A 57,671-nucleotide genomic window follows, 5' to 3' on the forward strand; every position below is an offset into this window, starting at 1 on the left:
TGGCGACCCAGCTCCCTATATTGCTCCCCGACCGGCAACCGACTGCATCCGCTCGCTGGTTCAGGATCAGTGCTCCCGCCGAATATGTTTGGTCCCGGCATTTGATGGAGCGGGTCAACAACACCGTCCGGCTGAAGGTTTGGAAGGGATTCATCCTGGTCGGCCGCAAGGGCCCGAACAGGCTTCCGCCTCCACACCTTCAGGAGATTTCGGTCCACGACCAGCGCGACGCGCAGGGCTTCGTCACTGTACACGCTGACTGCTCCCAGGCGCCCCGGCCCATGGCAAGTAGCGGAAACGGACGGGAAAGCGCCCGCCCGGGGGGCGGGGCGGGCGCGGTTCCGCATGGGTTTTCTGGATCAAACGAAGGTGAAGTCCGACGCGGTCAGGCCTAGGTCGGCCACGGTGACTACACCGCCCAGGTGGGCGAACTCGTGCGCGCTGCCGTCGGCGGTGACATAGGCCAGAGTTGCAACTCTGTCAGTGTAGCTGCTTTGGTAGACAATGATGTCGCCGGCGTGCTCGCCGGAAATCGCACTCGCCGCCTCATTAGCAGAGTTGAAAGATTCACCAGTGATCACCACGACGTGTTCGCCGTTCGCACCCGACGCCGCACCGCTGTAGAAGCTGCTCACCGGGTAGCCGGACTGTATGCTGGCGTTGTTGACGAAGTTCGCGCCAAAACCGTCGTTGTAGAGGCCTACCGCATCGAAGGCGAACTTGTCCTCCGCCGGGTTGAAATCGGTGATAGTGGTAATGTCCGACGTCGACCCGACAACCCCAGGCACCGGATTGTGGAACTGGAACACGAACGTGTCACTGTCGCTGCCCCCGGTCAACGTGTCCTGGCCGTCACCCACGTAGAGGACATCCTGGCCGGGTCCGCCGCTGAGCCTGTCATTGTCCTCACCGGAGACGCGCGCGTTGAAGCGGCCGTTGTCGCCGGAGAGATCGTCCCAGCCATCTCCGCCGAAGATGCGGTCGTTACCCTCGCCGCCGATGGCTCGGTCACTGCCCGCGCCACCCGAGATCTCGTCGTTGCCGCCACGACCGTCAAGCCAGTCACCGCCCTGGTAACCCTCGATCCAGTCAACACCCTCGGTGCCGAGGAGTGTTTCGGAACCCGGGCCACCTTCGATAATCTTTGCCATTGAAAATACTCCTAATGATGCCCCTGCCTGAGTCGTTCATATTCGTCATCGGACAATTGGAGAAATCGATTGCTTGGATAGGCATACATTTACGAAATGGATGCATTCTCGTTCACTTCGCCCTTCTGCTGAGCAGTTGCGGGCTCGCAGGCGGCGGGGACACGCCCCAGGCAATCGGCCCGAATATTCACACTCAAAGAACGGTCCAGGAAAACTTGGCAACCGGTCGTCCTGGTTGGGCCGCCCTCGGAAGAACGGGCATGGGGCTGTGTTGCCGAGTCGCGCCGGCACTGCCCATTGCGAGCAATGGAACGTTAGGGAGCGCGTTCGCGCGAGCCGAGATCGGAACCGACAGGCGCACCAGGTAGTACGAAATGCCGGGTTCACCAGGATTTCTCCGACCACCCCGCCAGTCGGGTGCTGTATCTTCTCACTAGGAAACGACGACAAAGTGTCCGGACGCTACAACCGCACCGGAGAGATTCGTGAAGGTCGCCCAGGCTCCGGCTCCTCCCACAAAGATCACGCTCGCCAGAAGGCCCGCCACCAGGTGCCGGCGAATGGACTCGAAACGTCATTGTTCTGATGAATGCCGGACACCGGGATCCTCCATGTCAGCGCGCTCTGCCACGTGATCCTGTGTAGACTCGATGGCCTTCAGGACTTTGGAACGCGCACCGAATGATCGCTGCCGTCCACCTTCCATCACCAACACCAAATCGACGGCGCGGATGGCGCTCGGCCGATGGGCGACGACAACCGCAATGCCCTTGCGCTCGCGCACGGAGGCGATCGCATTAACGACTGCAGCTTCGCCTTCCGCGTCGAGATGGGCATTGGGTTCATCCAGCACGACAAGGAAAGGGTCTCGATAAAGGGCCCGGGCAAGACCGATAAGCTGACGCTGCCCGGCGGAAAGTGCCGATCCGGCCTCACCAATCGGAGTTTCGTATCCGTGCTCAAATCGGAGGATCAGTTCGTGCGTGCCCGCTGCTTTCGCCGCGNATGCGAACCTTCCCGGCGACCGGCGTCCATGCGCCGACGATGGCGCGCGAGAGTGTCGACTTGCCCGAGCCCGACGGGCCGATGACCCCGAGTGCGCTTCCCGCCTGAATGGCAAACGCAAGGCCGGTCACGGTCGGCTTGCTTTCGCCGGGCGGAACGATTGTCACGCTTTCGAGGCGCAGTTCGCGTTCAGGTGCAGGCATTAGCATAACAGGAGCGGTTTCAGGAACCTTTTCCAAGAGGTCCTCCAGTCGCGCCCAACCCTGGCGCGCCATGAGGAAGGGTTTCCAGCTTGAAATGGCGAGGTCGACCGGAGCCAGCGCACGCCCCATCATGATCGAACTGGCAATCATGACCCCGGCCGTAGCCTCTTCCCTGACGACAAGGTACGCACCGACGGCAAGAATGGCCGATTGCAGCAGCACGCGCAGCGACTTTGAAATGGCACCCAGCCCACCTGCCACGTCCCCAGCTTTCCGGTTGGCGGCCAGAAACTTGGCATTGGCCTTTTGCCATCGGGCAGCGATCCGCTTTCCAAGACCGAGAGCTTGCACGACCTCGGCATTGCAACGCGCTGCTTGCAGCAGACCATTGCGTGCCATGTTGTGGGCAACGGTATCGCTTATCGGCCCTTGCGAGAGAGTGTTGGCAAGGAGTGTCAGAGATGTGAGACCGACCGCCCCGATAAGTGCCGTCATGCCGATCCAGAAATGAAGGAGGAAGCAAATGCCAAGATAAAACAGCATCCATGGCAGATCGAAGAACGCTGTCGGACCGTTTCCACCTAAGAAGCCGCGAACATTGTCGAGATCGCGAAGCGGCTGCAAGCCGTCGCCCGGCATGCGCGTTGAAAGCGGAAGGCGAACGATCGCATCGTGAACGCGTCCGGAAAACTGTCCATCGAAACGCTCGCCAATCCGCAGCAGCACGCGGGCGCGCAAAATGTCGAGCAGGCATTGGAACGCATAAAGCCCCGCAGCGAGCACGACGAGCCCCACCAGCGTGGATACGCTGCCACTTGCCAGAACGCGGTCATAGACCTGAAGCATGAACAGCGGCGAGATNGAGCCCCACCAGCGTGGATACGCTGCCACTTGCCAGAACGCGGTCATAGACCTGAAGCATGAACAGCGGCGAGATGAGCGCAAGCACGTTGACCACGCCGCTGATCAACACAATGCCCCAAATCGCGGAAGTCAGAGGGAAGGGTCTCAAAGCTGAATCCTTTAAGGAATGGTTGTCACGTAAGTCTCCGGAGGCTGGCGACCCAGCTCCCTATATTGCTCCCCGACCGGCAACCGACTGCATCCGCTCGCTGGTTCAGGATCAGTGCTCCCGCCGAANGGCATTTAATGGAGCGGGTCAACAACACCGTCCGGCTGAAGGTTTGGAAGGGATTCATCGTGGTCGGCCGCAAGGGCCCGAACAGGCTTCCGCTCCACACCTTCAGGCGCGTTCATATTCGTCATCGGACAATTGCAGAAATCGATTGCTTGGATAGGCACACATTTACGAAATGGATTCACTCTCGTTCGCTTCGCCCTTCTGCTGAGCAGTTGCGGGGTCGCAGGCGGCGGGGGATCGCCATCCATGCCTCCTCTCATAGTCGAGGGGGGGGCAGTTTCTCAATTTGGGGACAACTGAGACGTCCGGTGCTCTTAGGCAGAGGAATCATACGAGATCCCTCCTGCAACATCATTTCCCGCATCCACAGGCTTGCCGGATCACTATTGTGGAGCGCAGGCCATTGAACGGCCTCCGTGAATGCGGGAGGAAGTGGCGGCGGAAGTTTGACAATCCGCAGGGGTGTTGTTTTTGCGAAATGCTGCGCCAGCCGTAAGGGCATGGTCCCGATGCGGCTGGTGCCTGATACAACGGGCGGGATCAGGCTAAAGCCGTGTACGACAACTTCGATACGTCTCTCGAAACCGTGCTCGAGCAAATACCATTCCTCCATGGAGAGCTGCCGGGTGTCCCCGAATTTGAACACAACCTGCCCCATCGATAAGTATCGCTCCAATGTAAGTGGCTCTGACAGCTGCTTGTTCGTGCCGCAGCCTACGCACACGAGCATATCTTCGAACAGGGCTGCGCGAGGATGTTTCGACATGAATACTTCCGGCATGATCAGAAAATCAACGTCGCCGCGCCGGAGAAGCTCCTCGGGGTCGTCGGAAATAGGGAGACATTCAAAGCGGACGGCGGGAGCTTCCCGCGCAGCACGTTCTACGATCTTCTTAAAAAATACGAGCGTGATGTAATCGGAAAGGATAATCCGGAAGCGACGATCCGATTGGGCTGGGTTGAAGGCGTCCCAGGAAATAATCGATAGCTGGATGTGGAGCAATGCCTCCCTGACTGCTGGGGCGAGCCCCTCAGCGCGAGGTGTCAAAATGAGCTCGCGGCCGCTCATCGTAAATAGCTCATCGCTGAAATAGGCGCGTAACCGAGCAACGGCGGCGCTCATTGCCGGCTGGCTCAGGTTAATACTGCGGGCCGCCGCGGTGACTTTACGTTCCCTGACCAGAGCGTCCAACACAACGAGCAGATTCAGATCGAGTCCCTTAAAACGCATGTCTTGATCTAGGCGGCGTGTGAATGGGTTGCGACCAAACATTCAATTCGAATGGTGAGTAGCGTCAACGCATCAGCCTTCGACGAAAAAGAGCAATCGAAAAGAAGAAGGGCAAAACTGTGTATATGCAAAGCGCGCCGATATGCAGGCCCATTTTGTCAATCGGACGGCCAAGCATCGCTGGACGAATGAGGTCGATTGCATGTGCGAGCGGTAATAAGGAGGCAGCATACTGAAAAGCGCCGGGCAATTGGTTGATCGGAAACATCGCGCCGCAAAGGAACAGCATGGGTGTAATAACAAGCGTATTATAAAATATGAAATATTCATAACTGGGCGCAAGCGCTGTGACGACCATCGCTAGACTCGCGAAGGCGAGGCCATTGAGAGCGATGACTGGCAGCAAGCAGAGGATGGATGGCCACGATGCGTAGCCGAGCGTGGTGGCAACAATAGTGATTGCTGTGCCCGCCATGAGGGCCTTCGTGGCTGCCCACGCCAATTCGCCGAGTAAGATATCGCCGAGCGTCAGCTGAGTGCATAGCATTCCTTCCCAGGTGCGCTGGTCGCCCATGCGGCCGAAACTCCCGTAGACCGTTTCAGCGGTCGCCGATGCCATCACGCTTGTGGCAACCATGCCAGCCGCGAGAAACGCAATGTACGAAGAGCCGTCAACAGGACCTATCATTGTTCCGATGCCAAAGCCGAGACCGAACAGATAGATCATCGGATCGGCGAGGTTGCCGAGAACCGATGCAAGCCCGATTTTCTTCCATCCAAGATAGTTGCGGCGCCAAACCGCGACCCAATTCCACGCATTGGCGGGCATGCCCGCCGCATAACGTTCGCCCATTGTTCAGTCCTCCATCTCGCGCCCGGTTAACCGCAAAAACACATCCTCGAGATTGGGGGGACGCTGCAGAAGGCGTAGACCCGTGCGCCCGCGTAGCTGCGCCAGGACCTGCTCCGGATCGGGTGCATAGCAAAAAAGCGTCTCACCGCTCACCTCGATGCGCTGTGCGTACGGCCGGATCAGCGCACCCAGTTCATGCGGATTGCCGCCGTAGACCTCGACCACGTCACAGCCGATCTGCTCGTCAATGAGTTCGGACGGGCGACCTTCGGCGATCTTGCGCCCCTCCTCCATAACGCACAGCCGATCGCACAGCCGCTCGGCCTCTTCCATGAAATGGGTAGTCAAAAGAATAGTCTTGCCCCGCGCCAGCAGCGATCGCAGCCGATCCCAGATCAGGTGGCGGGCCTGCGGATCGAGGCCGGTGGTCGGCTCGTCCATCACCAGCAAGTGCGGGTCATTGATGAGCGCACGCGCGAGCGTCAGGCGCCGCTTCATGCCGCCGGACAGTTCGGCGACGCGCGCATCCGCTTTGTTCTCGAGGCGGGCGAACTCAAGCAGCGATGGTATGACCGCATCGATCTGGCGTCTGCTCATCCGGAAGTAGCGCCCGAACACCAGCAGGTTCTCGCGTACAGTGAACGCGGCATCAAGATTGTCGAACTGCGGGACCACGCCGATGCGCATACGTGCCAAACGCGCGCGCGCCGGCACTGGAGCGCCGAGCACAGTAATCTTCCCCGCATCAGGCGATGTCATGCCGAGGACCATACGCGCAATCGTGCTTTTGCCCGCGCCGTTCGGTCCCAAGAGCCCGAAGCATTCCCCCGCCGCAACGCGGAACGACAGCCTGTCGACAACGAGCTTGTCATAAGTTTTGCTTACGTCAGTAAGGTCGATCGCTATCATGGACATGGGTTCATTTTACCGAGAGGGACGACAAAACTGGCGGTTTCTTGGTTCCCTGCCGACCTGAAACTGTGACTCGTCTTCGCCATCCCCGCCGTCGATAACGAACTGATCGACATCACAAGGATCTAGCCGCTGCTCAGCTAAAGCGGCGACAATTGCGTCGAGATTATCGATGGATTGGTAACGCGGATCGTTGTGCCGCTTTTCCTGGTCATCGCAGAAGACGAGCCGTCCATCCTCGACCAGGGCGATCGCCCCATCATGGGTCAGCTTGGTACCACAGATGCGCATAGTGTCTCCACGTTAACGGCGATAGATTCGAGATTCATCAGGAAGCGGAAATCGGGTTCCGGAAACGGACGAGCAAGCAGTCTTCGTTGACGGACTCGCCCCGACACTCAAGCCGCTCTACCTCGATCAACGTTTCGTTCAGCATGGCGATGACCGGCTCAGCACCAGCGGCGTGACCCCAGCGACGGCAATTAGCATCCCTTGCCGATCCGAAGATCAGATGCCCGCCTGGCGCAAGCACCCGCACCAGGTTTTTGACGGCCGCGCGCATCTCGGCTATGTCTCCGAGGTAGTAGAGGACCTCCGCCACAACGATCACGTCAAACAACTCGTCGGTCGAAAACTGTTGAACATCGCAGACTATCCAGTTGATGCGCGACGGCTCCTTTATCCGTTGACGTGCTCGAGCAATCGCTTGCGCCACGACATCGATGACGGTGAGCCCTTGGCAGTAGGGGACTAGTTTTTCCGTGAATGCGCCGGCAGCGCACCCGACTTCGAGGGCATTTGTAATGGAGCCTTGGGCAAGCGCCAGCTGGAGCATTTGCGTGTGGCGCTTCCGCTCGAATGGATTGCCGTCGAGGCGCCACGGATCGTCGGCGGCCAATTCCCGATCAAGCAACTGATGATTCACGTTCTGGGTCAAACTCGTGCACCTCTCGTCCGTTAGGTATTTGCGGTCAGTCGTCGCCGCAAATGTTGTCCGACAGGACTAATTCCGAAGAATCCCGCGCAAGATTGAGCCTGCGAAGCGGAGCCGAATGGGGCGAGAGTTCTGCCCTGCTGGAACCAGTGATCGGAGCTTGGGTGGGGGCCTGTTTTCCCCCAGTGTTCGATGTAGCGACAGCAGAGCTTCGCGACAGCCAATCGCTATTGCTCAAGGTACACAGCGCGTAGGCCTTCAACGGAAGCAAGAGAAAGACGTTGATGAACGTGTGCAGCGAAAAGCCAAGAAATCGAAATTGTCGAGCACGAAATGCTACCACGCTGCATCGGAGCATGGTCATGGACACAATCATCAGTCCTGTCCACCAAGGCACAGTGCCTGTCAGTGCGAAATGTGCGAGGCCCGTTAATACCGATAGGGCGAGGAGTAGCGCGCCGAGATTCTGTCCGACCACGTCCAACGTGAGATAGCTATTTAGGCTAGGCAGCAAGCGCAGCCCAAGCAGCGTGTCCCGGAATGTGCTTCGTGCCCAACGGAGTTGTTGGCGCAGATACGGTCCGAGTCTGTTCGGAACGACTGTGGCCGCGATGGCGCTCGGAACGTATTCGGTTCGAAAGCCTGCTTTCAGCATCAGGATAGTGAGATGGCGATCCTCACCGAAGTCGCTTGGCTTGCCCCGAAAAAATTGCGACTCGTACTGGTCCAGTAACAAAAGGAGCGCAGACCGGCGGTACATGGCACATGGGCCGCAACAGCACATAACGGCACCGAAGCGAGCCTGTGCCGCGCGCTCCTCGTTGCAAGCCAGCCAGTACTCCATGTCTATCAGCCTGGTCAGCCAACTCTCGGTTCGGTTACTGGCCGTCAACTGACCCATGACTGCGCCGACCGCTGAATCTCGCATCTTCGGTACAAGCTTGGAAATGACGTCGGGCGCGAGTACCGTGTCTGAATCAACGTTAAGCACCAGATCCCCTGATGAGCGTCGTATCGCGGCGATCTGCGCCTTGCGCTTTCCAACATTCTCGGGAAGCAAAATGATGTCGAACCTGGGGTCGCGCGCGTAGTCTTCGTGGACAGTTCCTAAGGCTTCGCGATTTCCAGAACCGTCATCAACCAAATAGACCCGAAGTCTTCCGGCGTATTCTTGGTCTGCAATGGAAGCCAGGCACTCTGAAAGCGTGCGCGGATCCTCGTTGAAGCAGGGGACGATGACATCGACGCTGGGCAGTTTGTCGGAGCCGGCGAGAACCTCCAACGCCGACGAATCCTTTGTCGGCATAGCATAAAGCCCTTGCATGCTCTTATAGGCAGTCGAGAGCAGTGCATAAAGCGAAATGGCCACAGTGCTGGTTGTACCAAGAAGAGTCATGGGATCTCGTTGTTCAGTGATGTTGAGGAAGTGAGCGGATTACAAATCCGCGCTCACGCAGTGCTGGAATCAGCCGGGACAGCGCCGTGACCGTCTGGTCGCGCATGCCGGCGTGAGCGCCCTGGCTCAACTCGCCGGGAGGGCATCCGTCGTGCAAGAGTACAATTGCGCCCGGCCGGACGGAGGCGAGCACTTTATCGAGAATCGCCTCGACTCCAGGGCGAGACCAATCTCGAGGGTCGACGGACCAATGAAGGGCCGCCAGCCCGGCGATCTGTGATGCTGTGCAGACTTCTTCGCTCCAGGCGCCGTAGGGCGCGCGAACAAAGCGGACCGAGGCCTGCGGGCACGCTCTCATGATGGCGTCGTTCGCTTCAAAGACCTCACGTTGCACTTCGCCGAAACCGCATTGGTACAGATCCGGATGAGACATCGTGTGGTTGCCTACCTCGTGCCCTTCTGCGATCATCCGTTGGATTAGATATGGGTGCTCTAAGGCGTAGGCGCCGATGACGAAGAAAGTCGCCGGCACCCGCTGCTCTGCCAGCACGTCGAGAATCTCCGGTGTGAAAAGTGGATTGGGACCATCGTCAAACGTCAGATAAACGCTTCGACGGCCGGTGCCGTCAGAGCACTCACGGCGCACTTCGTACAAGCAATCGGACCGGCTCATAGCTCTGGTCCGTTCCGATCTATCATCGTGCCCGTGGGCCATTCGCTGATCGGCCGTCCAACTGGCAGAACAATTGTGAGTGCGTCATCGATGCGTGTGGGCGGCAGGTCGAGGCGGGCCTCTGGTCGGGTGGAGCGCACGCGAATTCCCGACAAAACGGCCATAGGGCTGTATCGCCGTCCGAACCTCTCAACATGATTCCGCAGCGCGTCCCTGACCGTTCCGAAAGCGAATGGAACGCCAAGCTCCTGCAGTATTGGAAGCATGACATGGATTGAATGGGCGATTCCCAGACCCTCAAGGTCCGGACGTACCCCGTACAGGCCCAGTTCAGCCACCAACAGGTCGACCGCGTCGACCTTGATGAAACGGCGCAGTATGCCCATGTGAGCCGCTACACCGCTTGAATCATAGGCGATTACGCGGAGTTCAGGCCTGGCTCCGGCCCAGCTTCGACTACCTTCGAACGGTTCTGCGTTGGACGCCCCAGTCGGCCCGTACGTATCACGAAAGAACTCGGCGAGCTTAACGTGATCGGAGAGCTGCAACTCGTTTTCCCAGCACAACTTCCACTGCACCTGATGGCGCATTCAGGACCTCTCTTCATATTGGTTTTTGCGGCCGCATTACTCGACCAAAGCGGCGTTGTTGGCTGTACTCAGCCGTTGTCGTTGGCGAAGGTGAGCCAGACACTCTCTCGAGTTCCGGCCCGTGTCGTCGATTTGAGCTTGACGTCGCTCACTTTCCGTTCCTCTAATGCATGGCTCGTAAATTCGTAAAATTGATTGTTTGAATGATACGCATCCACACGTTGGATAGAACATGACATGCGTTTTAAAGGGCTGGATCTAAATCTCCTCGTTGTGCTGGACGCTCTGATGAGGGAGCGTAAAGTCACTGCCGCGGCTCGCAGTATCAACCTGAGCCAGCCGGCCATGAGCGCCGCCGTTGCTCGGCTACGCGCCTATTTCAACGATGAGCTATTTACGATGAACGGCCGCGAGCTCATTTTGACGCCGCGCGCCGACGGGCTCGCCCCAGCAGTCCGGGACGCATTGCTGCACATCCAGCTATCGATTATTTCCCCCGACGCCTTCAACCCGGCCCAATCGGATCGTCTCTTCCGAATCATGCTTTCCGATTACATCACGCTCGTATTTTTTAGGAAGATAGTAGAGCGCGCTGCGCGGGAAGCTCCCGCCGTTCGCTTTGAATGTCTGCCTATTTGCGACGACCCCGAGGAGCTTCTCCGGCGCGGCGACGTTGATTTTCTGATTATGCCGGAAGTGTTCATGTCGAAACATCCTCGCGCAGCCCTGTTCGAAGATAAGCTCGTAGGCGTAGGCTGCGGCACGAACAAGCAGCTGTCGGAGCCACTTACATTCGAGCGATACTTGTGCATGGGGCATGTTGTGCTCAAATTCAGGCACACCCGGCAGCCCACCATGGAGGAATGGTATTTGCTCGAGCACGGTTTCGAGAGACGTATCGAAGTTGTCGTACAGGGCTTTAGCCTGATCCCGCCCGTCCTGTCAGGCACCAGCCGCATCGGGACTATGCCCTTACGGCTGGCGCAGCATTTCGCAAAAACAACACCCCTGCGGATTGTCCAACTTCCGCCGCCACTTCCTCCTCCTGCATTCACGGAAGCCGTCCAATGGCCTGAGCTTCACAACAGTGATCCGGCAAGCATGTGGATGCGGGAAATGATGTTGCAGGAGGCATCTCGCCTGGCGCCTTTGCCTGAAATCATTGAGCGTCTCGGGCACGCCGATCCGACCTTTCGTTTCTTGGTACCGACTGCCACCTCGAAATCGCGTGCGAAGTCCCGGAAGATGTTGAGCCCCACTTAATCACCGCCTGTAAGACAGGCTGATCAGCATGTTCGACAAGCGCCGGCGCGGCGCGTGTTACCTACGTTCTGGGGCTGATCTCAGGCGAGTTGCTCGTCGAGGATGTGTGGCAGAGTGATGCCAGCTGCCTTGATTGCCCGCTTTGGCCGTAGGTGGTGACGACGCGAGCATTCTTTTCGATGGCGGCTTCTGGAGGCGGACGCGATCGCGTAGGAGCGGTTGCCCTTCGGGCGTCGGGCCTTTGGCCCGGCAGAGCGGCGCAGTTCCTTGCTAAGTGCGAGGGGCCGGAACGAGCAGAACACACGCCCGGGCTGCTACTGAATTGACTGCCGCCTCGATTTGCGTGCGGAGTCCCAGAAGATGGTTAGCCCGGTTAAATTCCTACCTTGCCGGCTGTGCCGCGGCTTTTCACGTGCAGCCAGGCGAGGAGATGGCGGTCGACGAGGTCGACCCCAAATGGACTGTGCTGGCCTCGCTCGGCTCTTGCCGTGCGGGATCATTGACCACACCCCCTGCACGAGAACGTGGGGCATGTTGGCAAGTGAAGCCGGTGGAGGTTGACCCTGCGGATCTAGGCAATCTACCTCGCGCTTCCGCCTTCATATATTTTCCGGCAGATGGATGTCGAACGGCAGAAATGTCTGTCCGGGTGTTTCAGCGGTGCCGGTCTCGATAGCCCGTGTCATCAGCGTTATCAGCTCCTGGCAAAGCCGGCGCATTGGCGTGGCGACCGCCATCGTGACGATGTTATCTGCAAGCGCTGCCCGAGACTCAGGTGTGATTTCATTCACGATCGCGACGAGATCCCGACTTTTGCCCTCTTCTCGGAGCGCGGAGATCGCGCCCTCCATGCCGCCGCCGGCGACATAGAAGCCGACGAGCTCGGGCTCCCGCTGCATGAGATCAAGCGTTGCCTCGTAGGTGATCTGCCGCTTCTCGAGGTTCATGACCGGATCCAGCACCTCGAACGTGGGCGCGTTCTCACGGCAATAGGAGCGAAAGCCGACGTCACGGAGCTCGTGCCCCTGGAAACGATGGCTGCCGACAAACACCGCCACTTTGCCGGGCCGTTTTGCGACCTTGGACACCATCCAAGCGGCCGTGCGCCCCACCTTGCGGTTGTTGAGGCCGATATACCCCTGTCGCACGCCGGCGGCGAAGTCGGAAAGCAGCGAGAAAACCGGAATGCCCTTGGCCTTGAGGTCCTCAACCGCTGCTGTGATTTTCGGGTGGTCCGGTGCCACCATCGCGATTGCATGGCAGCGTGCGCCCAACTCCTTGAGCGGCGCGATCAGGTCGCTCGGCATATGTGACGGGGCGAATTCGACGAGCGGAATGCCGTGGAAGGACTGGGCCAAATTGACCGATGCTTCGACCTCGCGCGCAAAATCTTGGTAGAAATGCTGGGCCGGTTTTCTCAAGATGAAGCCCAGACGGTAGTGCGGTAGGTCTCGCCGCAACCGCTGCTTGATTAGCCCGGCAGCATGATAGCCGATCGCCTGGGCGGCGTCGTGGACCCGCCGCGCGGTCTCCTCGCGCACCGGATGGCGGGCGTTCAGAACCCGATCGATCGTTGCTACGCTGACTCGGGCTTCGCGGGCGAGATCGGCAATTGTGGGGCGCTTGGTCATAGGTCCTATTCTGATTGGTTTTTGACGCGGGCCGGCTCTCTGTCCGCCTAACGCGTTTCGGTTTCGGGTGGCAAAGTGAAGACGTCCCCATACGAATGGGCACAGCGTGTTGGACGAACATCATTGCAGACGTAAACCGGCCGGGTATACTGAAAGGCTCATTCGCTTAAAGGGCGGTGACGATTTGCACTCACACATTTAGCGCTTCTGATACATGGTCCGTGAGGAGCCGTTTAGAGGCTGCGGGTCGGTCGTTCAGTTATGTGACCAGCTAAGCGACTTCACAGGTCGTGGGCCGCCCACCTTACTTGCAGGAGGGTAGCCGGTTTGATGCCTCGGTAAGCTGATGACCGCTGAAGGCAGCTTTCATCTGTGCTCGGTCCAACTCTCCTTCCCAGCGTGCGACGACGAGGGATGCCACTGCGTTGCCGACGCAATTCGTCAGCGCCCGGCATTCGGACATGAATCGGTCGATGCCGAGTATCAGTGCCATCCCAGCAACGGGAACACTCGGAACTACCGCGAGCGTAGCCGCCAGGGTGATGAAGCCCGCACCTGTCACACCTGCAGCGCCCTTGGAGGAAAGCATTGCTACGAGCAGCAGCAGCACCTGATCGCCGATGGACAGATCCGTGTTCGTCGCCTGTGCGATGAAGAGAGCCGCTAGCGTCATGTAGATATTCGTGCCGTCCAGATTGAACGAATATCCGGCCGGGATGACGAGACCCACAACCGAACGCCTGGCGCCCGCCTTTTCCATTTTCTCCATCAGCGACGGGAGCGCCGCCTCCGAGGAGGACGTTGCGAGGACAAGCAGCAGCTCTTCCTTGATGTAACGAATGAGAGAACAAATCGAAAAGCCGTTGTAACGGCAGACTGCGCCGAGAACCCCGAACACGAAGAGGAAGGCGGTGAAATAGAACGTCGCGACCAGCATCGCGAGGTTGACTACCGAACCGATGCCATATCTGCCGATGGTGAAGGCCATCGCGCCAAAAGCGCCGATCGGCGCGGCCTTCATCAGAATTCCGACGAGCTTGAAGACAGGCACAATGAGCGCCTGGAGGAAGGAAACGACAGGCTTGCCCGTCTCTCCGGCCATCGCAAGCGCCATGCCGAACAGAACCGAGAAGAACAGCACCTGCAGGATGTCGCCTTCCGCGAAGGCACCGACGATCGTTGGCGGGATAATGTTCATCAGGAAGCCGGTGACCGACTGCGCTTTGGCTTTTGCGGCATAGGTATTCACGGCCTGGACATCGAGCGAGGCCGGATCGATGTTCAGGCCGTCGCCAGGCTGGACGACATTGGCGACGATGAGGCCGACGATCAGCGCGAGCGTTGAGAAGGTGAGGAAATAAACCATTGCCTTGCCGGCGACCCGGCCGACCTTATGAAGATCGTTCATGCCGGCAATGCCGGTCGCAATTGTCAGGAAGATGACAGGCGCGATGATCATCTTGACCAGCTTGATGAAGGCATCACCCAGCGGCTTCAGGCTCTCGCCGGTCTCCGGATAAAAATAGCCAATTGCGACGCCGAGCGCGATGGCGGCAAGCACCTGGGCGTAGAGCTTGGTGTAGAAGGGTTTGCGGGGCGCGGGACTCGCGCCGCGGACTTGTGCAGCTGACACTGTTTCTCTCTCCCTGACCGGATCGAGGTGGCGTGACTTCTCCCGGGCTTCTCCCTATCGCGGCGCTCCGGTCGAACGCTGCACCAACGCCGCCGCAATACCCATGCCAGATGAATCCGATCACCTGAACTGATGTGGGCTCGCCAATGATGGAGGAATGCGGTGTCAGACCAGCGGGCAAGGCCGCGGTCCCAACGCCCTTGATGGTCTGTGGCAGAGTGCTGCCGGTCGATCCCTCTGGCTAGCGGTTTTGCTGCACAGAGCGTGGTGGGTTCCTCGTTAGCCGGCTTTGGACCGGGCCCCATCGTTGGCGCCAGCGGGTACCAATAAGTCGCCTGTTCAAGGCCGTCCAGATGACAGGCTAACTTACCCCTTTTCGGAAGCGCTCGTTTCTAGACAGCCTACGACCATGCAGCCACTGCAATCACAGAATAAATTCGGACGGCCTTTTGGACGACCCATTTTGCAAATCAACGCCCGCAGCACGGGCAGCCGTTTTCAAGCGGTCGCATCGTAATCTGTTCAGACTTTTCGATACGCTCATTGAGTGTGCCGATTTCGGCCCCAGGCCGGTGATGGTGCTGACCACGACGATGCGATTCAGAAGTTGCGAGCACCGCCTACGAAGTCGTACTCGACGCCAGCTTCGCGCCTTCACACGCGACATCGCCGCCGCCTGATCAACTCGAGAAAGATGGCGCTTGCGGCAACGGACCAGTGCCGTTGGCTGTTATTATCGCTCCCGCCCCTCCTTCGCGGGCGCTGGTGAATGGCACGGCCCCGCATTTACACACCGCGCGGTCAGCCGCTCGGGCAAGGCATGGCCGGCCCAGGTATTTCTGCTTCAACGCAAAGATAGAACTGATGAATCCTATCATAAGCCGCGAGGTTTCCTTTCACAGATGAAAGAAAGCTCGATTGACTATGCCGCCTCGCTCCAGTCTTTTGAAAACAACGTGTGTTTGCCCGGGGCAAGCCAATAACATGGCCAAGCCTCGTGAGGGAGTAGCCAAGCGATGCGTCAGGGCTAGACCCGCTTTGCACTCGACCACACGGCGGCGGCACGAGTTCACGTCGGAGCATTTTCGCCCGTGCCCGCGACGTCGCGGGCGCACATGCCGCCAGCCTAGATTTGATGGCGCGAGATCGAGGATCACATGCACCACAACATTAGCAAGTCAGAACAGAATGCCCGCGACTGCGGCATATCGCTGCCGAATGCGATAAAGGGTTGTCCAAAGCCCGACACGAATCCTGCGAATGTGGCATTGCACGAGCGCGCGCTAACCGGCATCTTCGAAATATCGAAAGTACTCGCCGATGCCGCCCGGCTCGAACTCAAGTTGGCCAAGGTAGTCGATCTCCTGCACTCGTTTGTGCAGATGCGGCACGGCATCATCGCTCTCTGCGATGCCGAGGGCGGACTGGACATCACAGTGGCCAGCGGCTGCGGCACGAACGGCAATGAGCCCTCCCGCTCGCGCCTGCCGCGCAACGCCATCGACCAGATTGTGACGACCGACACGCCGCTTGTCGCCGACGACATAGTGATGCATCCGACCTTCACTGCCGCTGATATCGAGGTGCTTGGGGCCTCCGACACCGTGTCGTTCATCGGCGTTCCCATTCGTGTTGATGGGAACGCCATAGGCGCGCTGACTTTGGACCGGGTTTTGGAAAGCAGGTCAAGCTATCGGCTCGACGATGATGTCCGGCTGCTTACCATGATTGCCAACATGGTGGGACAGACAGTCAAGTTGCATCGCTTCTCCGCGGTCGACCGCGAGCGAACGCCGGAGCTGGAACATCGGCTGCAAACGAAATTTTCTGATGTTAAGCACCCTGCACCCCGGCGCAAAAAGGTCCACGTCGAGGGGATGATTGGTGACAGTCCGGCTATAAGCGCCCTGCTGGAGAAGATCGCGGTCGTAGCGAAGGCAAAAACCACAGTTCTGTTGCGAGGTGAGTCCGGTACCGGGAAGGAGCTGGCTGCCAAGGCAATTCACGAGTTGTCGCCGCGCGCCAAGCGGCCCTTCGTTAAACTCAATTGTGCAGCGCTCCCAGAGACAGTCCTGGAATCCGAATTGTTCGGTCATGAGAAGGGTGCCTTCACAAGCGCATTCAATTCCCGCAAGGGGCGTTTTGAGCTCGCTGACAAGGGGACGTTGTTTCTGGATGAGATCGGCGAGATCTCGGCCTCGTTCCAGGCAAAGCTACTGCGCGTGCTGCAGGAGCAGGAGTTTGAGCGCGTCGGCAGCAATCAGACCATCAAGGTCGATGTTCGCGTGATTGCCGCCACGAACAGGAACCTGGAAGAGGCGGTTGCAAGGAATGAGTTCCGCGCCGACCTATACTACCGCATCAACGTGGTTCCCTTGCTGGTACCAGCATTGCGCCAAAGGCGCAGCGATATTCCGCTCCTCGCAGCTGAGTTTCTCAAGAAGTTCAACGACGAGAACGGCTGTACGCTCACCTTCGATCCGCGTGCGATTGAAGTGCTGATGAAATGTGAGTTTCCCGGCAACATTCGCGAGCTTGAAAATTGCGTGCACCGGACAGCGATCCTGGCCGAGGGACTGTCAATCGGGAGAAACGACTTTGCCTGCTCCCAAGGCCAATGCTTTGCCGAGGCGCTGTGGAAGTGCAGATCGGGCAAGGCCGCGCTGCAACCACCGCCGATCCTGCCGGAGTCAGCGAATTTGGCCACGCCCCCGGACGAGGCCGCCAGTTCGGCCGCGACTAACCCACTTGCCGGCGCATCCCACCCAATTGGCGCGAGGACGCCCGATATAGAGCGCGTCATTGCTGCCATGGAAAGATGTGGCTGGGTGCAGGCAAAGGCAGCGCGCTTGCTTGGGCTGACCCCGCGCCAGATTGGCTACGTGCTGAGGAAATACGGCGTCGAGATCAAGCGTCTTTGAAAGCATGACCCTGGGCATGAGCTGAGCAGCTTAGCGCCTTGGCGCCGCGCAGCGATGCAGATCCGCGTGCGCGTCAACTCGATTCGACCGAGGACAGCTGGCTGAATTCCCATGTCAGCCGGCGCTGCGACCATTGTGTGAAAGGCAACCCTGCCATCGTCCAATCCCGTCCGCCATGTTGCTCTCGTTGCGAGCTCATGCGGATGCCCCTGTGTGACTGAAACGGAGTTAAATATGTCCGACGCAAAACTGCAAACTGTGCTTTCGGCTCTTTCGCAAGTGACACGACAGTTGGATGCTCTGCCGTCCAACGGACCAGCGCCGGACGCAAATTTTATCAAGCTGAATACGAATGAGAACCCGTTTCCGTTGCCGCCAATCATAATGCAAAGTGCAGTGGCGGCCCTCAAGCACCAGTATCTATATCCGGATGACGATAACTTCAGACTGAGGGAAGCAGCGTCCAGCGCCTATGGCGTTTCCAGGGATCAGGTCATCGCTGGCAACGGGTCGTCTGAACTGCTCGGACTGATCTACAGAGCTTTCCTCGCACCCGGCGACAAGGTTGCGATGATGTCGCCAGGGTTTTCGTTCAACCGCAAACTTGCCATGCTCGAGGGCGCTGAGTTCCTCGAAATCGGATGTCAAGCTCATTCCCTGCCAATGGAGCAATTGCTTTCTGGTCCGGCAAAAGACGCCAAGTTTATTATGTTGGCCAATCCAAACAATCCGACCGGAACATTCCTCCCGATAAGCGATATCGAACGCCTCGTAGCACAATCGGACCGCTTGATTGTCCTCGATGAGGCCTACGTCGACTTTGCACCCGATCACGGACTGCGCCTCATCAACCGGTATTCGAACCTTCTGGTCTTGAGGTCATTCTCGAAAAGCTATGCCGCCGCCGGCATTCGCGTCGGTTTCGGTTTCGGTCACCCTGAAATTATTGGAAGGCTGCGAAACATCCAGAACGTCTTCAACATGAACGTGATCGGGCATGCCGTTGGTATCAGCGTGCTTGAACATCGCGGCGCCTACGCAGACAACCACAAGCACATCAAGGATGAACGAGAGCGAGTGACAGTTGCACTATCGCAACTCGGATTTTCCGTAACACCCTCCCGCGCAAATTTCTTGCTGGCCCGTGTGCCCGCGGGACAGGACGGCTCATGGTGGCAAGCAGCATTGGAGAGGCAAAAGATACTTGTCGCGTTTTTTCCGGACAAAGGCTTGGAACACTGTATCCGCGTCAGCATCGGCACAAAAGAGCAGATGGATGAATTTCTTGCTGCCGCTGGCGACATTGCTGGAAGCTTAACGGTGCCAAGCTCCAGAGGCAGGGAAGCGTCAGGCTCTGCTTCTTCGTTACGCTGACGCTAATCGGCGATCACACACATCTCTTCCGACTTGCTGGTGATCCCAGCAAGAAAACAGCCTGCTTTTAAAATCGGGGACTTAAAGAGTGACAAACGTCTTTCCTTCAAACCTGGCTTTCGGCATCTTCGATCATTTGGATGAGGATGGCCGCGATATAGGCCGGCAGTACGAAGATCGCCTGATATTAGCAGAGGCGTGCGATCAGCTAGGGTTCTATGCCTATCATCTCGCAGAACACCACTGTACTCCCCATGGGAGAGGCCCATCGCCGAATCTGTTCTTATCGAGCGTCGCCCAGCGCACCCGGCGCTTGCGTCTCGGACCCTTGGTGATGCTGCTTGCGCTTTATCATCCGCTGCGTGCGTTCGAAGAGATCTGTATGCTGGACCAGTTGAGCGGTGGCAGGCTCGAACTGGGCATAGGGCGCGGTGCTCTCCCGACCGAATTGGGCTACTTCGGGATTGGTGCGGACGCGGTGCCGGGCCGTTATGCCGAAGCCAGCGAAATTCTTATGCAAATACTTGTGAATTCGAGGGAGGTCGGCACGCTATGCTATCAAGGCCGCCATTTTGATCTCAATGACGTTCCTTTGACGCTGAGACCTCATCAGCGTCCACATCCGCCCACATGGGTCGCTGCCAATCGACCCGAGTCCACAGCTTGGGCCGCTGCGAATGGAACAAATATCGCGTGTGTAGGACCTTCCTCTTCTGTTCGCAAAACTACTGATGCGTTCCGCGCCTATCGAGAGGACAACGCAGGCGGGGGGGATCAAGGGAGATTTGTCGGATTGCTCCGCATGGTCGTGATTGGGCGTTGTGACACACATGCCTATTCGCTCGCGGCACCTGCTTACGCACGCTGGCTCAAGAGCTTCCAATTCCTTTACGAGCTTAACGCTATCCCCACTCCACCAAACTTGCCGCTAACCTTCGATGCGGCAGTCGAGAGTGAATTGTGCGTGGTAGGATCAGCAGAGTCTGTGCGAAAAGCTCTGCTAGATCAGTTGGAAGAGGCAGGTGCCAACTACCTGCTTTGTCAAATGGCATTTGGAAATCTGCCGCTAGATGCTTCCCTTTACACCGCGAGGACCATTCAGTCCGAAATCATGGCTCGACTTGGCTGACCATGTGCTCGAGCTTGCACGTGGTGGGGCGGGCAATCGGGAGGAGGCCAAACTGACGACGAGCAGGCGGCACAGAATACCAGCTTGTGCGTTGGCTGGCGTCTGGGCCATCGTGTGAACATGCACGATCCTAAGGAGAGGGTAGCCGAGCGCGTCACGATGCCGGCACGCGTCTGCTCGTCGCGCTGGCGCTAGTCGTTGCCCATAGCCAGCCGCAGGAGGTTCTTCTCGCCCGGGGCGGCGTCGGTGCGGCGCCCACTAATCCAGCTTCATCAGCGGCCCGTCGGTGGCAAAGCCGTCACTCGCTACGGCGCTATTGAGGGCGCGCTCGCGAGCGGCTTTGCGACGCCCAGCCAACACCTCCAGCGAGCTCGCCCGATGATGGTGGTGCACCGCGGTCGGATACGATGCTGGAGGAAATCGTTCGCAGCCGGTCTTCACGAATTGCGAGGAGTGCTCGTTCTTGAGTGCTGGCTGCTGGCCGGATGCGGTGGCCTGAGTGGTCTGCCGACACGCCCGAAAGTCAACGCCACTACCACAAGGCCGCCAAGATGTCAGGTCTGAGAGCCAGCTTGGACGGTGGTATCGTGTTCGGGAAGGTCGTCGAAGGAGGCGTAGTTGAGATAGTAGAGTTTGGAATACAGGCCGCCCATGGCTATTAACTCATCGTGGTTGCCAGTCGCAATAACTTGGCCATTCTGAAGCACGATGATGCGGTCGGCCCCCCGGACCGTGGCGAGACGGTGGGCGATGACGAGGCCAGTCCGCCCTTCAAGCAGCTTGATCAGAGCCTTCTGAATCTGCAATTCCGTGTAGCTGTCGATATTGGCGGTAGCTTCGTCGAGCACGAGGATCTTGGCGTCAGCGACGAGGGCGCGGGCGAAACTGATAAGCTGGCGCTGGCCGAGAGATAAGTTGTCGCCGCGTTCGCCAAGTTGGGTCTCATACCCGTCGGCGAGGCTCATGACGAAGTCATGCGCGCCGACAGCCTTGGCCGCCTCGATCACCTTGTCGCGCGTGGCTTCCGTCTTCTGGTATCGAATGTTCTCGAAGACCGTCCCGGTGAACAGGAATGGCTCCTGCAGCACCATGGCGACCTGGCGGCCGAGCGATTCCTGGGTGAGGTCGCGTACATCATGTCCGCCGACCAGCACCTGACCCTGCTGAACATCATAGAAGCGGTGGACCAGGGCCATCGCACTCGATTTGCCAGAACCGCTCGGTCCGACTAGTGCGACCGTCTCGCCCGGATTGACCTTGAACGAGACATTTTTCAGAACCGAACGGTTCGGATCGTAGCCGAAGGTGACGTCCCTAAACTCGACCGAGCCGTCCATTTCGGGCGAAAGCACCTCGGCATTGGGTTTGTCCTTAACATCGATCTTGACGTCGAGCACATCCGTCAGGCGCTTGCCTGAGGCCATGGCGCGCTGCATGACCGAATATTGCAGGGTGAGTGAGCGGATCGGGTCAAAGAAGCGCTGGATGTAAAATAGGTAGGCTACCAACACGCCCACATCTATACGGCTATTCATGACCATCGAGCCGCCGACCACAATAACGGCGGCCAAGGCGAGGCCGGTGATGCCATCGACGATGGGCACCATGACCAGTGCATATCTGGCAGCGATCAGGTGGGTCCTGAGGTTGGCATGGGCCCGATCGTCAAAAAGACTGAAATTCACCTGCTGGCGGTCCATTGACTGTATGGTCCGCACGCCGTGAATGGCTTCGGCCAGCGCGCCATTGACGACGGAATTGGTTTCGTGTGCAGCCATGAAGGCGTCGCGGGCACGCGGCAACCAGACAATGCGGACGATCACCAGGATCGGCAGAACCGATAGCGTCAGGAGGCCGAGGCGAAAGTCGAGCCACAGCATTACGAAAACGATGCCGAAGAGAAGCGCAACATCGCCTAGGGAATATACCGAGGTTTCCAGGAACTCCTGTATGGAGTTAACGTCGCCTTGCAGGCGCGACATCAGGCGTCCGACCTCGGTCTTGTCCATGAAAGAGAGCGAAACCTTTTGCAGATGGCCAAACATGGCGCGGCGGATGTCGAACAGGACAGTTTCGGCCATTTTCCCATCCAAGGCTTCCTGCATGTAGCCGGCGGCGAAATTGACCAAAATCGCCGAAAGGAACGCGCCGACGGCCGCAAGCTGGGCTGAGCGATCGGGCCTTGCCGGGTTCATGCCGAGGTCGATCGCGTAGCGGATGATCAAGGGGATGAGAAGCTGCGTCCCGGTGAAGATCAGCATCGCGACAATCGTGACAACTACCTTTGCCCGGTAGGGATGGACGAAGCCCCAGATGCGACGGAGGATGCTCTTGTCGAAAGCCCGGCCGAACATCTCCTCCTCGATCCGGTGCGAGCCGACGACCGCGCGCGGAGGGCGTCTCCCGTCGTCAGGTTCGGCTTCGAGTTCGCCGCGGCCCTGGTCCATCAGCGGGCGCCCCCATCCTGGCTAATAATGCTATCACCCGGGCACGTCTGGAGATCGTAAAGGGCCCTGTAGCGTCCCCGCTTCGCCAGAAGCTCTTCATGCGTGCCGCGTTCTACGATTTCGCCGTTATCGACAAAAAGGATTTGATCGGCATGCTTAAGCGCACTCAGCCGGTGCGCGATGATGATCGTCACCCGATCCTTTGCGAAGCGCCGCATCGCCGCGCGAATGCGCAGCTCGGTGCCGGCATCGATCGCGGCCATCGAGTCGTCGAAAATGATGACGGAGGGGCGCAGCATCATGGTGCGAGCAATCGTGAGACGCTGGCGCTGGCCGCCAGAGAGAGAAACGCCGCGTTCGCCCACGACCGTCTCATACCCTGCCGGGAGCCCGAGGATGTAGTCGTGGAGCTGGGCGAATTCTCCAGCGCGTTCAATTCGCTGTCTCTTCGCCCAGGGATCGCCATAAGCGATGTTGTTCTCGATCGTTGTGGTGAATAGGAACGCATCCTGCTGTACAACCGCGACCGCCTTGCGAAGGCTCTCGAGGGTGACATTGCGTATGTCCTGGCCGTCCAACGTGATGGCGCCACCGGTCACGTCGTAAAAGCGGGGGACCAGATGAGCCATCGTCGATTTGCCGGAACCCGGCGGACCGACGATCGCGATCGTCTCGCCTCTCCGGGCCTCAAAGCTGAGGTTCTTCAGAATGGCGCGGTTTTCGGCGTTGGGGTAGGCAAATGAGACATTGTGGAAGCGCAGAGTGCCGTCACTTATCTCAAGCGGTCTGGCCTCGAGAGCATCCCTGATGGTGATCTCCTGATCGAGGAGACCGAAAAGCCGCGAACCGCAGCTAGAAGCGCGGGCAAACGCATTGACCATGAGACCGATCTGGCGGACTGGCATTTGCAGCATGGTCATGAAGGTCAGGAAGGTCGCCATGGTTCCGACGCTGATCTCGCCAGCGACGAGCTTGTTGCCACCGATCCCAAGCACCAATCCCATTGCGAAAAAGTAGGACAAGGTCATCGCCGACGTGTTGGGTACGTAGATGTCAACGAGATCGTTGGCGAGGTCGAGCGCGTTCTTGGAAGCGCCGTCGAACTTCAGCATCTCATAGGATTGAGCCGCAAAAGCGCGGACCACACGGATACCTGCGAGATTTTCCTTCATCACGCGGCTTAGTACCGAAAGGCGCTCATAGAGGTCGAGCCAGGTGGCGCGCAGCCTAAGCTGTGTGGTCGATGAGCGCCAAGCGACAAAAGGCACGAAGCTGAGCGCGGCCAAGCCGAGCACGGGATCGGTCGAGATCATCATGTAAGCGCCAATCCCGATCAGCATCGTCAGCAGGAGCACCCGCATGAGCCCGGTGGAAAAATACATCCGCACGCCTTCGAGATCGAGCATTCCGGCGGTTATCAGATCGCCTGAATGGGCCCGGTCGTGAAAGGAAAAGCTTAGACGCTGGATCTTGTCGTAGTAGGCGAGCCGCAATTCGTACGCGACATGATGCCCGACGGCTTCGGCAAAATAGTTCTGCGCCATCGTGAAAACGCCGCGTAGCGCGCTGACGGCGAGCAGCAGGAGAGCCGGGGCCCAGAGCGCTTGTCCTGCCGCAGCCCCCGCGACACCGCCCCCGATAGCTGTCTGGGTCTGGTCGACAGCCCGGCCGAGAAGCTGGGGAATGAGCAACTGGAGGATTGCCGCCATGATCGTCGAGCCCATAGCGAGGGCGACCTGCCACGGATGGCGCAGATTCATACGCGTGATGCGCAACAGCGTACTCAAATCCCGGCCCCAGCGCGCCGCTTCAACATGGGCCAACGAATTCAGTGCGTTCGTTGCGCCGCTGACAGCTTCACTGTTCACGGGTGTATTCCCGACTGCATTTTGCGCCTTCGAGGAAAGCCGAAGCAGACATCATCAAAGGCATCCGCCATTGTTAATCCCGTCCTCAACCTGCAGCCGTGCCCGTTCCCACAAGCCGAGCCGCCGCTTGACTTAGTGGCATGTCGATCACCGTGATTCCGCTTGCCGCAAGAAAACGCGCTTCGTTTCTGGTCAGGGTTTCCGCGTCCATTACGGTGCAATAGGGACCGCGGGAGCGCTTCATGATCTGTCTGGCGTAGGTGCGCAGCATCTGATCGTTGAAGCGGCAGCCAACGAAGAAAAATCCACGGGTGATGCGCCGTTCCTTCACAGCGTCTGGGATCGGTGTCTGGATATCAATTTCGGACAGGACTTCGACGTAGTCGGAATCTGCGACGAGAAAGTTTTGCGCGGGCTTAATACTCCCGTGAGGTGAATAGAGAACCGTCTTGGCCCCCAATCGGGGGTCGAGCTCCCTCCCGGACAAATCGTAGGTTTTCGTCCAAATGTTGCCGATTTCATTCGCGCGCGTGACGCCTTGTATCTCAACGACGTCCGTTCGGCCGGTCTCTACCAGAGCCGTGCGCATCGCGCTGTCATACCAGCTGTCGATGATGAGGGAGAGTGGCAGCCTTGCGAGCCAGGCGTGGAAGGGGGTCGGCCCCACCGGCGCTGCGAATATGTCGGTCATCCAAGCTTGAAGCGTCCGGCGATGCCGGCGCTGTTCGATGAACTGAGCAACCGACCACATATTGGTGCGGATCCTGGAAGGGGCTGGAGCCCGTGCATTGAGTGCCGCGGCAACAACCTCCGGGGTATGCGGCGCAGGCGGTTCCACACAGTTCAACTCAAGAAGACCCGGACCGAGATAGGGGATCACCTCATCGGCGGCGAGCGCTTCCTTCGCCAGGTCAAGCAGCTTTTCAGCAAAACTGTCCCGCACAATGACGAGGTGGCCCGATGTCAGGATCGTGTTCATCTCGTTTCCTCGCGACGCACCTAGGGGCAGCATCAGCCCTCTTCGGAAATCTTCCTTGCCTCGACGGTGATCGGCAGACGCGTATCATGTGGGAGATCGGGTAGGAGGAGCCGCCACCCGTTCCTGAGCGTGACCGTTCCGCCCCACAACTCTTCCTTCTCGAGTTTGATGATCGGCTCTTCGAGGTCCTTTTTGGGGACATACGCTGACAAACCAGCATCGGTCCTGCGGATCATGACTTTCATCTGGCCGTCCCTTCATTGGTATTGCTTTCAGCACTGCAGGGCGCCTCGGCCTCGTCGAGGCTCATCAGTTCACGCGCTCGCATACCGACTACGGTGCCACGGTCGATCCACTCGACCGCATAGATGAAGAACTGCTGGAGAAAGGTGCCAATGTCGCGCACATATCCCTCGTCCCCCTTCCGCACGAGATTTTCGCCGATCTCCCTGCCAGGATAGGTGCCGTCATTCTTTATGTGGCGAGTGGCACGTACCCGCTCTCCCGGCATGAATCGTGGAGGCCTGCGGATTTCGATCTCCTCTTCGCGTCCGAGCGACATGTCCGTTCCCTGATTTCTCTTGCGGCTGAGATTGCGAACAAGGCGTTCCAGGCGTCCTGCGTAGGCAGCCCCCAACCATGTCGGCAGTCCAATGTCCGTTACGCAGGAACGCAGGTCTTCGGCACCGGACATACCGAGGCACATTGCTGCGCATCGAAGACCCCCTCGCATTCGGTGCACTTCTGTGACTCGATCACGTAGCTCTCGCCTTTGAACTTGATCGCGCCGGAAGGACATTCGAATTCGCAGGCGCCGCATTGGGTGCATTGGGATGCGATGATCTTGAAAGCCATTTTAACTCCTGGTCCGAATGAATGAGACAGCTCAGGCCGTCGCCGCGAGTGTGGGGGTCCCAGATGCGGCGATGTAAATCGCGCTGATTGCTGTCTCGATATAGTCATGGGCACAGGCGTCGGTGGCTCTGATTCCAGCCTCCGCGAGCTGATCCTGCGGGCAATTTCCAATCTTGGCGCACAGCACGATATCTATGCCTTGAAGCGCTGCGATGACGCCATCGAGGGCGGCTTCTGCGCCCCAGCCGCCAAGGCAATACTTGTCCACCTTCCGATGCCCGACGAAGCTGATCCCTTTCAGCGAGGCTTGATAAACCTGGAATTCCTTCGCATGGCCGAAATGCTCATTGACGCGGCCGCCGCCCTTGGTCGCCACCGCGAAGAGAAGGGACTTGCCGGGGCTCGCTGCCTTGACCAATCCGATCGCTTCTCTCCTAGCCTCGACGTGATCACGGCGCTCCTCCGCGACCAGCTCCCGATAGGCCTTGCGTTTGCTGGCATCGTAGGTGACCTCGCCGGGAATCCGGTCGACTGTGAATTCCTGGCCACGATCTTCTCCGAGCAGGCCCACGGCATCTGCCCGGCACTGCCGGCAGTGGCGCATCAACTGGGCGCCACCTTCGACACGATCCTGAAGAGCCTTCATCTCCATTGCGTTTGGGCCGCGCTGCCCGCTCAGACCGTAGTGCGTGCCGTGGGCCGGGTCCGAAATCAGCGGCATAAGGTTGTGCAGGAACGCGCCTCGCTCCTTAATCCATCTATTCACCTCGATCAGATGCTCATCATTCACGCCCGGGATCACCACCGAGTTGATTTTGGTGAGGATGCCCCGCGCGGTCAGCATCTCCAGGCCCAACATCTGCCGCTGGTGCAGGATCCGGGTGGCTTCAATGCCGATGTAGCGGCGATGATCGTGAAAGATCCAAGGATAGATCTTTGCGCCGACCTCAGGGTCGACCATGTTGATCGTGATCGTCACGTGATCGACATTCATGTCAGCAAGCTCATCGACATGGTCGGGCAGCGCCAGCCCATTCGTGGATATGCAAAACTTGATGTCTGGGATTTCCCTGGCGACCCTGGCGAAGGTCGCCTTCGTCTTCTTCCAGTCGTAGCAGGCGTCGCCCGGTCCGGCGATGCCGAGCACGGAAAGCTGCGGCACCTCGTTGGCGACCGCGATCACCTTGCGTAGCGCCTGATCGGGCGTCAGCTTTTCAGAGGCTACCCCAGGCCGGCTTTCGTTGGCGCAGTCATATTTGCGATTGCAGTAGTTGCACTGGATGTTGCAGCCCGGCGCGACCGCGACGTGCATACGAGCGAAATAGTGATGCGCCTCTTCTGAAAAGCAGGGGTGATCCTTGATCTTCTCCCAGACAGCCGGATCCGTGTCGTCGGGCTTTGTCGACGAGCCGCAGGACGAAGACGCGCAGCCCCCGAGTTTCATGGTGCCAAGCAACTGGTCACCGAATGTCGTGCTGAGGCTCTCAAGCGAAATTGCCGGTGCAGACATGAACGGCTCCGTTGCTGCGTGATGTCGCAGTTCAAAGCGCAAGAGCTATGCCAGCCCAAAGAGCTGTTTCGGTTCATGAATAGGCTTCCCGTGTCACATTCCTTCGGATTGCTCCGACACACCTGTCGGGCTTACGACAGTGGACAGGCAAATAGGGTCGCGAGGCTAGCAGCCTCGGGCGCGCAGAGTGTGAGCGAGACCACTCCGGGCTGCTTACGCTTGACGTCATCACGACGTCCCGAACTTCTTAACCTTGATACCATGCCGGCGCAGGGCGTAGCCGATTATCCAGGGCGTGAGGCCAGGGACACGAGCCGCCCTGGCAAAACCCAACCGGCCTTGTCAATCACGTCGATCAGCCACTAGCGTTCCGTCAGATGCGGGCGACAAGCGGCATGGTCCGGACGCCGGCCTTAAGGGGAGATACCTTGCTGCGGAGGCGCCGATGAGACTGGCCGGCAGCCGCAATCCGCTCGATCTAGTACAGCCTGTGGTATGAGGCGGCGAGTGCCTGATTGAGGTGCGTGGGTGTTGCCGGCAGTGGCGGCAATCTCCGGCTCTCCTTCAGCGTCCAGACGACGACTTCTCCATCACCCGTCTGCAGAAACGTGGGCAGGACGTTCACGACAATTGCCCAGCGTATGGCGAGCGTAATCTCCAGCTCGCTTGGCGCGGTCAGCACCTTCACATATCGTAGAGTCCCTGAGCGCGGTATCTGCTTAGGGCATGCGTGCGCCGGTCATCCGAATTTAAAGAGGATTCCGAAACCGCCGCGTGGATAGTTCCACTCGATCTCACCAGTCGTCCCGCACAAAATCCGGCAGGTGCCGCACTCCATGCAGCCGTCGGCAGTGATCTCCACTTGACCCTTGTCGTTCAACTCATAACATTTCGCCGGGCAGACGTGGGTCAGCGCGAGCAAATTCGCGCTCGGCTTCTGGTGCGGTCGCACTTTGATGTGCGGGCGGCCGGAATCCACCAAGTAGCGGTTCTGGTAAAGCTTGTCCTCGACACGTGACTTCGTCGCTGCGCTGGTCATTTCGTCTCCCCTCAGCGCCACGCCAATGCAAGGCGGACCGCGTCGCTGACCAGCCCCCAGCGCGAGCGCGCCTTGATGAAGGCCGCCGTGGTCGCCTTTTCCTTCTCGATCTTCGGCGTGCCGTCGACACGCATGAAGTTCTGCGCAGCTTGCGACATCAACCGCGGATAAGTCGTGAAATAATTGCTTGAATTGGTGTGGAGCAAGGCCGGCATGTCTTTGTATTTCCTCAGGTCCTTGACCACGAAGGACTTGTCCAGCATGGCTTTGTAAAGGGCGAGATTCCGTTTGTTCATCGGACCGTTGCGGCTCTTAACCTCGACGATTGCCTCAGCCGCAATGCGGCCGGAGGTCATGGCGAGGTTCGAACCCTCGCGGTGAATGGCGTTGTTCAGTTGCGCGGCATCGCCGACCACGACCCAACCATCGCCAAAGAGCTGCGGAATAGCCTTGTAGCCGCCTTCGGGAATGAGGTGTGCGGAATATTCTTTCACTTCCGAGCCGGCGATCAGCGGCCGGATCGAAGGATGGCTCTTCAAGGCATCAAGGAGAACGTAGGGGCTCTCGACCATCGCGGCAAAATCGGAGACGAGGCAGCCAATGCCCAGTGAGATGGACTCCTTGTTGGTATAGAGGAAGCCGAGCCCGGCCATGCTGCGGGAGGTCGTGCCCACCGCCTCGATCACGCAGCCCTCATCGCCCTTTACGCCGAACCGCTGCTCAATGACCTCTTCGGGCAAGAAATGCATTTCCTTGACGGCGAGGGCCACGGTTTGCGGCTTTGGCATCTCGCGCAGGCCGGCTCGAGTGCCAAGCAGTCCGCAGACACCTTCTGCGAGAACGACCACGTCCGCGTAGATGGCTCCGCCCGCCCGGTCTGTGCGGACGCCGATCACCCTGTCATTGGCATCACGGATGAGTTCCGTCACGGTCGTCTCGCACAGAACGGTCGCGCCGGCCGCGCGCACCTTACGCGAAAACCATTTATCGAACTGGGCACGGATGATCGTGTACCGGTTGGGCTTCGCCTCATTGAAGTCGTCCGACTTATAGTGAATCCCTGTATGGGATGTGTCGTCCATCACCCAAAGCCGCTGTTCAACCAAATGCCGCTCGAGAGGCGCATCATCCCGGAAATCCGGGATGATCTTCTCCAGCATGTTCGCGTACATGATGGCACCCTGGACATTCTTGGAGCCCGGATATTCACCCCGCTCCAACTGCAGCACCTTCAGGCCATGGCTGGCCATGGTGTAAGCAGCTGCGTTTCCGGACATGCCTGCCCCAACAACAATGGCGTCGAAGTTTTCCTCGATCATGTCCATCCCCTTAGCTCGAAAGCTTATCGCGACTGTGGGGCGACAGCCGCCGGGTGAAGGCTTCCGTCAGTGCGGGCAGGAAGCGGATCGCGTCGGTGACGATTCCGAGGTGAGCGAAATCGAAAATCGGCGCGTTCGGGTCGGTGTTGATGGCCACGATGAGATCCGCCCCCTCCACGCCAACCCGATGCTGGACGGCGCCGGAAATCCCGGCCGCTATGTAAAGCTTCGGCCGGATCGTCTTGCCAGTTTGGCCGATCTGCCGATCAGCTGGCATCCAGCTCTTCTGGACCAACGGACGCGAACAGCCGTGCTCGGCGCCGATTGCTCGTGCGAGGTTCTTCACAAGCTGCAGGTTCTCCGCCGCGCCAAGACCAAGGCCTCCCGCAACCACGACGTCGGCATAGGCAAGGTTTGCCTTCGCCGACTGATTGTCCGGCAGGAAGCCGAGGACTTTGGTAGCGATCTCGTCCTCGGCAAGCGAGAGCTTGTGCCGGATGACACGCCCGACCGGTTTATCCGTCCGCTGCGGCATGGGCATGACCCTCGGCCGCACGGTCGCCATCTGCGGGCGGAAATTGAGCGTATAGATCGTGCACAACAAGGAACCGCCGAAAGTCGGACGCGTGGCGGCGAGCGAACTGTCGGTATCCACATCGAGTTCGGTGCAGTCGGCCGTGAGCCCCGTCTGCAAGGTCGTCGCCACGGAGCCGGCAAGATCCCTGCCCAGTGTGGTGGCACCGAGAAGAAGGATTTCGGGTTTGTGGGTATCGACCAGATCCGTCAGCGCCTTGGTGAAAGGTTCATTCCGATAGTCGGCGAGCAGGGGCGCCTCGGCGATGTAGACAAGGTCAGCGCCATACGCGAATGCTTCGGCAACGGCGTTCCCGACGGCCTCTCCCGGCGGTCCAAGCACGACGCCTGCAAGCTGGACCTGAAGCTTGTCTGCTAAGTTGCGGCCTTCGCCGAGCAGTTCGAATGATACCGGATGGACCTCGCCACGTTCGAGCTCGATGAAAACCCAAACGTGCCGATAGTCCTTGAAATGGGCGGGCAACTCCTTCTTTATGCCGGCGCGGCCGGCGGCAGGGCGAGGGGTTTCTCCGTTCGCGGTCGACATCGTTTTGCTCCTTGCCGTCACGCGCCGCCGTTAAAGGCGAGCTCATGTTCCAGCGCCGGCTGGCGGGTGAAGATTGCGGTGATGAGTTCGTCAGCGACATCGCGCAAGGCCTTCTCGGCGGTGTCGATTTGTGCCGCCTTTTCAGCTCGAGCAGGAGGGGCGAAAACACGTTTGACGACCGTCGGTGAACCGCGCAGGCCGCATTTGGTGAGATCCTCAATGCCGGCGTCGGCCGCGCTCCATTTCAAGACCTGGCTGCGCGCGGCGCACAAGGCGTCCTGGATCGAGCCCCGGCGGATCTCGTTTGTGCCTTCCAGCATGGTGATGAGGCAAGGGAGCCTGCTCTTCAGCATCTGTGTGCCGCCTTCGGAACGGCGCTCGACCTTGATCTCGCGTGCAGCAAGGTCGACAGAAGGGATCTTCGCGACATAGGTCAGTTGCAGGAGTCCGAGGCGCTTGGCGATGCCGGGCCCGACCTGGGCGGTGTCGCCATCGATCGTCTGCTTGCCGGTGAAGACGAGGTCTGGCGTGCCGAACGTCTCGCCAATCTTCGCGATTGCCTGGGAAAGGGCGAACGAGGTTGCCAGCGTGTCGGAGCCGGCAAAATAGCGGTCGGTCAAGAGCACCGCTCGGTCGGCGCCGTAACCGAGCGCCTTGCGCAGCGCGTCCTCTGCCATGGGCGGACCCATGGTGAGCACAGTGACTTCGCCGCCATGTGCGTCGCGCAGTCTGAGCGCTTCTTCGAGGGCGAACAGGTCGTAAGGGTTGATGATGGTCGGAACACCCTGGCGCATGATCGTGTTCGTGACCGGATGGACCCTTATCTGTGCCGAGTCCGGCACCTGCTTGATGCAGATTACGATGTGCATTGGCGGTTTCTCTAGGCTCCTGTCCGGGTCCGGCATTGCGGTTATCTCCTTTGTCCGCATTATTCGTGCCAAGTCTCTTGCGCTCCCCCTTTCCTACAACTTCGGCTGGTTGCTTCTGACGGCGCTGTGGTGATGACCGCATTTGGCGGCTGCTCGACATTGTAGCGTCGCACCCTTGTCGCCGATCATTCCCGTCCGAACCGCTTCAGTACCGAGTCGAACGGAACAAAGGTGTGACCCGGCGCTGCAGGTTTGTTCGGATCGTGGTCCTTGAGCACCTTGAAAATCCGATGCGTGAGCGGCGAGGAAATCGCAAAGTCCTCGTAAGCTCGTTCGAGCGTCGCGCGCACCCTCGCGGCAATCACCTGGTCGGGCAGACCGGAGAAATCTTCTTCGGCGAGGTATTGGCCCACACGCTTCATGATATGGAGCCGCGAGACATTCAGTACCTTCGGGTCATAGGCGACGCCTAGGACTGAGAAGAATTCCTCTGCAGCCGACAAGCGCTTCAGTCGTGCGAGGATGTCGGTGACATCCATGGGGCGGCTGTCAGCGGAACAATTCATTGCATTCTTCCTGGTCGCAAAACTGTGGCCTCTGTGCGCTCGCGCACGGCTGACTTGGACCCGCACAGCTCGATGAGGGATCCCTCGCTGCACATTCCATCGTAGAGCTCGACCAGTCGAGTTGCAGTGACGGTCGATTTGGTCTCGGCCGCCTCGCGCCGGACGCGGGCCACCATCGCGGCTGCCAGATCCGGGTCGAGATCGCGACCGCTTTCGCTCAACACATGGGCAATCGCAGTGGCGCCGGAATGCTTGCCGATGACGATCCGCCGGCAGCGGCCCACGAGAGTCGGATCGAGCCCCTGATAAGTACGCGAGTCCTTCAGCAGCCCTGCGACGTGAATGCCGGATTCGTGGGTGAAAACATCGGCGCCGACGACTGGCTTAGTGGCCGCGGTCGGCCGGCGGGCGGCCCAAGCCACCTGGGCGGCGAGGCCGGGCAATGCGGTCAGCTCAATGCCGGTGTCTGCGCCGTCGAAGACCGCCATTGCGGCGGCCACCTCCTCTAGCGCGGCATTGCCCGCACGCTCGCCGAGCCCCAGGACGGTGACGGAGGCATGGCGCGCGCCTGCGCGGATCCCGGCCAGCGTGTTGGCGGCAGCAAGTCCGAGATCGTTGTGCGCATGAAATTCAAGGTCGATTGGAGACTGCACCACGAGCTGGGCGACAAGTTCGAAGGTCGAAAACGGGTCGAGAACACCGACTGTGTCGGCCAGCCTCACGCGGCTTGCGCCAGCGCGTGCGGCCGTCTCGATGACGCGGGCGAGATGATCCCGATTGGCCCGCGAGGCATCCTCGCAGCCCACCGCGACGAAGAAGCCGGCGGCGGCGGCGCGCCTCACCATATGATCGATGACCTGGAGCGCTCCCGCCTTGTCGAGGCCGAGCTTGGCGGCAAGTTGGATGTCCGACGCAGGCAGCGACAAATTGACCGCTTGGACGCCGCTCTCGATCGCTGCATCGAGATCCAATGACGTCATCCGGCACCAGGCCATGAGCCGAACCGGAAGACGCCGCGCTACCACGGCGCGAATTGTTTCCATCTCGTCGACGCCCATGACCGGCGTGCCGATCTCGATCTCTGTCACGCCAGCCGCCGCAAGAGACTCAGCGATCTCCAGCTTTTCCGTCGTGGTGAAGGCGACGCCCGGCGCCTGCTCGCCATCGCGCAAGGTCGTATCGTTGAGGGAGACATGACCGGTCATGACAGGCAGCCTGTTCTTCTGCGGCTCACGCATAGACCGGACTACCCGGCCCAGAACCGGAAAAGCTGCGCAGCTTCCCCACGATTCCCGGCATGACCTCGAGCACCCGGTCGATGTCCTCTTCGCTGTTGTCCCGCGCCAAGGAGAAGCGGACTGCCGCGTGTGGCGTTTTCATCGCGCTTAGGACATGGCTTGGTTCCAGAGAGCCGGAGGTGCAGGCCGAGCCAGAGGAACACGCGATGCCAATGCGGCTGAGGAGAAGTGGAATTCCATCACTTTCGACATGTTCGAAGGAGATGTTTGCGGTGTTGGGCAACCGTTGCAAGGGATCACCAGTGACACAGGTGCTTGGGATGCGCTGGAGGATCCCGCCCTCCAGGCGATCGCGGAGCGACTTTACCCGTGTGGTCTCGTCGTCCATGAATTTCAAGGCGAGTTCGGCCGCCGTGCCGAGCCCGGCTATGCCGGGCGTATTCTCGGTGCCAGCACGCCGGTTGTGCTCTTGGTGACCCCCCTTGATCAGCGAATGGAAATCGACGCCACGTTTTACGAAAAGCGCACCGATCCCTTTCGGCCCGTGCAGCTTGTGGCCGGAGAGCGACAGCATGTCGATTGCGGTCGACTTCAGGTCCATCGGAAGCTTGCCGACCGCCTGCACAGCATCGGTATGGAATAGGGCGCCCACTTCCTTGGCCAACTCGGAAAGCCTTGCCACGGGGAAGATCACACCAGTCTCGTTGTTCGCCCACATTATTGACACGATTGCAACCTGTGGGGTGAGGGCGGCCATATAGGCGTCGAGATCGAGCCGACCACGGCAATCCACCGGGATCCTGTGCACCTTGAGGCGGCGGGTCTTCTCAAGATGCGCGCAGAGCGTCAGCACGGCGGGATGCTCGACCGCGGACGTCACGATCTCGGTTCGGTTGGGCGCCGCCTCGAGCGCTGAAAGAAGCGCTGCATTGTCGCTTTCTGTCCCACCCGAGGTGAAAGTGATCTCATCCTCGAACTCCGCGCCGATCAGAGCTTGCAACTGCCTCCGCGCCTTTCTCACCGCCGCACTGACTGAGGCGCCAAGAGCGTGTGCCGACGAAGGGTTGCCGAATTGATCCCTAAAGAACGGCAACATCGCTTGCACGACCTCAGGATCGACCCGTGTGGTTGCGTTGTTGTCGAGGTAGACAGGCTTCATAGGTGCGATCCTCAGTTAAACAGAATGACGCGAGCGCTAGACCGACTCGTTGAGCCTCTGGCGCATGCCGTTGATGATCATTTGGACTGGCAGCGCGCGCAGGCGCCCGGAGTGTTTGACGTAAACCGGATCTCCGTCGATATGGACATGTTCGCAGTGGCCGTAGGTCAGCCCGCAGGTAAGGACGCCCGAACGCGATAACGCTACCGATGAGCCGAATTTGGCGCAGCGGCGCGATTTGTCCGCAAGCAGCTCGGGTGCCACCAGGAACCGAGCTGCTTCGGGAGGCGACGTTCTTTGAATCCTACTGGGAGCGAATGGCGGTCCCGAGATCGGCTTTGACCTTGTCTTGTTTTTTAGGACGGGGACATCTGTTGTGCCGGCCATATAAGTCTCCTCTGCCGCAAAATCACTCTGTCGGCCGCACAGGCGCTTCGGGCGTTTAACTGAAGGACTTGCCGCAGCCGCACTTTTCGCGCGCATTGGGGTTATCGAAGACAAAACCGGAAGATTGGAGCCCGGTGAGGAAGTCGACGGTCATGCCGGCTACATGGGGTTGGGAGCCCGCGTCCACGAACAGCTTGACCCCATCTGTGTCAGTGATCGCGTCGCCCTCGCGCGACACGCTCTCCAGGCCCATTAAGTATTTGAAGCCTGCGCAGCCGCCGGCCTCGACCATAATGCGAAAGCCTTCCGCCGGCTCGCTGGCACGGCAAAGAGCAGTCTTGAAGGCGGCAACAGCGTTGTCGGTGAGCGTAATCATGGCTCCATTCTCCTCAGTCCGCGACCTGCTTGCCCATCACGTTGCATGCACCGTGCCAAAGCCAAAAAACGTTTCAACACAGCGCGGCATCTCTCGCACTGGTGCCTCTTGATTGCTGATAAGGTGTCGGCCAATCGACACGTGCTGTCGGGTTTGTCGGGTCCGGCACGAGGGATGTTGGCCTGAGTTCTTGGGTGAACTCACATCACCAAGGACAGAACTTCTTCTGAGCTTGCCTCGGCGCAATTGGCACGGTTTTTGAAGCTCCGTTTGGCGAGACGGCAAGAGCATGCCGATCCACAACCATGCCGTGGGTGCCATCGCGATGGATGGGGCGAAGCAAGGGAGTAACATGTCAGGACCGTGGTCAGATACGCGTTGTTGGCAAAGCAGCGCCGCTCGTGGCATCCGAATGCCCGCTTGGCCGATTGCGACAACATCCATACTGGCTCACCACCGCCCAGTAGCCGCCGACCGGCTCGATGGGATGCCATCGGCATGTGGCTGCTCGCCGGTTTTCGCATCGGTGCGACGCCGTGCGCACGCTGTCCAGCGACACCTTGTTCATGGGCCAGCAGCAGATCAGGATCGAGCATTTCGGCGCGCCTTATCGGCTGAAGATTCCCGGGCAGGGCAGATGATCCTCACACGTCGTAGAAACAGGGGTAAGCATGGACCAACGCGAGAAACCGTCGCCCGACGAAATCCGGCGGGCGTGCAAAGACAATCCGAAGATCCGGGAGCATGATCTCGCCGCTCGATTGGGCATTTCGGAAGCCGAGTTGGTCGCGGCGCATTGTGGTCACGGCGCGGTGCGCATCGAGCCGCGCGTCGATGATCTGCTGACCGGCCTCGAAGCGGTCGGCGAGGTGATGGCGGTCACCAGCAACGAAAGTGCCGTGCACCAAAAGACTGGCGTCTACGGCAAAGTGGTCACCGGCAACCAGCATGCCATACTGCTCGGCGACGAGATCGACCTGCGCATCTTCCCGAAAGCGTGGGCGTATGGCTTCGCCGTCGAGAAGCGCGAGGGGGCCGAGATCCGCCGCAACCTGCAATTCTTTGATGCCACCGGCGAGGCGATGCACAAAGCTCATCTCACGCCCGCCTCGAACCTGCAGGCCTATCAGGATCTGACGGCAGAGCTTGTATCCCCCGACCAGGAGCCGATCATATCGCTCGAGGCGAGCGGGGCGCGCGATAACGCAGTGAGTCCAGACCACGCCACCACGGTCGACGACCTACGCGAGCACTGGGGCCGGCTAAGCCACGTGCATCAGTTCTACCATATGTTGAAGACACTGAAGCTCAGCCGCTGCCAGGCGATGCGTATGGCCGACGAGGATGACGCCTGGCTACTCGACAATGATGCCATTGGCGCCCTGTTCCAACAGGCGGCCGAAGACGAGATGCCGATCATGTGCTTTGTCGGCAATCATGGTTGCATTCAGATCCATTCCGGCCCGATCAGGTCGGTCAAGCAGATCGGGCCGCGGATCAATGTGCTCGAAGAGACCTTCCATCTGCATCTTAGGACCCATCGCATCCGCGAGGTCTGGGCCGTGCGCAAGCCGACGAGGGATGGTCACGTTACGTCCATTGAAGCCTATGGCGCGGACGGCAAGATGATCATCCAGTTCTTCGGCACGCGCAAGGAAGGCGAACGCGAGGGCAGCGACTGGCGGTTTCTGGCCGAGAGTCTGCCACGCGTTCCCGGTCCGACCTCCAGGGGTGTGTTGACTGCCGACAGGTCCTCGGATTGAATTGGCCGCGATAGGACTCAGCACCACGTTCCGACAGCGGCTCGCGAGCAAATCTAGGTCCATGAGCGGAAAGGATGCCGTCGTAGCGCATGCGCATGGTCAGGTGATGCACGCCGGAATGGACCGCATCTATACAGTCAAGCTGGTCGCCCGTCGGCACCGGTGCGCACGAGTGCATCGCCGTCTGCTGGAAAAGCCTTGCAGCGCCTGCGAGCGATAAAACGCATACGCCATCAGCGCCGAACCGAAGCGCGGCTTGACCTTTTTGATATTTCCGATCGTCTCGCGCAAGCGCCGTCGGGTCTTCTCGGACCGCACCCGATCCTTGCGCTGGATCGCGTCATTGCTCAATCCGGGCCGTGCGAGCGATCTACTCGCTCGTCGACCGGCAGGCTGTGCAGCGACAGCCAAGCCGAACAGCCCGATGTCGCGGGCTCGACAAAACCGACCACGGATGTCGGTTGTCGGACGTCATAAGAATGATGGACAGGTGATCATCAGCGGCAGACCCAGCGCAGGCTGGCATTGCTTGGTGCACCGCCATGGCTACCCTATCCGGCACGCGACTTGCTTCGACAATTTGATCAGCAGGGCAGAGGTGATTGACCAGTCTCTCAACCCTAACGGGGAAGCGGCCGCTTTGCTTCATGACCGGAGCGCGGCGGAGATGCCCCTCTGATCGACTTCGCAACCCATCTCATCCGCGCTGGTGCAGGTGGGCTGTATCAGGCGACAGAATCTAGAAGGCGCCCGACAAGAGAGGTGCCCATGCTGGAAATCGACTTTATGAACAGCGGTGCAATCTCAATTGAGCCATGAACGCCAATGTAGAGAAAACAAAATGGCGACCAACCCCGTTCCAGATCATGTCCCGCCCGAAATGGTGAGGGACTTCAGCCTGTTTACATCGCCAGGGATGCCACCAACACCCAACGGGGATCCACACGCAGCTGTCGCTTGCGTACATGACGGGCCTCCGATCTTTTACTCCCGCTACAACACGCAAGATGGCCGGGGTACCTGGGTCATCACCCGTGCCGCGGACCAGCGGAAGGTGCTGCAGGACGCAGAGACTTTTTCCAGCCATCGCAGCATCTTCTCCTCCATACTGGGTGAGAACTGGCCGACGATCCCGCTTGAGCTCGATCCACCGGCCCATGGCGTCTTTCGCTCACTGCTTAATCCGCTGCTTTCGCCAAAGCGGGTGTTGGCTTTGGAACCGGCTGTCCGCGAACGGGCGGTCGAGCTGATCGAAAGGATCGCCGCGTCGCGCACAAGCTGCGACGTGATGAAGGATTTTGCCTTTCCTTTCGCGGTGAGCACCTTTCTTCGCTTTCTGGGGTTGCCTGATGACCGACTCGATACATTCGTCGGCTGGGGGAAAGATCTGCTCCACGGCGACGATAAGGAACGACCTGTGGCTGCCCGGACGATCGTGGCATTCATCGACGAACTTGCAGCCATGCGCCGCGATGAGGCGGTTGACGATTTCATGACCTTTATAGTGCAGGCACAGGTCGAGGGCCGCCGGCTGACTGACACCCAAGTCCGCGGCATCGGCGTGCTTGTCTTCGTCGCTGGGCTCGACACGGTCGCAGCAGCTATAGGCTTTGACTTGGCGTACCTCGCACGCAACCTCAAAGATCAGCAATTGCTGCGGAGCGAACCGGACCGCATCCCGCTCGCAACCGAAGAATTGCTGCGGGCCTATCCGCCCATTCAGTTGATCCGCGTGGCCACGAAAGATATCGACTTCGAAGGCGCGCCGATCCGGAAGGGGGACTATGTTTCCTGCGCCACGATGATTGCCAATCGTGACCCGGCGGAATTCGAATGCCCCAACACGATTGATTTGGAGCGGGAGGACAACCGCCACGCAGCGTTTGGCTATGGTCCCCACCGTTGCCTTGGCTCACACCTTGCCCGGCGCGAGATTGTCATTGGCCTGGAGGAGTGGCTGGCGCGCATCCCGGCTTCAGGATCAAGCAGGGTACGGCGCCGATAACTTCTGGCGGCCATGTGTTCGGGATCGAAAATTTGATCCTGGACTGGTCTTAGGCCCGCCCCGAGCCCGGGCACAGACAATGGAGGCAGCGCCATGCGCATCATCGTCCAAAAGGCCAAATGCCAGGGCCACGCGCGATGCGCGGCGCAAGCGCCGGACATCTTTAAACTCGATAATGACGGTTACATCCTGCCTGGTGACATTGAAGTTGCGGAAGGGGAGGAACTGCCTGCATCACGAGGCGCGCGATCCTGTCCTGAACGTGCGCTGGAACTCACTCGCTGACGCTCTGGATGAGACGGCATTCAACCGTGAGTCTGGCGGCTTGAACCATGTGGCCGCACTCAGCACGCGACCTCTGTCCCGCACGGTTCACGTCCAACTCTGCGGGGCAAATTCCGGCGCCAGTGTTCCCCGTGAGGCGCAAACGGCAGGGCCGGGGTTCGCGAACCTCTTCGAATCACAGAATTTGCGCCAGAGCCGATGGACCAGACGAGAATTGCCGAACTACTCGACGCGAGGCGACCCGGAGTGCCGTACCGAAGAACTGCCCGACCCATGTTGCGGCAGGCCGGGTCTCTGCATGATTTGATAGGGCGAAACCAGGAGAACGCGCCATATTTGCCCAACATTATGCCCGGCTCAGCACCGGCCAATGGCCGCAGCTGGAGAGAAGGTTCGACCAGCATGTGCTTGCCTGTGTGCTTTCACGTGCGCTCGAGGAGATCGAGGCCGGCGAGGCGACGGCGACGGAGGCAACCGGACTTTCGCGCGCCGAGTTGCGCGATGTCCTGTCCCGCTGTTTCCCTGCTTTTCCTATCAACGCGTTTGCCTTGGAAGAGGGGAGCGAGCCTGAGCCGGATCTGGAAGAAGAACTTCTGCGCGGACTGCTGCTGGCGCATGCCCGGCCCGACGACAAGGCAAGCGCCCGCTTCGCCAAGATCATCGCCCGGCGTGCCATGCGCAATGACCACCTCTGGCAAGACCTTGGCCTTTTTAGTCGAAGCGACCTCGGCCGCCTGCTCGCCTCGCATTTTCCGACGCTGGCGGCCGGCAACACCCAAAACATGAAATGGAAAAAATACTTTTACCGAAAGCTCTGCGAGGCCGAAGGCTTTTCGCTGTGCAGCTCCCCCAGTTGCCGGGACTGCAATGATTTCGAAAGCTGCTTCGGCCCGGAGGAAGGCGAAAGCCGCCTCACACGGACCAAGGACAACGCCCAGGATTGAGAGCCGCTTGCGTCAGTCGTACAGCGTCAGAGCTCGCGCCGCGCCATCTGTCTGTTGTCAAATCTCGACGGACGCCTTGGGGGATTTGAATACTGTGCGCTCGCGATGCTCGCTTCGGCGGGTCGTCGTCATGGCAGGCGCGAGTCGAATGTTTGTTAGATGCCGCCACAACCTAAGCCGGCATCATCAATCGCTACAAGCGCAAGGAGTTGAAGGACACGTTGCGCGATCTTGAGCAGGCCGGACTTGGTGACCAGCTCGTTAGGTTTTCCAATTCATGAGTGGCTAGAGCGATGGCTGTACTGGCGTTCGATCTCGTTTATTTTTCCGGCCTGGCGGCAGACCAACTGCTAGGCAGCGTCATCTCACTTCTGGCGTGTTTTCTCCTTTATAACGCTCTGGCTCCGGACCGAGTTAATCGATAGGTCGGCGGCCGCTCGGCGTAACTGCTAATGCCCTGATACGATTTTAGGAAACGGGGTCTGCAGTGTTTTCTTCCGCTTCGGCGCCACATAGCTTTCAACCAGGCGAAATGCTCGACGTCGACAGTTACCAGCGGCCGTAGGTTGATGGTCACCGTGTTTGGCGCTCAGAACTTCCTCCGTGCTAGTCAATGGCGAGCATCGGAAGCGATTTTGCAGGTTTTGCGCTGACGGGATTCTGGCTCGGCCCGCCGGTCGGGTTCGTCAAAAGGTGCTAATATAGCGTTGTATGTCCGATCGGCGGTAGTAGCCGCTTACTGATCGCCGGACGGTCATCCCTGAACCTTGTTGCACCGCACCTGGAGTGCTTGGGGAATGATATTATCTGACAAATGAAAAAATCACGTAGGAGCCAAAGTAAAATTTTATTATATGTGACGACTCCTGAGAATTACCAAGTAATGATCCAAGAACGAATCTTTCGCGGGCCGCTAAGTTGTTTTTCAACTCTAGTGCGTCACTATGGGGTCCGTAGGTCCCAAAAAATGTCCCATCCTTTGCAGGGCAACAAGGAGGCGTACTATGGGAAGAATTTTTGAAATTCTTACGGGCAGTCTGACTGCCGGATGTGTTCTCGTAATTCTTTGCATGCCAGCGACTGCAGCTGGAATTAATGTCGGAGGCGTCGGCGGGGTATCCGTCGGCAGCGGAGGCGCCAGCGCTAATGTGGGCGGCAACAGCGGCGCTACGGCTAGCGTGNCGTTGTCGGCGATATGTCGAACGCCCAGGTCACTCGGATGAAGAAGCGCTGCGTCGAAGTGCTTAGCAACGAAGACACCTATGATCGTGACCTGCGCCGGCTCTGCCTGCTGATCTCGCGCCGCTAACCAGCGACCCCTTTCCGACCTGTCGGGGCTGTCGACATGACACTCTCCAGTTCCGGCAGTGGAAGCCCGCCCGCCGAAAGGTTGGCGGGCTTTTACAGTCAGCGGTTTTCCATCCGCAGCAGGCAGGATGTTTAGGCACTTTCGCGTATGTAAACGTTGACACTTAAGGCGCTTTCGCCTCGTAGGCAAGTTGTGTAACGCCTTGTTCTTGAACAAAAAATGTGAGAACGCCTAGTTGCTTAAGCGAAAAGCGCCTTACCGAGCGGATATCAAAAATAAACATTGTAGCGATCTTGCAACCGCCCGAGGCCGCTTTTACGCGTTCGGAGCAAGTCTAAGGCCGATAAGTCATCGTTTTGCTTATGTTTCTTCACGTCACGGTGGCGGTAGGTGTAGCCGGGAATGTCCTGCAAATGGAACGTATTGCCGGGAGGCGAGTAGCGGTAGATAAATCCGAATTGGTCGGTGATCCCGTTGACGCTCGTATAAGTGATCTCGCCATACAGATACATATGGAAGGGAACCCGCCCCTATGTGAGTATCGGACAGGAAAAGCTCATTCAGCACATTGTTTGTGATAGGGCCGCCGCGATCAAAAGCTGCAGGGCTAAGAGCATCGTCTGCCCGAGCACCCGTTCAACGTCATTGATTTCTCCGGGATGCTAATGCGGAGTTGGCGGCAAGTTGCAAAGCCGGAGGCTCGCCCGAATCTCGTTTATGATGGCAGGAGTGCGTCCGAAATTCTTGATCGAGTATGCCGCTTCCGGAATTGGTCTTTTGTTGTCGGGCTTGTCAGCCCAATCGTGCGTCACCCCCACCAACGGTTTGGTGGCGGTGACGAACAAATACGAGCGCTCGATATCGAGCAAAGCCTTTTCGGCAATGTCGGCGCTGCGCTGGGTGTGCCTAGCAGCCTCTTTGGCGTAGTAAGCAGCGGCCATAGCAGCGGCGAGCGTGAAAGCACCCACGATAGCGCCAATGGTGGTCCAGTTCGCCGACTGTTGGGCAGCGTCGGCAGCGTTCCACTGGGCACACAGATCGGAACTGCGATCATCGTGACCTGCTTGGCATGGGTTAGTGTAACTTGGGGGTTCATTTGCCTGTTGGACTGGCGGAGGGCTTGCCGCAACAGGGTTGCCTATGGTCTCTTGATGCTGTTCGGAATGTTGGGGCTGAGTGCTCTTGCGCTCGTCTGGCGGTAAAGCCGCCCCGAGTAAAACTACTCCGAAAGCCGCAATGAGGATGCCCCGATAGCGTCTAAGCATTGCAGTAAGAACGCAGCGCTAAAGCCCCCCGGCTTATTTTGTTGTTCAAATTACGCTCGGTTTCGTGAATGTCCATAGTCGCCAATTTTTCGGCGAGTTGGGCATAGGTAACGCCCTTCCGCTTCAACTCTGACTTCAAAAGGTTCTTGGCTTTCGTCTCGTATTCGACGGTCTGCGGGTCGTCCTTGCCTGCCATCGCCTCGCCTCAAAAAATATCATCACAGTCGGTGGTACAGGCCCCTGTATTTGGCGATACAAGTCCCGCATATAACCGGATATGATGACAATAGCCCAACACTTCCTCCTTTCCGCCGAAAGCCGCTCCCTTTCTCTGAAAGAGATTTACAAGGGTGGCGAGGAAAAGGCTTACGACGCGTTCAAGCGCCTTCGCTGGGCTTCGACTCAAGGCGAGCCTGTTTGCCGGAAATGCGGGTGCCTGGATCATTACGACATTCCGACCCGTCGCAAGTTCAAGTGCGCCGCTTGCGGGGGCGCAGTTCTCGGTTACGAGGGCACGATCTTCGCCTTGGCGCAAGCTGTCGTTTGTCGATCTGCTCGCCGCGATCTGCCTGTTTGTTAACGGCGCGAAGGGCATGTCGGCGGTCCAGTTCTCTCGCGATCTGGACGTGCAGTACAAGACCGCCTTTGCGCTGGCTCACAAGCTGCGCGAAGCCTGTCGGCTGAAACCAAGAACGAAACCCTTGAAGGCGAGGTCGAGATTGACGGCGCTTACTTTGGTGGCGTGGTGCGCGCCGAGGGCGCGCGCTTCTGCTACTGCGCGAACGCCTCTGGAGTCGATTTTTAGCAGCTCATTGGCGTGATCTTCAGTTCCTTCGCCACAAAGCCCGGCGGAGAAGAGTATGCTGCCTGGCCTATTCATTGGCCCAAGTCCGCTTGCCACGGCAGCTATCGTTGTCATTTTTACATCAGACGATCGTCTCGTGAGCAGTGGACCGCAAAGTTGCGAAGACGCAGTTGCCCTTTGCTTCTACTGTGCATAGAAGCCATTTGTGCGGGCAGAGGTACAAAAATGGGTGCGGTGCTGTGGGAATAAAATTCGAAAAGCTAAATAAACTGCGGGAGTCTCTACTAGAGGCAAATCACGATTTCCGCGCCAGCACCCAATTGTTCAATAGCTTGGATGTCGCGAAAATTGATCGCGAAATGGATCTTGAAGGTCGTGGAACGCAGCGAGGCGAGGCTAACCAGCCCCCGAAAACGGCCAAGAATTTCGACGATATAGAGCACACAGTTATCGAGAGGGTCGAGGACGAAAAGAAGGCCGCACATCACACACTCGAAGACAGCCTACAGCTACTCTCCGGCCGATTGGCTGGCCTCGACTTTGAAGAGCAGTTTGGTCTGATCCGTCAGGCGAACGCCGCCAGTGTTTCCGATTTCAAGGCCTCGATCGCGGTGGGCCTGGACGAACTTCACGGATTGCGCAAATCGCTCAACGATGCGGAGAAAGAACACGACTGGTTCAAACAGAAGCACGGGCTTGTCCGGGCTGTGAGGGTTCAACACGGAGCGGCCCATGTTTTCCGAGTGTCCCTGCTAATCTTCCTGTTCCTCATTGAAACGGCGATGAACGGAAATTTCCTCGCAAAGGGAAATGAACAGGGATTCTTTGGCGGGCTCCTCGAAGCCGCCGCTTTCTCGTTTTTGAACATCGGCGCCGCTCTGCTGTTCGCAATATTCTGTGCACGCCTGGTGACTCACAGATCGCTTTTTGTGAAGTTGATCGGCGCGCTGTCGATAGTGGCCTATATCGGCTTGGCATTGACCATAAACCTAGCGCTTGCGCATTACCGCGAGGCTAGCGGGTCCTTTGTGGACGGAGCCGGCGTCGAGGTCGTGCGCAGCATGCTCGCCAATCCGGCTGGCCTTATGGACGTGAAATCCTGGCTTCTGTTCGGCATTGGTCTCATGTTTTCGATCTTTGCGTTTATCGACGGCTGGTTCGTTCTCGACCCATACCCGGGCTATGCGGGTGTCGAAAACAGATTGGTGGCTCGCCGGGAAGACTACATCGAGCGCAAGAGCGAGCTCATCGAGGCTCTGCAAGAGGTGCGCGATGAGCACAACGAGAAGGTGGAGGACATCGTCAAGCGGCTGGGGAGCAGACGCAGGGAGCATCGAGCGATCATCGACCATCGGTCGAGGCTGCTGACGCTCTTTGCGCAGCATCAAGACCAGCTGGAGCGAGCCTGCAACCAGCTTCTCTCAAAGTACAGGGAGGCCAATTTCCAGGCCCGCACAGAGCCAGCGCCAAAACATTTTGCCACACCCTACAAACTTGAGCGCATAAAACCCCTGATATCGTCCGACGATGAATGGAGCGAGAAGGACCTGGGCGCCTCAATTCGTGACGCGCAGGAAGAACTCAACGCTCAGGTGCGGCTCATCGGGCTGGAATGCGAGCGCGGGATCGAACAGTACCGAGATCTCGACAAGCTTCATCCGGATAGCGTGAATGGCTAGGCCGGGTCGCAGAAGAAAGAAAGGCAGTGGCGGCACAATTGTCGCAGCAGCCGGATTGGCCGTGCTGTCGGCTGTGATGCTGGCCGGTTTTGTTTGGATGTGGTCGAGATCCGGGAAGGACCAAATCGACATCAGCACGAATTGCCCACTGAACGGACCTGTGAGCCTGACAGCGGTCTTGATCGACGCCACCGACCCGATTTCGCCGATAACCATGGCGGATCTGAAGAATGAATTCCGCAAGACCATTGGGCGCGTCGAGCCTGGCGGCTATCTCAAGATATTGACGCTGGGCGCGAGGCCCGGCGACCTGACTGTGATGTTTGATGGATGCAATCCGGGCGACGGCTCGACGGTCGACAGCTGGACGAACAATCCGTCTCGGCGGCAGAAGAAATGGGAAGATGCGTTCGAGGACCCTTTGACGAACCTTCCCGACCAGATTCCCAATGGAGAATCCGCGAGCCAATCTCCGATCATGGCCGGAATTCAGAAAATCAAACTGTCGCTATTCGACAGCAGTTTGGCGAAAGAGAAGACCGCTAAGCGAATAATAGTCGCGTCAGATATGATCGAACATACGGCGCTGTACTCACAATATCGTTCGGGTCTCGATTATCAGAAGTACCTTGATAGCGCGGCTGACAGGACTTACGGGACATCGCTCGATGGCGTCAGGTTTACGATACTCTACGTCGATAGGGCGAAGAAGCCATTTGGCTCTTTCGAACATGCAGAGTTCTGGACCCGGTGGGTTCAAAGCCATCATGGTGATTTTGAGAAGCTGGTAGGGTTGGAGGGGTTAAACTAATGGCCAAGAAGCGAGGGGAGTCGTTCTTAGGACATCCGAGCCTGCCCCTTTTCGTCTTTGCGACGCTAACCCTGGGTGGCTGCGTGTTCATCGCAATAGCCAAGCTGTCGGGCGTAGACCCTATAATGGCGGCGAGCGCACCGGTGTGCCTGATGCTCATCTATCTTGCCGCGTCCGTCTTCACCGGCAAGCTACGGCTCCACGATGAGCAAACAGGCGACAATCTCTACTACATGGGTTTCCTGTTTACGTTGACGAGTCTCGGCGTATCGCTGTTTCAGTTTGGTTCCGAAGGATCCACCGACACAATCGTGAGGAACTTTGGTATCGCGGTGACGTCGACGATCACGGGCATTGCTTTGCGGATCTTTTACAATCAGATGCGCCGCGATCCTGCCGACATCGAACGGACGGTCAGGCACGAACTCGCGGATATGACGCGGCGTGTAAGAGCCGAGATGGAAAGTGTAACCAGGGAATTCGCTGACTTTCGCCGCGTAAGCAATCAGATGTTGGAGGAGGGTTTTGCCGAAATCGCCGTTCAAGCGGAGCGGAACGGAGAGCACATAAGATCGGCCCTGGATAAAATCGCGATGGAATCGATCAGACCAGTTCAAGAGGCCTCGGGAAAGCTCAGCAATGCTTTGAGCCACAATTTTGGGCAGATCGAAAGTCAGTTCTCGTCGATCGCACAGCGCGTCGAGGCGGCAGCCGATCTGCTCGACAAAGCCAACAGCTCAATGTCCTCTTCAGTTGGCAGACTGGGTGAACAGGCCGAAAGCGTAGCCACCAAGTTGGAGAAGGTTGTCGTCCCTGATGAGGTCCTTAAGAACGATCTGGCGCCGATGGTGAAACTTCTTGGCAGCGCGGTCGCTCAGTATGCTGTCAAAACAGAGACGGCTTCGCAGGAACAGCAAGCCCGCATGGCGGGCATCGTTGATGCTGTGGCTAAAGTGGCCGCAGGTGTGGAAAAGGCTGTGGCAGCCGCAGAGCAAACAGCGGAGAGCGTCCAAGCGCAACAACGCTTGACCCAGGCGCTTGCCGCAGTGGTGCAAAAGCAAAGCAAGGACACCGGAGACCTTGTCGCAACCTTGGCAGGAAGAACCCTTCACGCGCCGAGGCCTGTTCCCCCTCTCAACGCTCCTATCGCGATTGAACAGCCACTGGCAGATCTGGCCGCAAATGACACCGTCGAGAGCGCACCAATTCGGGTCGAGCCTGAGCCCCAACCAGACGCTTTCCAAACTCTGGGAAGCGAGCCTCCCGCCGAACGAACGGAACCGCCTAAGCGAACCAGTTGGTGGGGCAGGTGAGTGACGCTGGCGGGACTTCGGTCGCCTTCGAGCGCAAGGGTTTTGGCCGCGGTTTGATACTGGGCCTGACCATGGCCGAGACGATGCTGCTTTTGGTGTTCTGCCTGTTGCTAGCAGCCGGTGCTATCATCACGAAAAAGCAGAAAGAGACCGATGAGGCACTGCGAGCCACTCAATCAAACAAGGAAAACGTGCAGAGGCTCGAAGCCGAGAACAAGCGGCTTCTGGCTCAGATAAAAGCGGTGTTTCAGCCCACGAGGGGAGGAACCGTTCCCGACGAACAATGGCGCGAGCTGGTCCTGGCCAAGGATGCTGTTAAGTCGGTCAAGGAAGCAGGTATTTCTCTGGAGGAGGTCGTGCGAAATGCCCCTGTCGCGAAAGTCCTTGCGGACAACGACATAAGCATTGATCAGACCAAGGCCATGATAGATGCGGCGAAGGTCTTGAGAGAATTTGGTTACGCCGGCACCGACAAAGGGCTGCAGGATCTGGCTGATGTGCTCAAGGAGGCTGCAGAGCCGACGCAAGCAGCAAAACCTCACGATTGGCCGCCGATCATCAGTCTCAGCGAACTGGATGGCTATAATTTCGATACCGGAAGCGCAGAGCTTTCGAATGCCTTCAAAACAAAGTTGCGCGATCTTGCGAAGACCATCGCCGGGACTGCGACCTCGTACGGTGTCGACGTGATTGAGGTAATTGGACACACGGACGAACAGGCAATGGCGGGCGAATCTTCCAACATGGACAAGGGGCTCCAACCGGTCCTGTCAGGGAAAGTGGAAATCGGCTCACTCCATCCCGCCGACAATGCCGGTCTTGGGCTGGCCCGCGCGATTTCAGTTACAAGTGTGCTCAGTGACATGCCCGCATTAAAGGGGTTTACGATTTTGCCGATGTCTGGTGGTCAGCTCATCCTGCCCGGCGATCATCTCACCGACGGAGCGCAGATTGGCGATGTACGGGCTCGAAGGCGCATCGAGATTAGGGTGAGGCAGCGATCAAAATTGGCGCCGGTTGCTGGCGCCAAGCCATGAATGGGGACGAGAGACTGGCGCCTTAGTCGGTACGGCAGTTGAGTTGGGGGGATTGGGCTATGGGTTTTACGTTCGAAAATCGATCAGTGCGGGACCATTCCGCTTTAACTTTTCGTCCGGTGGGGTTGGCGCTTCCGTTGGCGTGAAGGGCCTCCGCATCGGCACTGGGCCAAGAGGTCACTACATCCACGCCGGCGTGGGTGGGCTCTACTATCGTGGCACTTTAGGCAAGGCCAGCGCGAAGAAGGTAGTTCAGCTCTCTCAGACCCCATCTGCGCCGCAACCCCGTCCACAATCCTCGCGCCCGGAATACGTCTCTGACGGCGTCGTGATGAGAGAAATCGAGTCCCGCGATGTGGTGGAAATGCGTGACGAGACATTCGCCAATGTGCTCGATGAAATCAATGCCAGGCAATCGCAGACGCGGCTGTCCGTAGCACTCGCGGTTTTGTTCGGGATTGCAGGTTTCCTTGTGGGGACCAAGCTCGGAGGTGCCGCACCGGTGCTGGGCATCGGTGCCTTTGTGCCGGGTATGCTCATTGGCAAATGGTTTGACAGTTACCGCCGGGTGAGCGTGCTCTATTACGATCTGGAAAAAGACGCGGAGGCCGCCTACGGGCGACTTGTCGGCGCGTTCGAAACTCTCACCGGCTGCGCAGGGAGATGGCATGTCGCTGTCGGCGGCAAGATAGAGGATCTGACTGCTTGGAAGCGAAATGCCGGGGCCAGCATGCTGGTCGACAAAAAGCCCACGACACTTACAAGCTCCTTGCCGAAGGTTGTACGCAGCAACGTTACTCCTCCTTCAATCCATGTGGGTCGGCAGGTGCTCTTCTTCATGCCTGACCTAGTGCTAGTGAAGGACGGAAACCGATACGGCGCAGTCGGATATGCCGATCTGCAGACCCAATTCGCCCCGAGTAATTTTATCGAGACCGGCAAAGTTCCATCTGATGCGGAGATCGTGAGCTACACCTGGGCTCACCCAAACAAAAACGGCGGGCCTGACAAGCGCTTCAAAGACAATCGGCAGATCCCTGTATGCCGCTACGAAGCGTTGCGGTTTTCTAGCCCGTCCGGACTTAACGAGCTGGTGGAATTTTCCAAGACAAACGTCAGCCAGCCCTTTTGCCAGGCTCTATCGGCACTCGCGCAATTGCATCGAAGCTCCGACCGCCAATTCATAACGCTAAATGCGCACACTAGGGAGTGATGGTTGGGGATGGGTTCAAAGCGTGAGCCCAGGTCAGCAAACGCCTTCGCACGGAATCCCGTCGCTATCTCGATCCAACTTGCTCCCCCATGAGCAGTTGGCGAGATACCAACGTGCTTCTTCGCAAGATGAAATCTGCGTGCACAAGCGGCGAGGTTGGCATGAGTAGCTCTGTGCTACTTGGCGACGGCTGACAAGCCCAAGGGGGCTTTTGGTTGGGCTCGCAGATTCGGCATGTTGTTCGCGCCAATCCCGAGGGTTGTCAAACGTCCCAATCCAGATTCCAACCTTTGCGGTTTCAGCATTAGTTTGCTGTTGCGCATAGGCGCCGTGGCTATAGCGGGGCCAGTCCAAGGCTTGGCCATGTTCGACCATCCAGGACGCGGCGCTGACACCGTCCGCGCGCCGACAATCACCGACGAAGCGACGGTACCGATCCCATGAAACAAATGTGCATTGGACAGGCTGCGAAGCCGCAAGGAAATTCGCCAATGCTTCGGCCGCCCGGCGCCCGCAGGGGTATTGATGTGCGCTAGCGTCTTTGCAGTATTGGCGGCTTTCGGGTGCATCGATGCCGTTGAAGCGGACGCGCTGCCCGTGGATCTCTATCGTGTCTCCATCAATCACCGATGCTATGCCTACTATCGGCGCCCGTCTCGACCCGGCCGAGTTTGCTATATCGAGACCATGTAACTGGTCACCCGAGCCTGTAAAATAGTGGGTCGCGTAAGCAGCCAAGGCCACCACGATCACCAGGATCAGAGGCAAGCGCACATCTGGAGAGAAACGTCTGCGGACGATTGGTTCAGCGCCGCGCCTTGGTCGCGCGCGGCGACGATGAGAATAGCGATTGTTATTCAATTTCCGATCCTTTGCGAAACGCAAGCTGCATGATTTGTAACGTGCCTCTGCACCATTCATAGGCGCCTTTTTCGCTGGCGCTGGTTTGCCTTGTAGTTCGGCGCTTTGAACACCATGGTGCCTTCGCAGATCAGCCCGAAGTCACGACTTTGTAGTTACCTTTTCCGTAAACACGACCATCTTTCCGCGCTGGAGCCTACAAGTTTTCTCGGAATGAAATTAGGAGGCCGATTCAAAAAGAAGTCGGCTTGTGCGCCAGTTGGTCGTGGCCGGCGAGGCGGATGCCAGAGCTGCCAACACCTCGTCCACACGTATGATGGCATTTTGTCTGAAAGGGAACCTCGAGATCAAGGTGGGGATGCGAAGTGTCCGGAACATTAAACAAACATCCGCAATTTTTCCACCAAGCCGCAGTGCTCACAATACTAAACGATTGAAGTGTTGGTGGCAGCCATTCGAGGTTGAAAAACCAGCATTTTATGTTGCGGACAGCCCTTGTCTAGGCTCTATGTGTCCAGCCTATCAGGGGGGTGTGAGTGTCGGAAGTTGAAAAATCGGTCTTCCAAAGCGATCTGCCTTTAAAGGAAAAGCTCGAGCGAGCCAGGATGGAATTGCTCGACCTTTCTGCTCGCAACCGACTTTTGAATGTGCCACGGTTTTCAAAGAGCGCGAAGACGATCGATATTGTCGACGAGAGGTCGTCTGAGATCTATCGATTGCTGGTGAGCGAAGGAAAGGCTTTTACCTTCCTGGCCGGCAAGCCGGATCGGCCGAAGGCAGGCCAGGTTGAAAGCAGCCCTCCAGACGAGGAAATCGACTATTCCCCCGTTGCTCTTGCTCAGCCTGAGGACGAAGGATTCGACGACAGAGGGGTATCTGCGCGACATTCTGACACCAAGCTTCAGACGAGGATGACCCCAACGGGGCTGCAGCGCCGGCTCCTTGATCTCTACCATGATGCCCGCACACTTGAGGAAGAGCAGGGCGTCAATATCCTCTTTCTGGCCCTTGGCATGCTGAAGTGGATTGACCCGAGCAACAAAGAAAACATCCGTCAGGCTCCTCTCATTTTGGTCCCGGTACGGCTGGAGCGAGGGGCCGCTGGAGAAAAGTTTCGGCTGCGAGCTCGTACGGAAGATCTTACCGCAAACCTCTCCTTGGAACTCTATCTCGACCGCATTCACAAGCTCGCCCTGCCGCGTTTTGAAGTAGGAGACGACTTCGACGTCTCGGCCTATCTCGAAGCCGTTGCCGAAGCAGTGTCGACCAAAGAGGGTTGGCAGGTTCTTGCCGATGATATGGTGCTCGGCTTCTTCTCGTTCGCTAAGTTCTTGATGTACCGTGACCTGGATCCGGATCTCTGGCCGGATGGCGCAAAGATTATCGAACAACCGAAGATCCGCTCGCTTCTTTCAGATGGTTTCGAAACACGCGAACCGCTGATGTCGGACAACATTGCGATTGATCCGCATATCGCGCCTGCCGAAATGTTGCATATCGTCGACAGTGACAGTTCTCAGACGCTGGCGATCCATGATGCAAGAAAGGGTCGCGACCTCGTTATCCAAGGTCCTCCCGGGACAGGAAAATCGCAGACGATCGCAAACATTATCGGGTCGGCCGTTGCCGATGGAAAGACCGTGCTGTTCGTTGCGGAAAAAATGGCCGCACTTGAGGTCGTGAAGCGACGGCTTGACACTGCGGGGGTGGGGGACGCCTGCCTTGAGCTCCATAGCAACAAGGCAAACAAGCGCATGATGCTGGAAGAGTTGCGGCGCACCTGGCAACTCGGATCGCCTCGCGGACAGCTTGCTTCTTCCCTTACTGAACGCCTGCTGGAGGCTAGGGACAAACTCAATGCACATGCTACAAGGATGCATGTTCCATTTGGAACGTCCGAACTCACTCCATACCAGGTTCTTGGCCAGCTAACCCGACTAAGGCAGAACGGGCAAAAGCCAGTTGACATTGAACTTGAGGATGCCACCGCTTGGACGAATGACGGTGTCTCGCAACGTCGCAAACTTCTCGATGACGTGTCTCAGCGGATCAACGAGATCGGCTTGCCGATCCACCACCCATGGCGGGGAGTTGGCCTGGATGTCGTCCTACCAACGACCATTGAGAGGCTCGTCCCACGCATTGCGTCGTCGCTGGATCAAGCAAAGGCTCTGCACGCCAAACTGGCCGATATTGCTGAGCGGATCGAGGCGAAGCCTCCGCAAATCCTCAGCGACAGCGGCGAGGTAGAAGATCGCGCTGAGCTTCTCGCGTCCGCACCTGGACTTCCTGCCGAGGCGCTAGTCTCGCCGGTTTGGGATGAGCGTCCAAAGGACATTGCATCGCTTCTCTGGACAGGAACAGATTTCAACCGCAAATCCGAGGAACTGTCGGAGCAGTTGGTGGCGACGGCTATCGACACGCCAATTGAAGGTCTCGAGACAGAGCTTGCTAAGCTTCCTTCAGACTTTCCGAAAGATGGTTTCGTTCGTGCGCGCCAGCTAACCGTGTTGCTCCCACGCTTAAGAGAAGAAGCTGAGCGGCTAAATCAAGAACTGGGGTCTACGGTTTTACCGGACACGCTTGCAGGACTCCTCAGGTTAGTGATGACCGGCGAGAGAGTTGCGGCAGCCCCCGATGCGAGCCCTGAGGCATTCGCAGCCACAGTTTGGGACTCCGGGCTGGAACAGGCTGGTGACCTTGCCGACAGCGTAGCAACGCTAGAGACTGCTAGAGCCGAGCTTCAGGGCAAAGTTGTTGATGCCGCGTGGAGTACCAACGTGGCCGCGGCGCGGCAAGCGCTCGCCGAGCACACGGGAATATTGAAAGCATTGAATGGCGACTACCGTCGTGCCACTGCACTTGTGCGGACTATTTTGGTGGCCCCTAGCGCTCCTGCGGCGGAGATAGTGGGTCTCCTCGACATTCTAATGAAGGGCCAAGCGGCCGCAGCAAAAGTGCGCGAAGGCGACGCCTTTGGCGGTTCCGCCTTCGGAGCCGATTGGCGCGGTGAGAGATCGTCTTCGGCACCACTCCAGGCCTTAGTGGAGTGGATGCGCACGCTGAGGGGACTTGGCTCGGAACCGCGAATTATAGCCGGGCGGATGGCGGAGCGCTCTGAAGCGGGCGCGCGTGCGGTCCGAGTTCGTAAGGTGATCGACATCGGTCAGCCGATTATCGAGGGGTTTTGGAACGATTTAGGCCACCTTGCGTCATCCCTGCAAGGTGACGTGGCTTCCGCCGAGCGGGCCTCGCTGCAAATGATGGAAGCGAAGGCAAGCACTGTAGTTCAAGCCGATGACGCGTCACGACAGGTTCTGACTGACGTTCCAGATCTGATCAGTGAGCGGGTGGAGATACTACGCCGACTAGGCAGACTACAAGCGCTTGATCAAGAGATCGAGGACGGGGAAAGCCTTGGCAAGTTCGCATTCGGCTCGTCGTGGCTCGGTCGAGGATCCGATTGGGCCGCTCTCGCGCAAGCCGAACTTTGGCTGAGAGAAAATGGCTCAATCCGGCATTTGGCTGCGCGGTTGCCTGAAAGAAAAGAGATCGCAAACTTGGCGCGTTCAGCGCGTGAAGCGGCCCAAGCGGCAGCGCGGGAATTGAAGGCGCTTGCAGGGGATTTGAAAGCCGATGCTCCCTCCTTGTTTGGAGTAGACGATTTTCCAGACGTCGCGATAGTCGAGGTTGTTTCTCGACTGGAGGGGTGGCTTGATCATCAGGAACAGCTCTCAAAATGGGTTGCCTATGGAGAGCGATCCGAAACAGCCCGAAAGGCTGGACTGGGACAGTTGATAGACGGCCTGGCCAACGGCCAGATTACAACAGGATCGGCGCGATCAGTCTTCGATATGGCCTACTACGAACGAATGTTTCTAGCGATGGCGACCGATGAGCCGGAGCTGGCAAGGTTCGACGGGGAATTGCATTCCAGGGCTGTACGTGACTTCGCGGATCTGGACCGACAGAGGATCAAGGCCGGTGCCATCGAAGTTGTGACGGCTCATCACCGAAAAATTCCTTCAAGAGACGGCGGAGCTGGACCAGTCGGACTGCTTCGTTCTGAGATGGCGCGCAGACGGGGCCACATGCCTATCCGGCAGTTGATGCAGAAGGCAGGGCCTGCCATCCAGGCACTCAAGCCAGTGTTCATGATGAGCCCGCTTTCGGTGGCCCAATTCCTGTCGCCCGGCAGGATGTCCTTCGATCTTCTTGTGATGGACGAGGCGTCTCAGATACAGCCTGTGGACGCGCTCGGCTCGATCGCCAGGGCCAATCAGGTGGTCGTTGTTGGCGACGAACGCCAACTACCACCCACGACATTCTTCGCCAAGGTGACAGGCTCGCAGTCTGAAGATGACGAGGGTGAGGGCGCGCAGGTCGCCGACATCGAAAGCATCCTCGGCCTGTTCACGGCCCGCGGCTTGCCGCAGCGTATGCTCCGCTGGCACTACCGTAGCCGTCACCAATCTCTGATCGCCGTATCGAACAGCCAGTTCTACGAGAACCGGCTTTTCATCGTGCCAAGCCCCTATACCCAAGAGGCAGGCATGGGGTTGCGGTTTCATCATGTGCCAGAGGGGGTCTTCGATTCCGGTGGCACAGGAACCAATCCGGTAGAGGCGAGAGCAGTAGCCGAAGCGATCATCCGTCATGCGAAGGTGAACCCGCGAGAGACTCTAGGCGTTACAACATTTTCGGTTAGCCAACGCCGCGCGATCCAGGATGAACTCGAAGGGCTGCGGCGACTAAATCCCGATACGGAGGAGTTCTTTCACGCGCACCCCAGCGAGCCATTCTTCGTCAAGAGCCTTGAAAATGTTCAAGGCGATGAGCGCGACGTGATCATGATCTCAGTGGGGTATGCCAAGAATGCGCAGGGGTACATGGCCATGCGTTTCGGCCCTCTTGGTGCGGAAGGCGGCGAGCGTCGGCTCAACGTCCTCATAAGCCGCGCCAAGCGCAGCTGCGAAGTATTCGCGTCCATCACAGACGAGGACATCGACCTGGAGCGTGGCAAAGGGAAAGGCATCTTCGCCTTCAAGCTCTTCTTGCACTACGCGAGAACAGGACGAATTTCGCTTGCCCAGGCCACGGTTCGCGAAATGGATTCAATCTTTGAAGAGCAGGTAGCCAACGCGCTGATCGGAAAGGGTTACCAGGTTCATGCTCAGGTTGGCATTGCAGGCTTCTTCATCGATCTCGCGGTTGCTGATCCGGAGAGGCCAGGCCGCTATATTCTTGGCATCGAATGTGATGGCGCAGAATATCATTCATCGCGCTCGGCCCGAGATCGAGACCGGCTACGGCAGTCTGTTCTGGAAGACCATGGTTGGATAATCCATCGCATCTGGAACGCTGACTGGTTTCAGAGGCCACGCGAGCAGCTGGAGCGAACCATATTAGCGATTGAGGCTGCGAGAAAAGAGCTCGATGAGCGGGCCGAATTGGGGGTCCAGAGAAATCGTGCTGTAGCCGTGCAGGTTGTTACGGTCGACAGAGGCAACGTGACGGAAATCGGTCTCGAAAGCACAAAGGGATCCGAGATACCCAATCGAGCCTACGAAGAGGCCGAACTAAACCGACCGGGATCGTTCGAACTCCACGAGACGCCCAGCGGAATCATGGCCGGACTGGTCGAGCAGGTGGTGGCTATAGAAACACCAATCCATGTCGACGAAATAGTTTCGCGTATTCGGGGCGCGTGGGGTCTGCAGCGGGCCGGTGGCAGGATTCAGGATGCAATCGAGCGAGGGGTAGGCCTAGCGCAGAGAGGTGGTGCAGTAGCCCGTCGAGGCAGCTTCTGCTTCAAGCCAGGTGCTCCTGTTCGTCTCAGGGATCGCAGCGGCGTCGTGTCCGCTGGATTGCGCAAGCCCGAAATGATTGCGCAGGACGAAGTCGCCCAAGGCGCCATGGAAGTCGTGAAATCCAACCTCGGTGCGACGGAGGAAGAAATCGCAATAACCGTTGCGAGAATGCTGGGCTTCAAAGCCACAAGTGCACAATTGCGGCAGTTGATTTCAGCTGGGGTCGCCGATTTGATTGCCAAGGGCTTGCTGCGGCCCCAAGACGGTTTGTTGGTGGCCGGCGAGTCCGCGAGCGAGGCATTAGCTGAAGTGTGACCGGGCATTGTAGAGCCCTCGTTGCAATCTCTGTTGAAGCTCGGAACACCTCTTTTGCTGGCGGAGGCCGAATGGCATTTCGATTCGTACACACGGCCGATATTCATCTCGACTCGCCGCTGCGTTCGCTCGCGATGCGTAATCCCGATCTTGCCGGGCTCGTGGGCGACGCCAGCCGCCAGGCATTCGTTTCGATAGTGGATCTCTGCCTAGAGGAACGCGTGGATGCGTTGGTAATAGCCGGCGACCTATACGATGGTGATCAAACCTCGATGAAGACGGCGCGGTTCCTGGCAGCGCAGATGACACGCCTGCACCAGGCCGGCATCAGGGTTTTCAAGATCCGCGGCAATCATGACGCCCTGTCGCGGATTTCCAAACAGCTGGTGTTTCCTGACACCGTGACCATTTTTGGCGGTCGTGCTCAGTCGGTATTGCAGACAGCCGGCGGTGTGGACGTCGTTTTCCATGGTTTGAGCTTTGC

General features: G+C 58.5%; 47 protein-coding genes and 5 pseudogenes (1 of these 52 running past the window's edge). 18 read left to right on the top strand and 34 right to left on the bottom strand.

The genetic code is table 11. The features are described from left to right. The 12 genes and pseudogenes from X733_RS1000000170520 to X733_RS137725 all read right to left on the bottom strand — a co-directional run. On the bottom strand, window positions 1-254 hold a 254-nt coding region (locus X733_RS1000000170520), incomplete at its 3' end, for a hypothetical protein (protein ID WP_032911551.1). 105 nt (window positions 255-359) lie between these two features. Beyond that, on the bottom strand, window positions 360-1,151 hold the full coding sequence (locus X733_RS137765) for a hypothetical protein (RefSeq protein ID WP_023673926.1): 792 nt from the start codon (window positions 1,149-1,151) through the stop codon (window positions 360-362). Between the two features lie 381 nt (window positions 1,152-1,532). Further along, window positions 1,533-1,751, bottom strand: a pseudogene (locus X733_RS1000000171135) (HlyD family type I secretion periplasmic adaptor subunit); the annotation flags it as partial. Further along, window positions 1,726-3,371 (bottom strand): annotated as a pseudogene (locus X733_RS01000000166865) (type I secretion system permease/ATPase). The pseudogenes X733_RS1000000171135 and X733_RS01000000166865, both read right to left, overlap by 26 nt. Before the next feature lie 385 nt (window positions 3,372-3,756). Then, complete coding sequence (locus X733_RS137760) at window positions 3,757-4,731, bottom strand: LysR family transcriptional regulator (protein ID WP_023685036.1); 975 nt, start codon at window positions 4,729-4,731, stop codon at window positions 3,757-3,759. Between the two features lie 64 nt (window positions 4,732-4,795). Beyond that, a complete protein-coding gene (locus X733_RS137755) occupies window positions 4,796-5,584 on the bottom strand; it encodes an ABC transporter permease (RefSeq protein ID WP_023820264.1) in 789 nt (262 codons plus the stop codon). A 3-nt stretch (window positions 5,585-5,587) separates the two neighbouring features. Continuing rightward, complete coding sequence (nodI, locus tag X733_RS137750) at window positions 5,588-6,499, bottom strand: nodulation factor ABC transporter ATP-binding protein NodI (RefSeq protein WP_023685034.1); 912 nt, start codon at window positions 6,497-6,499, stop codon at window positions 5,588-5,590. Between the two features lie 54 nt (window positions 6,500-6,553). Further along, window positions 6,554-6,787: pseudogene (locus tag X733_RS137745) on the bottom strand (carbamoyltransferase N-terminal domain-containing protein); the annotation flags it as partial. A 37-nt stretch (window positions 6,788-6,824) separates the two neighbouring features. Beyond that, a complete protein-coding gene (gene nodS / locus X733_RS137740; RefSeq protein WP_023750023.1) occupies window positions 6,825-7,433 on the bottom strand; it encodes a nodulation methyltransferase NodS in 609 nt (202 codons plus the stop codon). 34 nt (window positions 7,434-7,467) lie between these two features. Then, window positions 7,468-8,826: a chitooligosaccharide synthase NodC gene (gene nodC / locus X733_RS137735; RefSeq protein WP_023750024.1), complete on the bottom strand. Its 1,359-nt coding sequence runs from the start codon at window positions 8,824-8,826 to the stop codon at window positions 7,468-7,470. A 13-nt stretch (window positions 8,827-8,839) separates the two neighbouring features. After that, on the bottom strand, window positions 8,840-9,499 hold the full coding sequence (gene nodB, locus X733_RS137730) for a chitooligosaccharide deacetylase NodB (RefSeq protein ID WP_023724589.1): 660 nt from the start codon (window positions 9,497-9,499) through the stop codon (window positions 8,840-8,842). Next, window positions 9,496-10,089 (bottom strand): NodA family N-acyltransferase, encoded by a 594-nt coding sequence (locus tag X733_RS137725; RefSeq protein ID WP_023694280.1) that lies wholly within the window; start codon window positions 10,087-10,089, stop codon window positions 9,496-9,498. The genes nodB and X733_RS137725 overlap by 4 nt, the downstream gene beginning before the upstream one ends. Window positions 10,090-10,326: 237 nt before the next feature. Here X733_RS137725 and X733_RS137720 point away from each other — a divergent pair, with 237 nt between their 5' ends. Beyond that, complete coding sequence (locus X733_RS137720) at window positions 10,327-11,352, top strand: LysR family transcriptional regulator (RefSeq protein ID WP_023712679.1); 1,026 nt, start codon at window positions 10,327-10,329, stop codon at window positions 11,350-11,352. A gap of 599 nt (window positions 11,353-11,951) precedes the next feature. Here X733_RS137720 and X733_RS137715 read toward each other — a convergent pair. Then, window positions 11,952-12,983 carry a LacI family DNA-binding transcriptional regulator gene (locus tag X733_RS137715; protein WP_023672231.1) on the bottom strand — a complete coding sequence of 344 codons (1,032 nt, stop codon included), beginning with the start codon at window positions 12,981-12,983 and terminating at the stop codon, window positions 11,952-11,954. Window positions 12,984-13,287: 304 nt separating this feature from the next. After that, complete coding sequence (locus tag X733_RS137710) at window positions 13,288-14,616, bottom strand: dicarboxylate/amino acid:cation symporter (protein ID WP_023706359.1); 1,329 nt, start codon at window positions 14,614-14,616, stop codon at window positions 13,288-13,290. A 1,157-nt stretch (window positions 14,617-15,773) separates the two neighbouring features. Here X733_RS137710 and nifA point away from each other — a divergent pair. The 3 genes from nifA (at window position 15,774) to X733_RS0136135 (ending at window position 20,040) form a co-directional block, all read left to right on the top strand. Continuing rightward, on the top strand, window positions 15,774-17,537 hold the full coding sequence (gene nifA, locus X733_RS137705) for a nif-specific transcriptional activator NifA (RefSeq protein WP_023820266.1): 1,764 nt from the start codon (window positions 15,774-15,776) through the stop codon (window positions 17,535-17,537). 234 nt (window positions 17,538-17,771) lie between these two features. Continuing rightward, a complete protein-coding gene (gene hisC / locus X733_RS137700) occupies window positions 17,772-18,911 on the top strand; it encodes a histidinol-phosphate transaminase (RefSeq protein WP_031194207.1) in 1,140 nt (379 codons plus the stop codon). Between the two features lie 88 nt (window positions 18,912-18,999). Further along, window positions 19,000-20,040, top strand: a complete 1,041-nt coding sequence (locus X733_RS0136135; RefSeq protein WP_031194208.1) for an LLM class flavin-dependent oxidoreductase — start codon at window positions 19,000-19,002, stop codon at window positions 20,038-20,040. 554 nt (window positions 20,041-20,594) lie between these two features. Here X733_RS0136135 and X733_RS137695 read toward each other — a convergent pair. The 11 genes from X733_RS137695 to X733_RS137645 all read right to left on the bottom strand — a co-directional run bounded on the left by X733_RS137695 (window position 20,595) and on the right by X733_RS137645 (window position 32,046). Beyond that, on the bottom strand, window positions 20,595-22,487 hold the full coding sequence (locus X733_RS137695) for an ABC transporter ATP-binding protein (RefSeq protein ID WP_023727113.1): 1,893 nt from the start codon (window positions 22,485-22,487) through the stop codon (window positions 20,595-20,597). Then, on the bottom strand, window positions 22,487-24,355 hold the full coding sequence (locus X733_RS137690) for an ABC transporter ATP-binding protein (protein ID WP_023712675.1): 1,869 nt from the start codon (window positions 24,353-24,355) through the stop codon (window positions 22,487-22,489). The genes X733_RS137695 and X733_RS137690 overlap by 1 nt, the downstream gene beginning before the upstream one ends. A gap of 85 nt (window positions 24,356-24,440) precedes the next feature. Then, a complete protein-coding gene (locus tag X733_RS137685; protein WP_031194209.1) occupies window positions 24,441-25,334 on the bottom strand; it encodes an SIR2 family protein in 894 nt (297 codons plus the stop codon). A 32-nt stretch (window positions 25,335-25,366) separates the two neighbouring features. Continuing rightward, window positions 25,367-25,579, bottom strand: coding sequence for a putative nitrogen fixation protein NifT (gene nifT, locus X733_RS137680; protein ID WP_023672220.1), 213 nt, complete (start codon window positions 25,577-25,579; stop codon window positions 25,367-25,369). After that, window positions 25,576-25,896 carry a nitrogen fixation protein NifZ gene (locus X733_RS137675; protein WP_023672219.1) on the bottom strand — a complete coding sequence of 107 codons (321 nt, stop codon included), beginning with the start codon at window positions 25,894-25,896 and terminating at the stop codon, window positions 25,576-25,578. Before X733_RS137675 ends, nifT begins: the two co-directional genes overlap by 4 nt. A gap of 98 nt (window positions 25,897-25,994) precedes the next feature. Continuing rightward, complete coding sequence (locus tag X733_RS137670; protein WP_023672218.1) at window positions 25,995-26,189, bottom strand: 4Fe-4S dicluster domain-containing protein; 195 nt, start codon at window positions 26,187-26,189, stop codon at window positions 25,995-25,997. A gap of 31 nt (window positions 26,190-26,220) precedes the next feature. After that, window positions 26,221-27,699 carry a nitrogenase cofactor biosynthesis protein NifB gene (nifB, locus tag X733_RS137665; RefSeq protein ID WP_023820269.1) on the bottom strand — a complete coding sequence of 493 codons (1,479 nt, stop codon included), beginning with the start codon at window positions 27,697-27,699 and terminating at the stop codon, window positions 26,221-26,223. Between the two features lie 739 nt (window positions 27,700-28,438). Further along, window positions 28,439-28,738, bottom strand: coding sequence for a ferredoxin family protein (locus X733_RS137660; protein ID WP_023806340.1), 300 nt, complete (start codon window positions 28,736-28,738; stop codon window positions 28,439-28,441). Window positions 28,739-28,749: 11 nt separating this feature from the next. Continuing rightward, window positions 28,750-30,057 carry an FAD-binding protein gene (locus X733_RS137655; protein WP_031194210.1) on the bottom strand — a complete coding sequence of 436 codons (1,308 nt, stop codon included), beginning with the start codon at window positions 30,055-30,057 and terminating at the stop codon, window positions 28,750-28,752. Between the two features lie 10 nt (window positions 30,058-30,067). Then, the gene (locus tag X733_RS137650) at window positions 30,068-31,177 is read right to left on the bottom strand and encodes an electron transfer flavoprotein subunit alpha/FixB family protein (protein WP_023685019.1); all 1,110 of its coding nucleotides are present in this window, start codon (window positions 31,175-31,177) and stop codon (window positions 30,068-30,070) included. Window positions 31,178-31,194: 17 nt separating this feature from the next. Beyond that, complete coding sequence (locus tag X733_RS137645) at window positions 31,195-32,046, bottom strand: electron transfer flavoprotein subunit beta/FixA family protein (RefSeq protein WP_023672212.1); 852 nt, start codon at window positions 32,044-32,046, stop codon at window positions 31,195-31,197. On the opposite strand from X733_RS137645, the gene X733_RS1000000170405 reads away from it, so the two are divergent. Next, the gene (locus X733_RS1000000170405) at window positions 31,970-32,179 is read left to right on the top strand and encodes a hypothetical protein (RefSeq protein WP_023708822.1); all 210 of its coding nucleotides are present in this window, start codon (window positions 31,970-31,972) and stop codon (window positions 32,177-32,179) included. The two genes, X733_RS137645 and X733_RS1000000170405, sit on opposite strands and share 77 nt — an antisense overlap. A gap of 52 nt (window positions 32,180-32,231) precedes the next feature. Here the strand turns inward: X733_RS1000000170405 and nifW are convergent, their stop codons facing one another. The 5 genes from nifW to X733_RS137620 are packed head-to-tail and all read right to left on the bottom strand — an operon-like array spanning window position 32,232 to window position 35,772. Beyond that, a complete protein-coding gene (gene nifW / locus X733_RS137640) occupies window positions 32,232-32,612 on the bottom strand; it encodes a nitrogenase stabilizing/protective protein NifW (protein WP_023687348.1) in 381 nt (126 codons plus the stop codon). Beyond that, window positions 32,609-33,850, bottom strand: coding sequence for a homocitrate synthase (nifV, locus tag X733_RS137635; RefSeq protein ID WP_023820272.1), 1,242 nt, complete (start codon window positions 33,848-33,850; stop codon window positions 32,609-32,611). Before nifV ends, nifW begins: the two co-directional genes overlap by 4 nt. Beyond that, on the bottom strand, window positions 33,843-35,009 hold the full coding sequence (gene nifS / locus X733_RS137630) for a cysteine desulfurase NifS (protein WP_023685015.1): 1,167 nt from the start codon (window positions 35,007-35,009) through the stop codon (window positions 33,843-33,845). The genes nifV and nifS overlap by 8 nt, the downstream gene beginning before the upstream one ends. 36 nt (window positions 35,010-35,045) lie before the next feature. After that, entirely contained in the window at window positions 35,046-35,396 is a 351-nt protein-coding gene (locus X733_RS1000000169960; protein ID WP_155921674.1) for a hypothetical protein, read from the bottom strand. A 55-nt stretch (window positions 35,397-35,451) separates the two neighbouring features. Continuing rightward, window positions 35,452-35,772, bottom strand: a complete 321-nt coding sequence (locus X733_RS137620; RefSeq protein WP_023672207.1) for an iron-sulfur cluster assembly accessory protein — start codon at window positions 35,770-35,772, stop codon at window positions 35,452-35,454. Window positions 35,773-36,308: 536 nt separating this feature from the next. On the opposite strand from X733_RS137620, the gene hemP reads away from it, so the two are divergent. From hemP to X733_RS137610, 5 genes and pseudogenes are all read left to right on the top strand, one after another. Continuing rightward, window positions 36,309-36,413, top strand: coding sequence for a hemin uptake protein HemP (hemP, locus tag X733_RS1000000169965; RefSeq protein WP_023685012.1), 105 nt, complete (start codon window positions 36,309-36,311; stop codon window positions 36,411-36,413). Window positions 36,414-36,443: 30 nt separating this feature from the next. Next, window positions 36,444-37,535 (top strand): hemin-degrading factor, encoded by a 1,092-nt coding sequence (locus X733_RS137615; RefSeq protein WP_023820273.1) that lies wholly within the window; start codon window positions 36,444-36,446, stop codon window positions 37,533-37,535. Between the two features lie 841 nt (window positions 37,536-38,376). Further along, window positions 38,377-39,593 (top strand): annotated as a pseudogene (locus tag X733_RS01000000166870) (cytochrome P450). Window positions 39,594-39,633: 40 nt separating this feature from the next. Beyond that, entirely contained in the window at window positions 39,634-39,825 is a 192-nt protein-coding gene (locus X733_RS1000000169050; RefSeq protein ID WP_081725572.1) for a ferredoxin, read from the top strand. 332 nt (window positions 39,826-40,157) lie between these two features. Further along, the gene (locus X733_RS137610; RefSeq protein ID WP_023687343.1) at window positions 40,158-40,769 is read left to right on the top strand and encodes a nitrogen fixation protein NifQ; all 612 of its coding nucleotides are present in this window, start codon (window positions 40,158-40,160) and stop codon (window positions 40,767-40,769) included. 1,578 nt (window positions 40,770-42,347) lie between these two features. Here the strand turns inward: X733_RS137610 and X733_RS137605 are convergent. From X733_RS137605 to X733_RS01145, 3 genes are all read right to left on the bottom strand, one after another. After that, window positions 42,348-42,590 carry a hypothetical protein gene (locus X733_RS137605; RefSeq protein WP_023672198.1) on the bottom strand — a complete coding sequence of 81 codons (243 nt, stop codon included), beginning with the start codon at window positions 42,588-42,590 and terminating at the stop codon, window positions 42,348-42,350. A 150-nt stretch (window positions 42,591-42,740) separates the two neighbouring features. After that, window positions 42,741-43,046 carry a hypothetical protein gene (locus X733_RS137600; protein WP_023835179.1) on the bottom strand — a complete coding sequence of 102 codons (306 nt, stop codon included), beginning with the start codon at window positions 43,044-43,046 and terminating at the stop codon, window positions 42,741-42,743. A 289-nt stretch (window positions 43,047-43,335) separates the two neighbouring features. After that, on the bottom strand, window positions 43,336-43,539 hold the full coding sequence (locus X733_RS01145; protein WP_023731283.1) for a DUF6471 domain-containing protein: 204 nt from the start codon (window positions 43,537-43,539) through the stop codon (window positions 43,336-43,338). Between the two features lie 90 nt (window positions 43,540-43,629). On the opposite strand from X733_RS01145, the pseudogene X733_RS1000000169060 reads away from it, so the two are divergent. From X733_RS1000000169060 to X733_RS137580, 6 genes and pseudogenes are all read left to right on the top strand, one after another. Further along, window positions 43,630-44,100 (top strand): annotated as a pseudogene (locus tag X733_RS1000000169060) (IS1595 family transposase); the annotation flags it as partial. 293 nt (window positions 44,101-44,393) lie between these two features. Next, window positions 44,394-45,827, top strand: coding sequence for a hypothetical protein (locus X733_RS137595; RefSeq protein ID WP_031194216.1), 1,434 nt, complete (start codon window positions 44,394-44,396; stop codon window positions 45,825-45,827). Next, on the top strand, window positions 45,820-46,638 hold the full coding sequence (locus tag X733_RS137590; RefSeq protein WP_031194218.1) for a hypothetical protein: 819 nt from the start codon (window positions 45,820-45,822) through the stop codon (window positions 46,636-46,638). The genes X733_RS137595 and X733_RS137590 overlap by 8 nt, the downstream gene beginning before the upstream one ends. Next, window positions 46,638-47,951, top strand: a complete 1,314-nt coding sequence (locus X733_RS1000000167415; protein WP_023672193.1) for a hypothetical protein — start codon at window positions 46,638-46,640, stop codon at window positions 47,949-47,951. Before X733_RS137590 ends, X733_RS1000000167415 begins: the two co-directional genes overlap by 1 nt. Further along, window positions 47,948-48,988, top strand: coding sequence for an OmpA family protein (locus X733_RS137585; protein WP_031194221.1), 1,041 nt, complete (start codon window positions 47,948-47,950; stop codon window positions 48,986-48,988). Before X733_RS1000000167415 ends, X733_RS137585 begins: the two co-directional genes overlap by 4 nt. A 331-nt stretch (window positions 48,989-49,319) precedes the next feature. Continuing rightward, window positions 49,320-50,201, top strand: a complete 882-nt coding sequence (locus X733_RS137580) for a hypothetical protein (RefSeq protein ID WP_245274551.1) — start codon at window positions 49,320-49,322, stop codon at window positions 50,199-50,201. Window positions 50,202-50,234: 33 nt separating this feature from the next. On the opposite strand, the gene X733_RS1000000169065 is transcribed toward X733_RS137580, so the two are convergent. Further along, on the bottom strand, window positions 50,235-51,122 hold the full coding sequence (locus X733_RS1000000169065; protein ID WP_081740781.1) for a thermonuclease family protein: 888 nt from the start codon (window positions 51,120-51,122) through the stop codon (window positions 50,235-50,237). 476 nt (window positions 51,123-51,598) lie between these two features. On the opposite strand from X733_RS1000000169065, the gene X733_RS137575 reads away from it, so the two are divergent. Together X733_RS137575 and X733_RS137570 are read left to right on the top strand one after the other, a co-directional pair. After that, window positions 51,599-57,187: a DUF3320 domain-containing protein gene (locus tag X733_RS137575; protein ID WP_031194224.1), complete on the top strand. Its 5,589-nt coding sequence runs from the start codon at window positions 51,599-51,601 to the stop codon at window positions 57,185-57,187. Window positions 57,188-57,258: 71 nt separating this feature from the next. Then, window positions 57,259-57,671 carry the 5' end (the start) of a DNA repair exonuclease gene (locus tag X733_RS137570; RefSeq protein WP_023672189.1) on the top strand. It continues 847 nt past the right edge of the window, so the window shows 413 of its 1,260 coding nt (coding positions 1-413); it begins with the start codon at window positions 57,259-57,261; the stop codon falls past the right edge of the window.

Source organism: Mesorhizobium sp. L2C066B000 (genome assembly GCF_000502335.1).
Taxonomy (GTDB): domain Bacteria; phylum Pseudomonadota; class Alphaproteobacteria; order Rhizobiales; family Rhizobiaceae; genus Mesorhizobium.

Coding starts and splice junctions, on each gene's coding strand:
- X733_RS137765 (WP_023673926.1), bottom strand. CDS start 1,151: ATGGCAAAGATTATCGAAGGTGGCCCGGGTTCCGAAACACTCCTCGGC.
- X733_RS137760 (WP_023685036.1), bottom strand. CDS start 4,731: ATGCGTTTTAAGGGACTCGATCTGAATCTGCTCGTTGTGTTGGACGCT.
- X733_RS137755 (WP_023820264.1), bottom strand. CDS start 5,584: ATGGGCGAACGTTATGCGGCGGGCATGCCCGCCAATGCGTGGAATTGG.
- nodI (WP_023685034.1), bottom strand. CDS start 6,499: ATGTCCATGATAGCGATCGACCTTACTGACGTAAGCAAAACTTATGAC.
- nodC (WP_023750024.1), bottom strand. CDS start 8,826: ATGACTCTTCTTGGTACAACCAGCACTGTGGCCATTTCGCTTTATGCA.
- nodB (WP_023724589.1), bottom strand. CDS start 9,499: ATGAGCCGGTCCGATTGCTTGTACGAAGTGCGCCGTGAGTGCTCTGAC.
- X733_RS137725 (WP_023694280.1), bottom strand. CDS start 10,089: ATGCGCCATCAGGTGCAGTGGAAGTTGTGCTGGGAAAACGAGTTGCAG.
- X733_RS137720 (WP_023712679.1), top strand. CDS start 10,327: ATGCGTTTTAAAGGGCTGGATCTAAATCTCCTCGTTGTGCTGGACGCT.
- X733_RS137715 (WP_023672231.1), bottom strand. CDS start 12,983: ATGACCAAGCGCCCCACAATTGCCGATCTCGCCCGCGAAGCCCGAGTC.
- nifA (WP_023820266.1), top strand. CDS start 15,774: ATGCACCACAACATTAGCAAGTCAGAACAGAATGCCCGCGACTGCGGC.
- hisC (WP_031194207.1), top strand. CDS start 17,772: ATGTCCGACGCAAAACTGCAAACTGTGCTTTCGGCTCTTTCGCAAGTG.
- X733_RS137695 (WP_023727113.1), bottom strand. CDS start 22,487: ATGGACCAGGGCCGCGGCGAACTCGAAGCCGAACCTGACGACGGGAGA.
- X733_RS137685 (WP_031194209.1), bottom strand. CDS start 25,334: ATGAACACGATCCTGACATCGGGCCACCTCGTCATTGTGCGGGACAGT.
- nifT (WP_023672220.1), bottom strand. CDS start 25,579: ATGAAAGTCATGATCCGCAGGACCGATGCTGGTTTGTCAGCGTATGTC.
- X733_RS137675 (WP_023672219.1), bottom strand. CDS start 25,896: ATGTCGCTCGGACGCGAAGAGGAGATCGAAATCCGCAGGCCTCCACGA.
- X733_RS137670 (WP_023672218.1), bottom strand. CDS start 26,189: ATGGCTTTCAAGATCATCGCATCCCAATGCACCCAATGCGGCGCCTGC.
- nifB (WP_023820269.1), bottom strand. CDS start 27,699: ATGTCTGCACCGGCAATTTCGCTTGAGAGCCTCAGCACGACATTCGGT.
- X733_RS137660 (WP_023806340.1), bottom strand. CDS start 28,738: ATGACCAGCGCAGCGACGAAGTCACGTGTCGAGGACAAGCTTTACCAG.
- X733_RS137655 (WP_031194210.1), bottom strand. CDS start 30,057: ATGATCGAGGAAAACTTCGACGCCATTGTTGTTGGGGCAGGCATGTCC.
- X733_RS137650 (WP_023685019.1), bottom strand. CDS start 31,177: ATGTCGACCGCGAACGGAGAAACCCCTCGCCCTGCCGCCGGCCGCGCC.
- X733_RS1000000170405 (WP_023708822.1), top strand. CDS start 31,970: ATGATCGTGTTCGTGACCGGATGGACCCTTATCTGTGCCGAGTCCGGC.
- X733_RS137645 (WP_023672212.1), bottom strand. CDS start 32,046: ATGCACATCGTAATCTGCATCAAGCAGGTGCCGGACTCGGCACAGATA.
- nifW (WP_023687348.1), bottom strand. CDS start 32,612: ATGAATTGTTCCGCTGACAGCCGCCCCATGGATGTCACCGACATCCTC.
- nifV (WP_023820272.1), bottom strand. CDS start 33,850: ATGCGTGAGCCGCAGAAGAACAGGCTGCCTGTCATGACCGGTCATGTC.
- nifS (WP_023685015.1), bottom strand. CDS start 35,009: ATGAAGCCTGTCTACCTCGACAACAACGCAACCACACGGGTCGATCCT.
- X733_RS1000000169960 (WP_155921674.1), bottom strand. CDS start 35,396: ATGGCCGGCACAACAGATGTCCCCGTCCTAAAAAACAAGACAAGGTCA.
- X733_RS137620 (WP_023672207.1), bottom strand. CDS start 35,772: ATGATTACGCTCACCGACAACGCTGTTGCCGCCTTCAAGACTGCTCTT.
- X733_RS137615 (WP_023820273.1), top strand. CDS start 36,444: ATGGACCAACGCGAGAAACCGTCGCCCGACGAAATCCGGCGGGCGTGC.
- X733_RS1000000169050 (WP_081725572.1), top strand. CDS start 39,634: ATGCGCATCATCGTCCAAAAGGCCAAATGCCAGGGCCACGCGCGATGC.
- X733_RS137605 (WP_023672198.1), bottom strand. CDS start 42,590: ATGTATCTGTATGGCGAGATCACTTATACGAGCGTCAACGGGATCACC.
- X733_RS01145 (WP_023731283.1), bottom strand. CDS start 43,539: ATGGCAGGCAAGGACGACCCGCAGACCGTCGAATACGAGACGAAAGCC.
- X733_RS137590 (WP_031194218.1), top strand. CDS start 45,820: ATGGCTAGGCCGGGTCGCAGAAGAAAGAAAGGCAGTGGCGGCACAATT.
- X733_RS1000000167415 (WP_023672193.1), top strand. CDS start 46,638: ATGGCCAAGAAGCGAGGGGAGTCGTTCTTAGGACATCCGAGCCTGCCC.
- X733_RS137580 (WP_245274551.1), top strand. CDS start 49,320: ATGAGAGAAATCGAGTCCCGCGATGTGGTGGAAATGCGTGACGAGACA.
- X733_RS1000000169065 (WP_081740781.1), bottom strand. CDS start 51,122: ATGAATGGTGCAGAGGCACGTTACAAATCATGCAGCTTGCGTTTCGCA.